The organism is Ensifer adhaerens, from assembly GCF_020035535.1.
In the GTDB taxonomy this organism is placed as follows: Bacteria; Pseudomonadota; Alphaproteobacteria; order Rhizobiales; family Rhizobiaceae; genus Ensifer.
The window spans coordinates 3,531,298-3,587,804 of sequence record NZ_CP083349.1; the positions used below are offsets into that span (position 1 = coordinate 3,531,298).

Annotated in this window: 57 protein-coding genes and 1 tRNA gene (2 of these 58 only partly in view); 31 read left to right on the forward strand and 27 right to left on the reverse strand. The window is 62.9% G+C overall.

Annotated elements, in window-relative coordinates; all coding sequences use genetic code 11:
- From odhB to sdhC, 11 genes are all read right to left on the reverse strand, one after another.
- A protein-coding gene (odhB, locus tag LAC81_RS17245) for a 2-oxoglutarate dehydrogenase complex dihydrolipoyllysine-residue succinyltransferase (RefSeq protein WP_223725791.1) crosses the window boundary here: on the reverse strand, window positions 1-781 show its 5' portion. The gene continues 455 nt to the left of window position 1, outside the view; only the first 781 of its 1,236 coding nucleotides appear in the window; it begins with the start codon at window positions 779-781; the stop codon falls past the left edge of the window.
- A gap of 56 nt (window positions 782-837) precedes the next feature.
- The gene (locus tag LAC81_RS17250) at window positions 838-3,834 is read right to left on the reverse strand and encodes a 2-oxoglutarate dehydrogenase E1 component (protein WP_113535263.1); all 2,997 of its coding nucleotides are present in this window, start codon (window positions 3,832-3,834) and stop codon (window positions 838-840) included.
- Between the two features lie 247 nt (window positions 3,835-4,081).
- The gene (gene sucD / locus LAC81_RS17255; RefSeq protein WP_058321727.1) at window positions 4,082-4,984 is read right to left on the reverse strand and encodes a succinate--CoA ligase subunit alpha; all 903 of its coding nucleotides are present in this window, start codon (window positions 4,982-4,984) and stop codon (window positions 4,082-4,084) included.
- Between the two features lie 17 nt (window positions 4,985-5,001).
- Window positions 5,002-6,195, reverse strand: a complete 1,194-nt coding sequence (gene sucC / locus LAC81_RS17260) for an ADP-forming succinate--CoA ligase subunit beta (RefSeq protein ID WP_113535264.1) — start codon at window positions 6,193-6,195, stop codon at window positions 5,002-5,004.
- A 113-nt stretch (window positions 6,196-6,308) separates the two neighbouring features.
- A complete protein-coding gene (gene mdh / locus LAC81_RS17265; protein WP_113535265.1) occupies window positions 6,309-7,274 on the reverse strand; it encodes a malate dehydrogenase in 966 nt (321 codons plus the stop codon).
- Between the two features lie 182 nt (window positions 7,275-7,456).
- Window positions 7,457-8,611, reverse strand: coding sequence for a cell division protein ZapE (zapE, locus tag LAC81_RS17270; RefSeq protein WP_223725792.1), 1,155 nt, complete (start codon window positions 8,609-8,611; stop codon window positions 7,457-7,459).
- A 59-nt stretch (window positions 8,612-8,670) separates the two neighbouring features.
- Window positions 8,671-9,216: a protease inhibitor Inh/omp19 family protein gene (locus tag LAC81_RS17275; RefSeq protein WP_113535267.1), complete on the reverse strand. Its 546-nt coding sequence runs from the start codon at window positions 9,214-9,216 to the stop codon at window positions 8,671-8,673.
- Window positions 9,217-9,520: 304 nt separating this feature from the next.
- Window positions 9,521-10,300, reverse strand: a complete 780-nt coding sequence (locus LAC81_RS17280; protein WP_223725793.1) for a succinate dehydrogenase iron-sulfur subunit — start codon at window positions 10,298-10,300, stop codon at window positions 9,521-9,523.
- Window positions 10,301-10,318: 18 nt separating this feature from the next.
- A complete protein-coding gene (gene sdhA / locus LAC81_RS17285) occupies window positions 10,319-12,160 on the reverse strand; it encodes a succinate dehydrogenase flavoprotein subunit (RefSeq protein ID WP_223725794.1) in 1,842 nt (613 codons plus the stop codon).
- 7 nt (window positions 12,161-12,167) lie between these two features.
- Window positions 12,168-12,548 (reverse strand): succinate dehydrogenase, hydrophobic membrane anchor protein, encoded by a 381-nt coding sequence (gene sdhD, locus LAC81_RS17290; RefSeq protein ID WP_113535270.1) that lies wholly within the window; start codon window positions 12,546-12,548, stop codon window positions 12,168-12,170.
- A gap of 17 nt (window positions 12,549-12,565) precedes the next feature.
- Window positions 12,566-12,958, reverse strand: a complete 393-nt coding sequence (gene sdhC, locus LAC81_RS17295; protein ID WP_223725795.1) for a succinate dehydrogenase, cytochrome b556 subunit — start codon at window positions 12,956-12,958, stop codon at window positions 12,566-12,568.
- A 305-nt stretch (window positions 12,959-13,263) separates the two neighbouring features.
- Between sdhC and LAC81_RS17300 the strand changes: the two genes are divergently transcribed.
- Window positions 13,264-14,103, forward strand: a complete 840-nt coding sequence (locus LAC81_RS17300) for a hypothetical protein (protein WP_223725796.1) — start codon at window positions 13,264-13,266, stop codon at window positions 14,101-14,103.
- Between the two features lie 100 nt (window positions 14,104-14,203).
- On the opposite strand, the gene LAC81_RS17305 is transcribed toward LAC81_RS17300, so the two are convergent.
- The 5 genes from LAC81_RS17305 to tsaD all read right to left on the reverse strand — a co-directional run bounded on the left by LAC81_RS17305 (window position 14,204) and on the right by tsaD (window position 17,870).
- Complete coding sequence (locus LAC81_RS17305) at window positions 14,204-14,869, reverse strand: class I SAM-dependent methyltransferase (protein ID WP_223725797.1); 666 nt, start codon at window positions 14,867-14,869, stop codon at window positions 14,204-14,206.
- 57 nt (window positions 14,870-14,926) lie between these two features.
- Window positions 14,927-15,358, reverse strand: coding sequence for an EVE domain-containing protein (locus LAC81_RS17310; RefSeq protein ID WP_113535274.1), 432 nt, complete (start codon window positions 15,356-15,358; stop codon window positions 14,927-14,929).
- Window positions 15,359-15,365: 7 nt separating this feature from the next.
- Entirely contained in the window at window positions 15,366-15,659 is a 294-nt protein-coding gene (locus LAC81_RS17315) for a YciI-like protein (protein ID WP_223725798.1), read from the reverse strand.
- 67 nt (window positions 15,660-15,726) lie between these two features.
- Window positions 15,727-16,728, reverse strand: coding sequence for an NAD(P)H-dependent glycerol-3-phosphate dehydrogenase (locus LAC81_RS17320; protein ID WP_223725799.1), 1,002 nt, complete (start codon window positions 16,726-16,728; stop codon window positions 15,727-15,729).
- A 47-nt stretch (window positions 16,729-16,775) separates the two neighbouring features.
- Entirely contained in the window at window positions 16,776-17,870 is a 1,095-nt protein-coding gene (gene tsaD, locus LAC81_RS17325; protein WP_223725800.1) for a tRNA (adenosine(37)-N6)-threonylcarbamoyltransferase complex transferase subunit TsaD, read from the reverse strand.
- A 74-nt stretch (window positions 17,871-17,944) separates the two neighbouring features.
- On the opposite strand from tsaD, the gene hemC reads away from it, so the two are divergent.
- From hemC to LAC81_RS17355, 6 genes are all read left to right on the forward strand, one after another.
- Window positions 17,945-18,874: a hydroxymethylbilane synthase gene (gene hemC, locus LAC81_RS17330; protein WP_223725801.1), complete on the forward strand. Its 930-nt coding sequence runs from the start codon at window positions 17,945-17,947 to the stop codon at window positions 18,872-18,874.
- Between the two features lie 3 nt (window positions 18,875-18,877).
- Window positions 18,878-19,591: a uroporphyrinogen-III synthase gene (locus LAC81_RS17335; RefSeq protein WP_223725802.1), complete on the forward strand. Its 714-nt coding sequence runs from the start codon at window positions 18,878-18,880 to the stop codon at window positions 19,589-19,591.
- 158 nt (window positions 19,592-19,749) lie between these two features.
- A complete protein-coding gene (locus tag LAC81_RS17340; RefSeq protein ID WP_223725803.1) occupies window positions 19,750-21,024 on the forward strand; it encodes a COG4223 family protein in 1,275 nt (424 codons plus the stop codon).
- Window positions 21,025-21,036: 12 nt separating this feature from the next.
- Window positions 21,037-22,689 carry a heme biosynthesis protein HemY gene (locus LAC81_RS17345; protein WP_223725804.1) on the forward strand — a complete coding sequence of 551 codons (1,653 nt, stop codon included), beginning with the start codon at window positions 21,037-21,039 and terminating at the stop codon, window positions 22,687-22,689.
- 26 nt (window positions 22,690-22,715) lie between these two features.
- Window positions 22,716-23,198, forward strand: a complete 483-nt coding sequence (locus LAC81_RS17350; protein WP_223725805.1) for a TerB family tellurite resistance protein — start codon at window positions 22,716-22,718, stop codon at window positions 23,196-23,198.
- 1 nt (window position 23,199) lies between these two features.
- The gene (locus LAC81_RS17355; protein WP_113535283.1) at window positions 23,200-23,940 is read left to right on the forward strand and encodes a glutamine amidotransferase; all 741 of its coding nucleotides are present in this window, start codon (window positions 23,200-23,202) and stop codon (window positions 23,938-23,940) included.
- Between the two features lie 50 nt (window positions 23,941-23,990).
- Here the strand turns inward: LAC81_RS17355 and LAC81_RS17360 are convergent, their stop codons facing one another.
- Window positions 23,991-25,232 (reverse strand): MFS transporter, encoded by a 1,242-nt coding sequence (locus LAC81_RS17360; RefSeq protein ID WP_223725806.1) that lies wholly within the window; start codon window positions 25,230-25,232, stop codon window positions 23,991-23,993.
- Window positions 25,233-25,366: 134 nt separating this feature from the next.
- On the opposite strand from LAC81_RS17360, the gene LAC81_RS17365 reads away from it, so the two are divergent.
- Together LAC81_RS17365 and LAC81_RS17370 are read left to right on the forward strand one after the other, a co-directional pair.
- Entirely contained in the window at window positions 25,367-25,660 is a 294-nt protein-coding gene (locus LAC81_RS17365) for a YggT family protein (protein ID WP_113535285.1), read from the forward strand.
- Window positions 25,661-25,662: 2 nt separating this feature from the next.
- A complete protein-coding gene (locus LAC81_RS17370) occupies window positions 25,663-25,980 on the forward strand; it encodes a DUF167 domain-containing protein (protein WP_223725807.1) in 318 nt (105 codons plus the stop codon).
- A 3-nt stretch (window positions 25,981-25,983) separates the two neighbouring features.
- Here LAC81_RS17370 and ppa read toward each other — a convergent pair whose 3' ends face one another.
- Window positions 25,984-26,517, reverse strand: coding sequence for an inorganic diphosphatase (gene ppa, locus LAC81_RS17375; protein ID WP_223725808.1), 534 nt, complete (start codon window positions 26,515-26,517; stop codon window positions 25,984-25,986).
- Window positions 26,518-26,674: 157 nt separating this feature from the next.
- Here ppa and LAC81_RS17380 point away from each other — a divergent pair, with 157 nt between their 5' ends.
- Window positions 26,675-27,274 (forward strand): hypothetical protein, encoded by a 600-nt coding sequence (locus LAC81_RS17380; protein ID WP_223725809.1) that lies wholly within the window; start codon window positions 26,675-26,677, stop codon window positions 27,272-27,274.
- Window positions 27,275-27,313: 39 nt separating this feature from the next.
- Here LAC81_RS17380 and LAC81_RS17385 read toward each other — a convergent pair whose 3' ends face one another.
- The 3 genes from LAC81_RS17385 to LAC81_RS17395 all read right to left on the reverse strand — a co-directional run bounded on the left by LAC81_RS17385 (window position 27,314) and on the right by LAC81_RS17395 (window position 31,612).
- Window positions 27,314-27,820 (reverse strand): GNAT family N-acetyltransferase, encoded by a 507-nt coding sequence (locus tag LAC81_RS17385; protein ID WP_113535288.1) that lies wholly within the window; start codon window positions 27,818-27,820, stop codon window positions 27,314-27,316.
- 203 nt (window positions 27,821-28,023) lie between these two features.
- On the reverse strand, window positions 28,024-29,850 hold the full coding sequence (gene typA, locus LAC81_RS17390; protein ID WP_223725810.1) for a translational GTPase TypA: 1,827 nt from the start codon (window positions 29,848-29,850) through the stop codon (window positions 28,024-28,026).
- 199 nt (window positions 29,851-30,049) lie between these two features.
- Window positions 30,050-31,612: an alkaline phosphatase D family protein gene (locus tag LAC81_RS17395; protein WP_223725811.1), complete on the reverse strand. Its 1,563-nt coding sequence runs from the start codon at window positions 31,610-31,612 to the stop codon at window positions 30,050-30,052.
- A 242-nt stretch (window positions 31,613-31,854) separates the two neighbouring features.
- Between LAC81_RS17395 and LAC81_RS17400 the strand changes: the two genes are divergently transcribed.
- The gene (locus LAC81_RS17400; RefSeq protein WP_223725812.1) at window positions 31,855-33,165 is read left to right on the forward strand and encodes an amidase; all 1,311 of its coding nucleotides are present in this window, start codon (window positions 31,855-31,857) and stop codon (window positions 33,163-33,165) included.
- A 336-nt stretch (window positions 33,166-33,501) separates the two neighbouring features.
- Here the strand turns inward: LAC81_RS17400 and LAC81_RS17405 are convergent, their stop codons facing one another.
- Window positions 33,502-33,663 (reverse strand): hypothetical protein, encoded by a 162-nt coding sequence (locus LAC81_RS17405; RefSeq protein WP_192450991.1) that lies wholly within the window; start codon window positions 33,661-33,663, stop codon window positions 33,502-33,504.
- Window positions 33,664-34,017: 354 nt separating this feature from the next.
- Between LAC81_RS17405 and LAC81_RS17410 the strand changes: the two genes are divergently transcribed.
- The 6 genes from LAC81_RS17410 (at window position 34,018) to LAC81_RS17435 (ending at window position 40,406) form a co-directional block, all read left to right on the forward strand.
- Window positions 34,018-34,521: a hypothetical protein gene (locus LAC81_RS17410; RefSeq protein WP_223725813.1), complete on the forward strand. Its 504-nt coding sequence runs from the start codon at window positions 34,018-34,020 to the stop codon at window positions 34,519-34,521.
- Window positions 34,522-34,683: 162 nt separating this feature from the next.
- Complete coding sequence (locus tag LAC81_RS17415) at window positions 34,684-35,817, forward strand: PspA/IM30 family protein (RefSeq protein ID WP_223725814.1); 1,134 nt, start codon at window positions 34,684-34,686, stop codon at window positions 35,815-35,817.
- Window positions 35,818-35,822: 5 nt separating this feature from the next.
- The gene (locus LAC81_RS17420) at window positions 35,823-36,452 is read left to right on the forward strand and encodes an OB-fold-containig protein (protein WP_223725815.1); all 630 of its coding nucleotides are present in this window, start codon (window positions 35,823-35,825) and stop codon (window positions 36,450-36,452) included.
- A gap of 21 nt (window positions 36,453-36,473) precedes the next feature.
- The gene (locus LAC81_RS17425) at window positions 36,474-38,147 is read left to right on the forward strand and encodes a flotillin family protein (RefSeq protein WP_223725816.1); all 1,674 of its coding nucleotides are present in this window, start codon (window positions 36,474-36,476) and stop codon (window positions 38,145-38,147) included.
- 450 nt (window positions 38,148-38,597) lie between these two features.
- Complete coding sequence (locus tag LAC81_RS17430; protein ID WP_223725817.1) at window positions 38,598-39,704, forward strand: DUF937 domain-containing protein; 1,107 nt, start codon at window positions 38,598-38,600, stop codon at window positions 39,702-39,704.
- A gap of 204 nt (window positions 39,705-39,908) precedes the next feature.
- Complete coding sequence (locus LAC81_RS17435) at window positions 39,909-40,406, forward strand: hypothetical protein (RefSeq protein WP_223725818.1); 498 nt, start codon at window positions 39,909-39,911, stop codon at window positions 40,404-40,406.
- 447 nt (window positions 40,407-40,853) lie between these two features.
- On the opposite strand, the gene LAC81_RS17440 is transcribed toward LAC81_RS17435, so the two are convergent.
- Window positions 40,854-41,402 carry a hypothetical protein gene (locus LAC81_RS17440; RefSeq protein ID WP_223725819.1) on the reverse strand — a complete coding sequence of 183 codons (549 nt, stop codon included), beginning with the start codon at window positions 41,400-41,402 and terminating at the stop codon, window positions 40,854-40,856.
- A gap of 595 nt (window positions 41,403-41,997) precedes the next feature.
- Window positions 41,998-42,087 (reverse strand) — tRNA-Ser (locus tag LAC81_RS17445).
- A 294-nt stretch (window positions 42,088-42,381) separates the two neighbouring features.
- Here LAC81_RS17445 and rplU point away from each other — a divergent pair.
- From rplU to LAC81_RS17465, 4 genes are all read left to right on the forward strand, one after another.
- Window positions 42,382-42,756: a 50S ribosomal protein L21 gene (gene rplU / locus LAC81_RS17450; RefSeq protein ID WP_034802644.1), complete on the forward strand. Its 375-nt coding sequence runs from the start codon at window positions 42,382-42,384 to the stop codon at window positions 42,754-42,756.
- 33 nt (window positions 42,757-42,789) lie between these two features.
- Entirely contained in the window at window positions 42,790-43,059 is a 270-nt protein-coding gene (rpmA, locus tag LAC81_RS17455) for a 50S ribosomal protein L27 (RefSeq protein WP_043619976.1), read from the forward strand.
- A gap of 126 nt (window positions 43,060-43,185) precedes the next feature.
- A complete protein-coding gene (locus tag LAC81_RS17460) occupies window positions 43,186-43,818 on the forward strand; it encodes a GNAT family N-acetyltransferase (RefSeq protein ID WP_034802649.1) in 633 nt (210 codons plus the stop codon).
- Window positions 43,815-44,399 (forward strand): GNAT family N-acetyltransferase, encoded by a 585-nt coding sequence (locus tag LAC81_RS17465; protein WP_223725820.1) that lies wholly within the window; start codon window positions 43,815-43,817, stop codon window positions 44,397-44,399. Before LAC81_RS17460 ends, LAC81_RS17465 begins: the two co-directional genes overlap by 4 nt.
- Window positions 44,400-44,438: 39 nt before the next feature.
- Here LAC81_RS17465 and LAC81_RS17470 read toward each other — a convergent pair whose 3' ends face one another.
- Window positions 44,439-45,299, reverse strand: coding sequence for an endonuclease/exonuclease/phosphatase family protein (locus tag LAC81_RS17470; protein WP_223725821.1), 861 nt, complete (start codon window positions 45,297-45,299; stop codon window positions 44,439-44,441).
- A 135-nt stretch (window positions 45,300-45,434) separates the two neighbouring features.
- Here LAC81_RS17470 and obgE point away from each other — a divergent pair, with 135 nt between their 5' ends.
- The 10 genes from obgE (at window position 45,435) to LAC81_RS17520 (ending at window position 55,903) form a co-directional block, all read left to right on the forward strand.
- On the forward strand, window positions 45,435-46,460 hold the full coding sequence (gene obgE / locus LAC81_RS17475) for a GTPase ObgE (protein ID WP_113535299.1): 1,026 nt from the start codon (window positions 45,435-45,437) through the stop codon (window positions 46,458-46,460).
- A gap of 1 nt (window position 46,461) precedes the next feature.
- Entirely contained in the window at window positions 46,462-47,631 is a 1,170-nt protein-coding gene (gene proB / locus LAC81_RS17480) for a glutamate 5-kinase (RefSeq protein ID WP_223725822.1), read from the forward strand.
- On the forward strand, window positions 47,624-48,907 hold the full coding sequence (locus LAC81_RS17485; protein ID WP_223725823.1) for a glutamate-5-semialdehyde dehydrogenase: 1,284 nt from the start codon (window positions 47,624-47,626) through the stop codon (window positions 48,905-48,907). Before proB ends, LAC81_RS17485 begins: the two co-directional genes overlap by 8 nt.
- 16 nt (window positions 48,908-48,923) lie before the next feature.
- Window positions 48,924-49,553, forward strand: coding sequence for a nicotinate-nucleotide adenylyltransferase (locus LAC81_RS17490; RefSeq protein WP_223727847.1), 630 nt, complete (start codon window positions 48,924-48,926; stop codon window positions 49,551-49,553).
- A 171-nt stretch (window positions 49,554-49,724) separates the two neighbouring features.
- Window positions 49,725-50,156, forward strand: coding sequence for a ribosome silencing factor (gene rsfS, locus LAC81_RS17495; RefSeq protein WP_057254963.1), 432 nt, complete (start codon window positions 49,725-49,727; stop codon window positions 50,154-50,156).
- Between the two features lie 262 nt (window positions 50,157-50,418).
- Complete coding sequence (gene rlmH / locus LAC81_RS17500; RefSeq protein WP_223725824.1) at window positions 50,419-50,901, forward strand: 23S rRNA (pseudouridine(1915)-N(3))-methyltransferase RlmH; 483 nt, start codon at window positions 50,419-50,421, stop codon at window positions 50,899-50,901.
- Window positions 50,902-51,060: 159 nt separating this feature from the next.
- Window positions 51,061-52,458 carry a murein hydrolase activator EnvC family protein gene (locus LAC81_RS17505; RefSeq protein WP_113535303.1) on the forward strand — a complete coding sequence of 466 codons (1,398 nt, stop codon included), beginning with the start codon at window positions 51,061-51,063 and terminating at the stop codon, window positions 52,456-52,458.
- Window positions 52,448-53,770: a S41 family peptidase gene (locus LAC81_RS17510; protein WP_223725825.1), complete on the forward strand. Its 1,323-nt coding sequence runs from the start codon at window positions 52,448-52,450 to the stop codon at window positions 53,768-53,770. Before LAC81_RS17505 ends, LAC81_RS17510 begins: the two co-directional genes overlap by 11 nt.
- 351 nt (window positions 53,771-54,121) lie before the next feature.
- Window positions 54,122-55,330, forward strand: a complete 1,209-nt coding sequence (locus LAC81_RS17515; RefSeq protein WP_223725826.1) for a divergent polysaccharide deacetylase family protein — start codon at window positions 54,122-54,124, stop codon at window positions 55,328-55,330.
- Window positions 55,331-55,381: 51 nt separating this feature from the next.
- Complete coding sequence (locus LAC81_RS17520; protein WP_113535306.1) at window positions 55,382-55,903, forward strand: RNA pyrophosphohydrolase; 522 nt, start codon at window positions 55,382-55,384, stop codon at window positions 55,901-55,903.
- Between the two features lie 73 nt (window positions 55,904-55,976).
- Here LAC81_RS17520 and bfr read toward each other — a convergent pair whose 3' ends face one another.
- Complete coding sequence (gene bfr / locus LAC81_RS17525; RefSeq protein ID WP_034802698.1) at window positions 55,977-56,468, reverse strand: bacterioferritin; 492 nt, start codon at window positions 56,466-56,468, stop codon at window positions 55,977-55,979.
- Window positions 56,434-56,507, reverse strand: partial view of a (2Fe-2S)-binding protein gene (locus LAC81_RS17530; protein WP_113535307.1) — the final stretch only. It continues 238 nt past the right edge of the window; the window shows 74 of its 312 coding nt (coding positions 239-312); its start codon lies off the right edge, out of view; it ends in the stop codon at window positions 56,434-56,436. Before LAC81_RS17530 ends, bfr begins: the two co-directional genes overlap by 35 nt.

The window sequence follows — 56,507 nt, forward strand, 5'->3', positions numbered from 1 at the left end:
CGGCGTTGACGGCCGGGATTTCCTTCAGCGCGTGGGTCACGGCCTTGGTGAAGAAACCCATGAAGCCGAGCTTCACGCCGTGCTTCTTCTCGAAGATGTCCTTGTACTTGTTGCGCAGCGCCATGACGGCGCTCATGTCCACCTCGTTGTAGGTGGTGAGCATGGCCGCGGTGTTCTGCGCGTCCTTGAGGCGGCGCGCAATCGTCTGGCGCAGGCGGGTCATCTTGACGCGCTCTTCGCGAACGACGTCTTCGGCCGTCGACGGTGCACGGGCCTGAACCTTGGCCGGCTCGGAAGCGGCCGGCGTAGAGATGCCCTTGGCGACGGCAGCGAGCACATCACCCTTCAGCACCTGGCCACGCTTGCCGGAGCCATCGAACTGGTCAGCCGAGAGGTTGTTCTCAGCGAGCAGCTTGGCAGCAGCCGGTGCCGGCGGCATCGACGAAGCGGCCGGAGCAGCAGCAGCAGCAGCCGGCGCGGCAGCAGCAGGCTCGGCCTTCTTTTCAGCAACGGCGGCCGGGGCGGCTGCAGCGGCGCCGGCGGCACCTGCAGCGATCTGGCCGAGCAGCGCGCCGAGGCCGACGGTCTCGCCGGCCTGGGCGACGATTTCGGAGAGCGTGCCTGCAGCCGGTGCCGGAACTTCGATCGTCACCTTGTCGGTTTCGAGTTCGAGCAGGGGTTCATCGGCCTTGATGGCGTCGCCGACCTTCTTGAACCAGGTGCCGACGGTCGCTTCGCTGACGGATTCGCCAAGGGTGGGAACGCGGATTTCTGTTGCCATGATTTTTGTTCCGTTGATCAGATATCTGTTTCTATTGGCTCAGAGCGTGGGGAGCATCAGCCCCCCAGCGCGTCCTCGAGGAAAGCGGCAAGCTGCGCCAGGTGCTTCGACATCAGGCCCGTCGCCGGCGAGGCGGCGGCCGGACGGCCGGTGTAGCGCACGCGCTGATACTTGGCGTCGATATGGGCGAGAACCCATTCGAGGTACGGGTCGATGAACGACCAGGCGCCCATGTTCTTCGGCTCTTCCTGGCACCAGACCATCTCCGCGTTGCGGAAGCGGCTGAGCTCGTTGATCAGCGCCTTGGCCGGGAACGGATAGAGCTGTTCGACGCGCAGCAGGTAGATGTCGTCGATGCCGCGCTTTTCGCGTTCTTCGAGCAGGTCGTAATAGACCTTGCCCGAGCAGAGCACGACGCGACGGATCTTCGAATCCTTCTGCAGCTTGATCGGACCATCCTTGATAACCTCGGCGTCGTCCCACAGCAGGCGGTGGAACGAGCTTTCGCCGGCCATTTCCGATAGGCTGGAGATCGCACGCTTGTGGCGCAGCAATGACTTCGGCGTCATCAGGATCAGCGGCTTGCGGAAGTCGCGCTTCACCTGACGGCGCAGGATGTGGAAGTAGTTCGCCGGCGTCGTGACGTTGGCGACCTGCATGTTGTCTTCGGCGCAGAGCTGCAGGAAGCGTTCGAGGCGGGCGGAGGAGTGCTCCGGACCCTGACCCTCATAGCCGTGCGGCAGCAGGCAGACGAGACCCGACATGCGCAACCACTTGCGCTCGCCCGAGGAGACGAACTGGTCGAAGACGACCTGCGCACCGTTGGCGAAGTCGCCGAACTGGGCTTCCCAGAGGGTCAGCGCGTTGGGGCGGGCGAGCGAGTAGCCGTATTCGAAGCCGAGAACCGCCTCTTCCGAAAGCATCGAGTTGATGACTTCGTAGCGGGCCTGGGTCGGCGCGAGGTTCGCGAGCGGAATGTAGCGCTCTTCGGTCTGCTGATCGTAGAGAACCGAGTGGCGCTGCGAGAAGGTGCCGCGTTCGCAGTCCTGGCCCGACAGGCGGATCTTGGTGCCCTCGATGCAGAGCGTGCCGAAAGCAAGCGCTTCGGCCATGGCCCAGTCGACGCCTTCGCCGGTCTGGATCATGTTGGCGCGGTTTTCCATGAAGCGCTGGATCGTGCGGTGCGCGTTGAAGCCTGCCGGGATCTCCGAGATCTTGCGGCCGACTTCCTTGAGCTGCTTCATCGGCACCGAGGTCTTGCCGCGGCGCTGTTCATCCTGGTTGTCGGCCGAGCGCAGGCCCGACCAGGCGCCATCGAGCCAGTCGGCCTTGTTCGGCTTGTAGGACTGGCCGGCCTCGAACTCCTGCTCGAGGTGAGCACGCCAATCGGCCTTCATCTTCTCGACTTCGCCTTCGGTGATCAGGCCTTCGGCAATCAGTCGGTCGGAGTAGAGCTGGACGACGGTCTTGTGGGCGCGGATGACCTTGTACATCTTCGGCTGGGTGAACGCCGGCTCATCGCCTTCGTTATGGCCGAAGCGGCGGTAGCAGAACATGTCGATGACGACAGGCTTGTGGAACTTCATCCGGAATTCGGTGGCGATCTTGGCCGCGTAGACAACCGCTTCCGGATCGTCGCCGTTGACGTGGAAGATCGGCGCTTCGATCATCTTGGCGACGTCGGACGGATAGGGCGACGAACGCGAGAAGGCCGGATTGGTAGTGAAGCCGATCTGGTTGTTGATGATGAAATGCACGGTGCCGGCAACGCGGTGGCCGCGCAGACCCGAAAGGCCGAGGATTTCGGCAATCACGCCCTGGCCTGCGAAGGCAGCATCACCGTGCAGCAGCAGCGGCATGACCTTGGAACGTTCGCGCAGCGGGATGATGTCGCCTTCAAAGACGGTCGCCATCTGGTCCTGTTTCGCACGGGCCTTGCCCATGACCACAGGGTTGACGATTTCGAGGTGCGAGGGGTTCGCCGTCAGCGACAGGTGAACCTTGTTGCCGTCGAATTCGCGGTCGGAGGAAGCACCGAGGTGGTACTTCACGTCGCCCGAACCTTCGACGTCGTCAGGCGCGTAGGAACCGCCCTTGAACTCGTGGAAGATGGCGCGGTGGGGCTTGGCCATGACCTGCGAAAGCACGTTCAGACGGCCGCGGTGGGCCATGCCGAGCACGATTTCCTTCAGGCCTTCCTGGCCGCCGCGCTTGATGATCTGCTCGAGCGCGGGGATGAGCGATTCACCCCCGTCAAGACCGAAGCGCTTGGTGCCCTTGTACTTGACGTCGATGAACTGCTCGAAGCCTTCCGACTCGATCAGCTTCTGCAGAATCGCCTTCTTGCCTTCAGGCGTGAACTCGACGCCCTTGTCCGGACCTTCGATGCGTTCCTGGATCCAGCCCTTCTCTTCCGGGTTGGACATGTGCATGAACTCGACGCCGATCGTCGAGCAGTAGGTGCGCTCGAGGATCTCGACCATCTCGCGAACGGTCGCGTATTCGAGGCCGAGCACGTTATCGATGAAGATCTTGCGATCGAGATCCTTGTCCTCGAACCCATAGTTCGAGGGGGAAAGCTCGTTGTAGTCTTCGACCGGGGCAGCAAGGCCGAGCGGATCGAGCTTGGCATGCAGGTGGCCGCGGGCGCGGTAGGCACGGATCATCATGATGGCGCGGACGGAATCGCGCGTCGCCTGGTGGATGTCGGCGGCGCTGGCAACGGTACCGGTGGCGGCAGCCGTTTCCTCAACCTTCGCCTTGACCTTCTTCTCGATGACCTTCTCGACCGTGCCCCAGTCGCCATCGAGCGCCGAGACCAGTTCACCATTGGCCGGGATCGGCCAGTTGTTCTTTTTCCAGGAGGCGCCCTTGGCTGCCTTCACCACATCTTCCGGCCGGTCGGCGAGCGCCTTGAAGAAGGCCTGCCATTCGGCCGACACGGACGCCGGGTCCGCCTCGTAGCGTGCATGGAGCTGCTCGATATAGGCGGCGTTGGCGCCGTCCAGAAACGAAGTGAGCTGGAATTGCTCGTTGGCCTCTTGCCTTGTCATGGTCTCACGCGGACTGTTCTGTCCGCCTCCTGACTGAAGTTGGGTTGCCGGGTATCCCGGTCGTTCATGTTCGTTCGGCGCGTCCGGGCGCCGGGCCTTTTTCCTACGATGCCGCGCATCCTTGAGGACGCGCCGGGTCACCGTGGCACTTCATTGCCGCGTATCCTGATCTTGCATCAGCCAAGGAAACACGCGGACTGCAGATTGCCCGGGCCGGATCGGTCCGGCCCGGGCAGAAGTCTTGCGATCAGCCCTTGAGGACTTCGACCAGCGTCTTGCCGAGACGGGCCGGCGAAGGCGACACGCGGATGCCTGCCTGTTCCATCGCGGCGATCTTGGATTCCGCATCGCCCTTGCCGCCGGAAACGACAGCGCCGGCGTGACCCATGGTGCGGCCCTTCGGCGCGGTACGGCCGGCGATGAAGCCGGCCATCGGCTTCTTGCGGCCCTTCTTGGCTTCGTCGATGAGGAACTGCGCCGCATCCTCTTCGGCCGAGCCGCCGATTTCGCCGATCATGATGATCGAGGTCGTGGCTTCGTCCGCCAGGAACATCTCGAGCACGTCGATGAACTCGGTACCCTTGACCGGGTCGCCGCCGATGCCGACAGCCGTCGTCTGGCCGAGGCCTTCGTTGGAGGTCTGGAACACGGCTTCATAGGTGAGCGTACCCGAGCGCGAAACGATACCGACCGAACCCTTGCGGAAGATCGAGCCCGGCATGATGCCGATCTTGCATTCTTCCGGCGTCAGGATACCGGGGCAGTTCGGGCCGAGCAGGCGCGACTTGGAGCGGTCGAGACGGGCCTTGACGCGCACCATGTCGGCAACCGGGATGCCTTCGGTGATGCAGGTGATGAACGGGATTTCCGCATCGATCGCCTCGATGATCGCGTCCGCAGCGCCTGCCGGCGGAACGTAGATCACGGATGCGTCCGCACCGGTCTTTTCACGGCCTTCGGCAACCGAAGCGAAGATCGGCAGGGTTTCGCCCTTGGAGCCGGTCCAGGTTTCGCCGCCCTTCTTCGGGTGAATGCCGCCGACCATCTGCGTGCCGTAATAGGCAAGCGCCTGTTCGGTATGGAAGGTGCCGGTCTTGCCGGTCAGGCCCTGAACGAGGACCTTGGTGTTCTTGTTAACGAGAATCGACATTAGGTCTGGTCCTTCAGTTAGCCGTTGATCGCGGCGACGATCTTCTTGGCAGCGTCATCCAGATCGTCGGCGGCGGTGATCGCCAGGCCGGATTCGTTCAGGATCTTCTTGCCAAGCTCGACATTCGTGCCTTCGAGACGAACGACCAGCGGAACCTTGAGGCCGACTTCCTGTACGGCCGCAACGACGCCTTCAGCGATGACATCGCACTTCATGATGCCGCCGAAGATGTTGACGAGGATGCCCTCGACCTTCGGGTCGGCCGTGATGATCTTGAAGGCTGCCGCGACCTTCTCCTTGCCGGCGCCGCCGCCGACGTCGCAGAAGTTCGCCGGCTCCTTGCCGTAGAGCTTGATGATGTCCATCGTCGCCATGGCAAGGCCTGCGCCATTGACCATGCAGCCGATGTTGCCGTCGAGCGCCACATAGGCGAGGTCCCACTTGGAGGCCTCGATTTCCTTGGCGTCTTCTTCGGTTTCGTCGCGCAGTGCCTTGATGTCGTCGTGGCGGAAGAGCGCGTTGCCGTCGAACGAAACCTTGGCGTCGAGAACGCGCATGCGGCCGTTCTTCATGACGATCAGCGGGTTGATCTCGAGCAGGCTCATGTCCTTCTCGACAAAGGCCTTGTAGAGGATCGGGAAGAGCTTTTCGGCGTCAGCCTTGGCTTCGCCGTCGAGCTTCAGGGCCGCGGTGAGCTTGGCAAGATCAGCGGCGGTGACGCCGGCTTCCGGGTTGATCGCGACGTTGACGATCTTTTCCGGCGTGTCGTGCGCAACGGCCTCGATGTCCATGCCGCCTTCCGTCGAAACGACGAAGGCAACCTGGCCGACCGAGCGGTCGACGAGCAGCGACAGATACAGTTCGCGATCGATGTCGGCGCCGTCCTCGATGTAGAGGCGGTTCACCTGCTTGCCGGCCGGACCGGTCTGCGCGGTGACGAGCGTGTTGCCGAGCATTTCCTTGGCATGAGCCTTGGCTTCGTCGATCGAGAAGGCAAGACGAACGCCGCCCTTGGCGTCGGCGGAAAGTTCCTTGAACTTGCCCTTGCCGCGGCCGCCGGCATGGATCTGGCTCTTGACCACGTAGAGCGGGCCCGGGAGCGACTTGGCAGCTGCCTCGGCTTCATCGGCGGAGAAGATCGCAACACCTTCCGCGACCGGTGCGCCATAGCTCTTCAGGAGAGCCTTGGCCTGATATTCATGAATGTTCATGGTGGTTTTCCTGTCTGGAGCATTATGCGGGCAGGTGAGGCACCTACCCGCACCAATGCGGCAAAAACAAAGAGGCTGAGCGGATACGGGGACGCCCGCTCAGCGGGACGCGATTACTGCTTCAGGCTCGGCGCAATGCCGATGCAGGCTTCGCAAAGACCGGCGACCGAAGCGACCGACTTGTCGAACGCTTCCTTCTCGGCCTTGTTGAGATCGATCTCGATGATGCGCTCGACGCCGCCGGCGCCGATAACGGTCGGCACGCCGACATACATGTCCTTGACGCCGTACTGGCCCGTCAGATGCGCGGCGCAGGGCAGGACGCGCTTCTTGTCCTTGAGGTAGGCTTCGGCCATTTCGATCGCCGAGGCGGCCGGTGCGTAATAAGCCGAACCGGTCTTGAGCAGGCCGACGATTTCGGCGCCGCCGTCACGGGTGCGCTGGATGATTTCTTCGAGGCGCTCCTTGGTGACCCAACCCATCTGCACGAGGTCGGTCAGCGGGATGCCGGCAACGGTCGAATAGCGGGCGAGCGGCACCATGGTGTCGCCGTGGCCGCCGAGAACGAAGGCGGTGACGTCCTGGACCGAAACGTTGAATTCCTGGGAAAGGAACAGGCGGAAGCGCGACGAGTCGAGAACGCCGGCCATGCCGACGACCTTGTTCTTCGGCAAGCCCGAGAACTTCTGCAGTGCCCAGACCATGGCGTCGAGCGGGTTGGTGATGCAGATGACGAAGGCGTTCGGAGCATACTTCTTGATGCCCGCACCAACCTGTTCCATGACCTTGAGGTTGATGCCGAGCAGGTCGTCGCGGCTCATGCCGGGCTTGCGCGGCACGCCGGCGGTGACGATGCAGACGTCGGCACCTTCGATGGCGGAGTAGTCGCTGGCGCCGGTGAGGTTCGCGTCAAAGCCTTCGACCGGGGAGGACTGGGCAATGTCGAGGCCCTTGCCCTGCGGGATGCCGTCGGCGATGTCGAAGAGGACGATGTCGCCCAGTTCCTTCAGGCCGGCGAGATGCGCCAGCGTGCCACCAATCATCCCTGAACCGATAAGTGCGATCTTGTTGCGAGCCATGAAAGTGCTTCCTTTGTGATCCCAATATGATCAAGGCCTGAAACGCGGCAAACGCCAAACCTTCGCGGAAGCCATTAAACGGCAATCGTTAAAATATCAATCGATACTTTTTGATGAAGGAATTTCAATCGGTTAGATCATAAAATTCTTACGTAAACGTAAGAATTTTCGTCACGACTGCGTCATGAAACAGCACGATTGGCGGGGTGCTCTGCGGCATATTCCTCGCTCTGCATCTCGATCAGCCGCGAAACCGTACGGTCGAACTCGAAGCCTTCCGTACCCTTTTTCTGGGTCAGAAGATCCTGCGGCTCGGCCGCGGCCGAAGCGAACAATCGGGCCCCGTTATCGTAGAGCGTGTCGACCAGGAGGATAAAGCGCTTGGTCTCGTTGCGCATGTGGGGGCCCAGATGCGGCACGTGATCGACGAAGATCGTCGAATAGCGCTCGAGGATGGCAAGATAGTCGGCCGCACCCAGCGGCTGCTGGCAGAGATCGGAAAATGCAAAGCGGGCGCTTTGCCCGGCTGCGGCCGGCACATGGATCTTGCGGCCCTTGCGTGGCACTTCCGCCGGGGCAGCGGCCTCGTGGCGGGTTTCCTGGGCCCAGGCGCGCGCCATGGCCGCATCCGCCTCCGGGCCGAGCGGCGAAAGCCATACCGGACTGCCGTCGGTCTTCGTCAGGCGGTAGTCGGTATCCGTGTCCAGAGAGATGACCTCGGCATTCGCCTTGAGGAGATCGATGAAGGGCAGGAACAGACCGCGATTGAGGCCGTCGCGGTAGAGATCGTCAGGCGCAACGTTCGACGTCGCGACCAGCACGCAACCCTTGGAAAAAAGCTCGCCAAAGAGCCTGCCGAGGATCATGGCATCGGCAATGTCGGTTACCGAAAACTCGTCGAAGCAGAGCAGTCGCGCCTCGCCGAAGAGCTCCGAGGCAACCGGCGGGATCGGATCGGCCTGCTTGGTCTCGCCGTTCTTGAGCTTCTGGCGGTGCCTGTAGATGCGCTCGTGCACATCGGCCATGAATTCATGGAAATGCGCCCGGCGCTTGCGCTGGATCGGCACCGTATCGAAGAACAGGTCCATCAGCATGGTCTTGCCGCGCCCGACGCCGCCATGGATGTAGAGACCCTTGACCGGCGGCTGGTCCTTCTTGCGCGAGGCAAACAGCCAGCCGAGCGCATTGGTCTTGCGCGACGGGCGGCTGGCCAGCAACTCTGCAGAAAGGTGATCGAAGCGCCGCGCAATCGTAAACTGTGCGGGGTCGCGCTTACGCTCGCCGCTCGCGACGAGCGCTTCGAGCTTGCGGTAGATACTGTCGTCAGGATTGAGCACGTCTCACCCGAGATGGGACGGAAAAACAAAAGCCCGGCGCGCGACCGGGCTCTATGGCGTCAGCGGCTGAGGCTTACCGGCTGGCCGCCATTGGTCGAGCCGTCGAAACGGGCATCCGCCGTCTTGTAGAGACGGGCGATGGCGTTGCCGCTGCGGTCCTTGAGAACCACCTGCTTGCCGGCGACTTCCCAGGAACCCATCGTCGTCAGCTCGCCGGCGCAGCCGCGCGTGCCGCCGCGCGAGCCGGAGCCGAGATTGGTGAGCGTCAGGAACATGTCGCAGGAGCTACCGGCGCTCGATACACGCCAGTTGCCGACCATCGATTCCTTGGTGACGTCAAGACCGCCGCCGGCAGCCGCAGCGACCTGCGTGCCAGGCTGCTGGACCGTGCCGGGCGTCATAGTCCCGTTCGTCGGTGCAGCCGGGAATTGCGAAGTGTTTCCGGTCGGCGCCGGAAGCTGGTTCGACGAAACCGAGGGTACCGGAGCGGCCTGGATGGGAGCAGGTGAAGCATCCTGGGAACTGAATCCGCCCATTGATGTCCGCTGGCATCCGGTCAGCGCAAGCACAACTGCCAGCCCCGCCGCCGCATGAATAACCCGCATATCCCTACTCCTGTTCGTGTCCGCGAACCATGATGCAACGCGATAATATAGGCCGAAATACAGCAAATCCACCTGACAAATCAAGGGACGACGATTCCTGGCGACCTGTTGCAGGATTGAAACGTCTGAGCCGCGGGCAAGCCAGCGTCGGCAACACGCACGACAACTCGTCGCCGCAAACGACGACCGGCAATCACACGCCCCACAATCAAGGATTGCCAGGCCGAAGCTACCTGCCGGCATATCAAAACAGAAGCGGCGGGCCAGGGACCCGCCGCTTTCGCATTCGAATTCTACCCGTCGATCAGACGCGTCGCTCGACCAGCATCTTCTTGATTTCGCCGATCGCCTTGGCCGGGTTCAGCCCCTTCGGACAGGCCTGGGCGCAGTTCATGATCGTGTGGCAGCGGTAGAGGCGGAAGGGGTCTTCGAGATTGTCGAGACGCTCGCCGGTTGCCTCGTCGCGGCTGTCGATCAGCCAGCGATAGGCCTGCAACAGCACGGCCGGGCCGAGATAACGGTCGCCGTTCCACCAGTAGCTCGGACAGGAGGTCGAGCAGCAGGCGCACAGAATGCACTCGTACAGGCCGTCGAGCTTGAGGCGATCCTCGTGGCTCTGCTTCCATTCCTTGGCCGGCGTCGGCGAAACCGTCTTCAGCCAGGGCTCGATCGATCGGTGCTGGGCGTAGAAGTTGGTGAGGTCGGGCACCAGGTCCTTCACGACCGGCATGTGCGGCAGCGGATAGACCTTCACCGCACCCTTCACCTCATCCATACCCTTGGTGCAGGCGAGCGTGTTGGTGCCGTCGATGTTCATCGCGCAGGAGCCGCAGATGCCTTCACGGCAGGAGCGGCGCAGCGTCAGCGTCGGGTCGATCTTGTTCTTGATGTAGAGCAGACCGTCGAGCACCATCGGGCCGCAATCGTCGATATCGATGTAGAAGGTATCGATACGCGGATTGGCGCCATCATCCGGGTTCCAACGATAGATGCGGTATTCGCGAACGTTGGTCGCGCCCTGCGGCTTCGGCCAGACCTTGCCTTCCGTCATCTGCGAGTTCTTGGGGAGAGCGAGTTCAACCATGTGCCTTATTCCTCAAGATCAGTAGACGCGGGCCTTCGGCTCGATCTTCTTGGGATCGATGCCGTCGGCGATCAGGTCAGTATGGACAGGGCGGTAGTCGAGCTTGACGTCGCCGGCCTCGTTGACCCAGGCAAGCGTGTGCTTGCGCCAGTTGACGTCGTCGCGGCCGCCGAGCGGGCCTTCGGTGAAGTCCTCGCGGGCGTGCGAACCACGGCTCTCCTTGCGCGCTTCGGCGCCGTAGATCGTCGTGATGGCGTTGGCCATGAGGTTTTCGAGTTCCAGCGTCTCGACGAGGTCCGAGTTCCAGATCATCGAGCGGTCGGTGACCTTGATGTCGGGCATCTCTTTCCAGATCGCCGAGATGCGCTTGCAGCCCGATTCCAGCGATTCCTGGGTACGGAAAACGGCGGCATCTTCCTGCATGGCGCGTTGCATCTTTTCGCGCAGCACCGCCGTCGGCGTGGTGCCGTTGGCGTTACGCAGCCGGTCGAAGCGGTCCATGATCCGATCGCAGGCGGCCTTGTTGAGTTCCGGGATCGCCTCGTCGCGGTCGATCACCTGGCCGGCGCGGATGGCGGCGGCGCGGCCGAAGACCACAAGGTCGATCAGCGAGTTGGAGCCGAGGCGGTTGGCACCGTGCACCGAGGCGCAGCCGGCTTCGCCTACGGCCATCAGGCCGGGCGCGACGCGCTCCGGGTTCTGGTTGTCGGCATTCAGCACTTCGCCCCAGTAGTTGGTCGGCACGCCGCCCATGTTGTAGTGCACCGTCGGCAGAACCGGGATCGGCTCGCGCGTCACGTCGACGCCGGCAAAAATCTTCGCCGATTCCGAGATGCCCGGCAGGCGCTCGTGCAGGACGGCCGGATCCAGATGGTCGAGGTGCAGGAAGATGTGGTCCTTGTTCTTGCCGACGCCGCGGCCTTCACGGATTTCCATCGTCATGCAACGCGAGACGACGTCACGCGACGCGAGGTCCTTGGCGGACGGCGCATAGCGTTCCATGAAGCGCTCGCCTTCGGAGTTGACGAGGTAGCCGCCTTCGCCGCGTGCGCCTTCGGTGATGAGGCAGCCCGCGCCGTAGATGCCGGTCGGGTGGAACTGGACGAACTCCATGTCCTGAAGCGGCAGGCCGGCGCGCGCAATCATGCCGCCGCCGTCGCCGGTGCAGGTATGCGCCGATGTCGCCGAGAAATAGGCGCGGCCGTAACCGCCGGTCGCCAGCACCACCATCTTGGCGGAGAAGCGATGGATCGTGCCGTCGTCGAGGTTCCAGGCGACGACGCCGGTGCAGCGGCCGTCATCCGACATGATCAGGTCGAGCGCGAAATACTCGATGAAGAACTCGGCGTTGTTGCGCAGAGACTGGCCGTAGAGCGTGTGCAGGATCGCGTGGCCGGTACGGTCGGCAGCCGCACAGGTGCGCTGCACCGGCGGGCCTTCGCCGTAGTTCTGCATGTGGCCGCCGAAGGGCCGCTGGTAGATCTTGCCTTCAGCATTGCGCGAGAACGGCACGCCGTAATGCTCGAGCTCATAGACCGCCTTCGGCGCTTCCATGGCGAGATACTGCATGGCGTCAACGTCGCCGAGCCAGTCGGACCCCTTGACGGTGTCGTAAAGGTGCCACTGCCAGCTGTCCGGCGTCATGTTCTGCAGCGACGCGGCGATGCCGCCCTGGGCGGCAACCGTGTGCGAGCGGGTCGGGAAGACCTTGGTGATGCAGGCGGTCTTCAGCCCCTGCTCCGCCATGCCGAGCGTGGCGCGCAGGCCCGCGCCGCCGGCGCCGACGACGACGACGTCGAAGGCGTGATCGACATATTGATAGGCCTTGCCGTTTGCAGCGGGTGAACTGTTCGATGCCATGGCGAAATTACCCTGCAAAAGCGATCTTCAGGATGGCGAAGAGACAGAGCCCGCCAACTGCGATCGTGAAAAATGTATTGAGCATGAGAAGGCCGATCTTCATGCCTTCGCCATGCACGTAGTCCTCGATGATCACCTGCATGCCGAGACGCATGTGGATCAGGCCCGAGAGCACGACGAGCGCCATGACGACCGCGACGAAGGGGTTCGCAAGCGCGGCAACGACATCCGCGTGCGGGGCGCCTGCGTAGCGAACGAGAAAGATGACGAAGAAGATCAGCAGCGGAACGTTGGCGACCGCCGTCAGGCGCTGGCGCCAGAAGTGATCGGTGCCTTCCTTGGCGGAGCCAAGACCGCGAACCTTGCCGAGAGGTGTACGCATATCCATGGGTGTCTTCCTCTCAGTTAACGGACGAGATAGCCGACCACCCAGATCAGCAGCGTCAGCGCCACCGAACAGACGATCGTCGCCTTGGCCATCTTGGTGGCGAAGTGCTTCTCGTAACCGTAGCCGAGATCCCAGGCAAAGTGGCGCAAGCCGCCGAGCATGTGGTGCACCAGCGCCCAGGTGTAACCGAAGAGCACCAGCTTGCCGATCAGCGTGCCGAACAGCCAGCTGACCCAGTCGTAGTAGGCCGCACCCGAGGCGGCGGCGATCAGCCACCAGGCAACGAGAATGGTGCCGAAGTAGAGTGCGCCGCCGGTGATGCGGTGCACAATGGACATCACCATCGTCGGGATCGGTTTATAGATTTGAAGATGCGGCGAAAGTGGCCGGCTTCTTGTGACATCCGTCATCGGAACCTCACGGAAATGCCCGGGTTTACGCCCATAAAACTGGACGATTCTAGTCCGGTATCGCACCTGATTGTGCGCAATTCAGTCCTTCGGACCTTTAATCACCATAATGCTTAACGACAAGTGTGTTTGCGGTGCAAAATCAATTTAATCGATTAGACGATTTGCGCCATTTTCCAGCCCGCCGAAGACATGGCGTCCGTTAACGATAGCAGCAAAAAGCCAAGCAATTCCGTGACTTTCTGACGGAAGTGGCCCAAAGTGATCTTAACGAATTGTTAAGCGCTATCCGGAGGGCGAACAGAATGAGTCTGTTCAGGGCAATCCATGCGACCAAAGTGCTAGCACTCGCCGGCCTGGTCATCGCCACGACCTGCATCCCCTTGGAGGCCCGTGACGGCGGCGGAGCACGCGGCTTTCAGATGCGCACCAACCATATGCGCATGTCTTCGGATCGCTCGTTCCCGGGCTACCAGATCGACCGCTCGGGCTACCGCAACGGCTGGAACCGCAACCGCATGCCCCGTCGCGACTGGATGGCCAACAATGGTCTGCCGGAGGTCGAGACGCGCACACGGCACATTCGCCTTCCGCAATATAGGCCTTACCCCGGCTACGGCGGGGGCTGGGAACATCGCGGCGGATGGGTCCGCGACCGGGCGGGCAACGACGTCTGGACGTCCGGCGGCCGCCGCCACGATGGGCGCCGGGGCATCGACAATGGACTGCCGGAGATCGAAACGCGCACAAGGCATGTTCGCCTCCCGCAATATCGCCCCTATCCCGGCCCCTATGCCGATCGCTGGGGCAACGGCGGCGGATGGGTTCGTGACCGTGCCGGCCGCGAGATCTGGACATCCGGTGGCCAGCGCCGCGACTATCGCCCGAACTACTATGGCAGCTATGGCAACGACGAATATCCAGACACCGTTCCAGGCATCGGCACGTATGTCGGCGGCATTTCCGCCTACGTCGATGTCGGCAACGGCATCTACTTCAACCAGGAAGGCGATTACGGTTATAGCGATGATGGCACGTACGCGCCGCCCCCGCAGTCAAGACGCGGCAAGATCATCAACGTTACGCCGCAAACGATGAACAGCTCCTGCGCCTATGAACACGGCGTCTGCGTGATCCGGCGATAGGTTCGAGGAGACTTCAGAAGATCGGTTTCACAGAACCACGACGACGACGTCGATTGGCTGCGCGTGCCGTCAGCTATCGCGACGGGATTCGCCGGAGGTTTCAACCGGCCGCTTTTTCAGCAGCACCGAAGCGCCAGACGGTCGTGCGCTTGACCTCGCTGTCTTCCAGCGCCCGTGTCACGGGAACTTCGTAGGTCGCAAGCGCCGTCATCATCTCGCGCGGGCAGTAGGAGCGGCCGGGATCGCCGACGATCACCATCGCCCCCTTGGCGACCAGATCCGAAAACCACGGCTTCAACCGATCGGCAAAGGCCTTGTCGTAGAAGACGTCGCCGGCGAGATAGACATCGGCCTCAAGATCGCGGCCGGTCACGTCCTCGCCCGTATAGGAAAGAGTGACGCCATTGAGTGCGGCATTGAGCTGGACCGCCGTTTCCGCCCAGGGATCGATATCGGCGGCAACAACCGAAGCCGCTCCCGCCTTCATCGCGGCGATCGCCACCAGGCCGGAGCCGGAAGCGAAGTCGACGACGCGACGCCCGCGCACTGCCTCCGGGTGATCGAGGATGTAACGGGCAAGCCCCTGCCCGCCGGCCCAGGCGAAGGCCCAGAACGGCGGCGGCAGGCCAATCTCCTGCAACTCCTCCTCTGTCTTCAACCACAGCTCATGCGCCTCGGTCGCCAGATGCAGGCGCACCTCCGGTACATGCGGCGGCGAGAGCAAGCCTGTATTGGCGAGAATGAAGCTTTGCGGATCGGTCTTCACGAAACTCTCCGAGCCTGTCCGAAAAACGGAAGCGGTTCCGGACAGGCGGAAATCAAATTACCGCGGCGGGTTGTCGAGCCCACCCATGCGGCAGACTTCGATCCATTCGTCTTCGGTCACCGGCTGCACCGAGAGGCGCATGGAGGTAACAAGCGACATCTTGGCGAGCTTCGGATTGTCCTTGATTTCCTTCAGCGTCACCGGGCGCGGCATGTCGACAACGGCACGGATATCGACGCAATCCCAACGGGCGTCGCCTTCGGCAGTCGAATCCGGATGCGAAAGCGCGCAGACCTCGGAGATGCCGACGATCTCGAGACCTTCATTCGAGTGATAGAAGAAGCCCTTGTCGCCGATCTGCATCGCCCGCATGTTGTTGCGCGCCTGATAGTTGCGCACGCCGGTCCATTCGGTGCCCTTGGCGCCCGCATCCTTCTGCATTTGCCAGGACCATTTGAAGGGCTCGGATTTGTAAAGCCAATGCGCCATCTTGGTCTCAAGCCTCCGGATTGTTGAAGACCCAGTTGAAGGCCTTGATCTCGACGTTGGAGAAGAGCCCTGCCTTGGCATAGGGGTCGGCTTCGGCGAGCGCACGGGCTTCATCAATTGTCTCGGCCTTAAGGATCACCAGGCTGCCGGTCGGCTTGCCGTCTTCACCGAGGAACGGTCCTGCCATCTTCAGAATGCCCTTGGCATTCAGGTCGTTGAGATAGGCAACGTGATCGGGTCGGGTGTCGAGCCGAAGCTGCAGCGCGCCTGATTTGTCGGTGCATTGAAGTGCGAAGAGCATGCTTCCTCCTTAAGTTGTCGTTTGGCGTGGGATGCGGGCGGAAGACCGCTTTACACCCACGCCACCATCATTCCTGAGTGATCGGGCGGGTCATCAACTGTTCGAGCGCGGTGCTAACGTCGAGCTTGCCGTCGATGATCGCCGCCACCGCTTCGGTGATCGGCATTTCGACGCCGAGGTCATGGGCGACGCGGGCAGCGACCGAGGCGGCAAACGCCCCTTCGACCAGTTCATCCTTGCGCCCGCTGGCGCGGCCATCCTTGCCGAGCGCAATGCCGAAGCGGAGGTTGCGCGACTGATGGCTGGTCGCCGTCAACACGAGATCGCCGAGGCCCGAGAGACCACGAACCGTATCAGCCTCGCCACCCTCGGCGGCAATGAACCGCGACATCTCGGCCAGGCCACGCGAAATCAGCGCGGCGCGGGCGCTGTCGCCGAGACCCGCACCCTCGACGATGCCACAGGCAATCGCCAGAACGTTCTTGAGTGCGCCGCCAAGCTGCACGCCGATGCGATCTTCCGACGGATAGAGCCGGAAGGTCGGGCCGGAAAGGACCTCGGCAAGCATGGTTGCCGTCTGCGCATCGGCCGCGGCGACCACCATGGCGGTCGGCAGCCCCTTGGCGATGTCGGCGGCGAAACCGGGACCGGAGAGCACGCCGATCGCATGGCCGGGCAGTTCCTCCGCGAGCACATCGGTCAGCAGCTGACCGGTCGCCTGCTCCATGCCCTTGGCGCAGGTGACGATCGTAGCGTCGGCATTGATCTGGGGACCATACTGCCGCGCCGCATCGCGATGCGCCTGCGACGGCATGGCAAAGAGCACGACTTCGGCATCGGCGAGAACGGAGATATCGGCCGTATGTTTCAGTGCGGGCGGCAGATCGATGCCCGGCAGGGCATCCTCGTTGCGGCAGGTATCGCGGCACGCTTCGGCAATCTCCGCACGACGGGCAAGCAGCGTCACGTCGCTGCCCTCGGCCGAGGCTGCGACCGCGGCCAAGGCTGTGCCAAAGGCGCCAGCGCCAACCACGACGATTTTCGGCCCGATCCTGGAGGTGTCGTTCATTCTCTATCCGTACGCCCTGAAAATGGTCATGCGCTTGACTGAATTCTTCATGCCTTGGCGCCGCGTTTGCCGGAGCCGAGCAGTGTCTGGGCTTGGGCGTCGAGCGGCCAGCGCGAGCGCGGCGCCACGTCGAGACTGTCCGCAGCCATGCCCGCCGCCAGGCGTTCGGCGCCGGCCCAGGCGATCATCGCGGCATTGTCGGTGCACAAAGAAAGCGGCGGCGCGATGAAGTCGAATCCCGATTGCGCGCAGAGGGTCTGCAGCGTCGAACGCAGCACCTGGTTGGCAGCAACGCCACCGGCAACCACCAGCGCCGGACGCGCGACACCGCTGTGTTCCGCCTTGAAGCGCTTCAGGCCGCGGCCGACGCGATCCTTCAGCGTGCGCGAGATCGCCCGCTGGAAGGAGGCGCAGATGTCGGCGATATCCTGCTCCGTCACCGGCTCCAGCGATTGCGCTGCTTGGCGTACCGCCGTCTTCAGCCCCGAGAAGGAGAAATCGAGCCGGGCATCGCCGACGAGCGGCCGCGGAAAATCGAAACGCTGCGGATCACCGGCAAGCGCCGCACGCTCGACCGCCGGGCCACCCGGATAGGGAAGGCCGAGCAGCTTCGCCGTCTTGTCGAAGGCCTCGCCGAGCGCGTCGTCGATCGTCGTGCCCCAGCGCTCGTATTCGCCGACGCCCTTGACGAGGATCAGCTGCGTATGGCCGCCGGAAACGAGCAGCATCAGATAGGGGAAGGAGAGCCCGTCGGTCAGCCGCGCCGTCAGCGCGTGGCCCTCGAGATGGTTGACGGCATAGAGTGGCTTGCCCGTTGCCCGCGCGATCGCCTTACCCGTCATCAGCCCGACAATCAGACCGCCGATCAGACCGGGACCACTTGTCGCAGCGATGGCATCAATGTCGGCGAGCGTGATGCCGGCGCGCAGCAGCGCCTCCTCGATCAGCGTATCGAGCGCTTCCACATGGGCGCGCGCAGCGATCTCCGGAACGACGCCGCCATAGGCGCTGTGCTCTTCCAGCTGGCTCAGAACGACGTCACCAAGAATGTGGCCCTTGCCGTCGGAATCGCGCAGAATGACGGAAGCGGCGGTTTCGTCGCAGCTTGTTTCTATGCCGAGGATGCGCAGGGGCGGAGACATCAGGAACTACTCAAAGATTGCGGTCGCACCGAAAGGTGGGTACACGGAACTCCGGTAACAATGGATAGCCTTTGATGCAAACAAAACCTTTCCGGATCGGCACGCGCGGCAGCCCGCTGGCGCTCGCTCAAGCCCATGAAACGCGCGATCGCCTCGCAGCGGCGCATGGTCTGGCGCCGGAAATGTTCGAGGTCGTCATCCTCTCGACCAAGGGCGACCGGATCACCGACCGCTCGCTCGCCGAGATCGGCGGCAAGGGCCTGTTCACCGAAGAGATCGAGCAACAATTGCTGTCGGGCGAACTCGATTTCGCTGTGCATTCGTCCAAGGACATGCCGACGAAACTGCCTGACGGCCTCTGTCTTTCCGCCTTCCTGCCGCGTGAGGACATTCGAGATGCCTTCATCGGTCGGACGGCAAAAAAACTGATGGAACTTCCCGAGGGCGTGACCGTCGGCTCGTCGTCGCTGCGCCGCCAGGCGCTGATCCGCCGGCTGCGTCCGGATATCAATGTCATCACCTATCGCGGCCAGGTGGAAACGCGGCTGAGAAAGCTCGCCGAGGGCCAGGTCGATGCCACACTGCTTGCCTATGCCGGCCTGAAGCGGCTCGGCATGACCGATGTTCCGACCGAACTGCTCGACCCCGCGGATTTCCCGCCGGCCCCGGCGCAGGGCGCGATCTGCATCGAGAGCCGCATCGGCGACAGCCGCATCAACGATCTGCTTGCCGCAATCGACGATGCGCGCACCCACGAAGCGGTCGCCTGCGAACGTGGCTTCCTCGCGACGCTCGACGGCTCCTGCCGCACGCCGATCGCCGGCCTCGCCACATCGGACGGCACCTTTCTCAGTTTTTCCGGCATGATCCTCACGCCCGACGGCCAGACGCATCATCGCGTCACCATCGAGGGCAAGGCCACGGACGCCGAAGTGCTTGGCCGCAAGGCCGGCGAAGAGGTCCGCGCCAAGGCCGGCCCCGGCTTCTTTGCAAGCTGGACCTGAGCCATGCGCGTGCTCGTCACCCGGCCGCTTCCCGCCGCCGAGGCGACCGCACGCCGGCTGGAAGCCGCCGGCCATCGGCCGATCCTCCTGCCGCTGATGCAGGCCACGCATCTCACTGCCGTCGCGAGCGCAGCGCTCAAACAGCCATTTGCCGCAATTGCCCTGACGAGCGCCGAAGCGGTTCGGGTGCTCGCATCTTTGGGCGGCGAACTGGAACCGCACCAGAAAATCCCGTGCTTCTGCGTCGGCGAAGCGACAGCGCGGGCGGCGGCGGAACTCGGCTTCACCGACATCCGCGTCGGTGACGGCACCGGCGAAGCACTGGCTGGACTGATCGTTTCGGCCACCGGTGCCTTGCCGAAAAAGCCCCTCCTCTACCTGACCGGCGCGCCCCGTTCCGACGGTCTCGAAAGCACGCTCCGACAGCACGACGTCGAGTATAGGGCGGTCGAATGCTATCGCATGGAGCCGACCGCGCACCCGCCCGGTGCGCTGCAAGATCTCGCGCGCACCGGGCGGCCCGACGCCGTTCTGCTCTATTCCCGGGAGACGGCCCGGCGACTGACGACATTGCTGTTGGAGGCCGGCCTGGACGCTACGTCCCTTGCTCCACGCTACCTCTGCCTGAGCGCCGCCATCGCCGAGGCGCTGCCAGGCAACGTCATGTCGCAGATCGCCACAAGGCCCGACGAAGAAAGCCTTTTTAGATTGCTCTAAAAGCGAAACGAGAAAAGATGCTGGCGATTTTCCGCCCGCATTCCGCGCTAGTTCAGAGCCGATTCGGCCAAAATTCGGAATGGAGGGGCTTTCCCTCACCGGTCCGGCTGACTAGGTTTGAGAGAAGAGCCGACAGGCACCAACGGTAAGAGGTCACCATGGTATCGGAAAACCCGCCGCGCCGCTCGAAGTCCGAGAAGGAACCGCTGACGATCGACCTCGAAGCGGAAAAAACCGTTGCGGAACCGGCCGAGGCCGAAGCATCGCGCGAGTCGGTAACGGACGCGGCCGGCGAAAGCACCGCGAGCGAGACCAAGGCTGAGGACACGGCAACGGACAGCAGCGACAACAGCGCCGCCGGATCCCGTCTGGAAGAAGAGATCGAGGAGCAGCGCGCCGATGCCGCCGCAGCCGTCTTTGCTGAAGAGCCGCCGCACGCCGATGCCGCCCGCGAGCCGGAACCGGCGCAGCGCCAGAAACCGGTATCGAACTCCGGCGCGCTTGCCGCCGGCATCCTCGGTGGCCTCGTGACCCTGCTCGGCTTCGGCGGCCTGCAATATGCCGGTATCGTCCCCGGGCTTGGTCCTGACCGTGGCGTCGAGCAGAACATCTCCGGCGAGCTGCAGGCACTGCGCGACCAGATTGCAGCACTCCCCACGCCTGCCGCGGTCATCGACGACACCGCGCTCGAAGGTCGTATCGCCGCCCTTGAGCAATCTGCCGCCCAACCGGGCGCAAACGGCGTGCCGAATGCCGAAATCGAAACGCTGAAGGCGCAAATCGACAACCTCACCAAAGAGCTTGCTGGCCTGAAGACGACGCTTGCCGACGCGCAGCAGACGGCAACCGCAGAGAAGGCGGAGCTTACGAGCCGTATCGAATCCGCCGAGCAGAAGCTCAATGAACCGGCCAACGACATTCAAATGGCCAAGGCCGTCGCGGTCACGGCGCTGAAGTCGGCAATCGACCGCGGCGGGCCGTTCCTTGCCGAACTCGACGCGCTACGCAGCATCGCGCCGGACGAACAGGCCGTCACGGCTCTCGCCCAGGATGCCCAGGTCGGCGTGCCGACCCGCACCGATCTGCGCCGCGAATTCCCGAAAACCGCCGACGCCATGCTCGACGCTCTCAACCAGCCCGATCCGAACGAGGGCATCTTCGATCGGCTGGTGTCGAGCGCCATGTCCGGCATTCGCGTGCGACCCGTCGGTAGCGTCGAGGGTGAAACACCGGAAGCCGTCATCGCCCGTATCGAGGACAAGCTGAACAACGGCGACCTCAAGGGCGCCGCCCTGGAGTGGGATGGGCTGCCGGATGCCGCCAAACCTGTGGGTGAGGCCTTCAAGGCCAGGCTCGACCAGCGTTTGCGTGTCGAAGCCGCGATCGATGCCGCCGTCGCTGCGACGATGGCAAAGCCGGGCACAGCGGGCTGAGGGGGACCAGATATGATCCGTATTCTGATTTTCATCCTGATCGTGCTTGGCCTCGGCCTCGGTTTCGCGTGGCTCGCGGACCGACCGGGTGAACTTTCGCTGATCTGGCAGGGCCAGCTCGTCGAGATGAGCCTGATGCGTGCCGCATCGCTGCTGATCTCGTTGATTGCAGCCGTGCTGATCGCCGTGTGGTTGGTGCGCACCATCTGGCTGTCGCCCCATACCGTCACCCGCTATTTCCGCGCCCGCAAGCGCGACCGCGGATACCAGGCGCTATCGACCGGCCTGATCGCTGCCGGCGCCGGCGACGCCAACCTCGCCCGCAAGATGACCGCCCGCACCCGCGGATTGATCAGCGCCGACCAGGAGCCACTGATCCACCTGCTCGAAGCGCAGACCGCGCTGATCGAAGGCAAGTACGACGATGCGCGCCGCAAGTTCGAGCTGATGGCCGACGATCCGGAGACCCGCGAGCTCGGCCTTCGCGGCCTCTATCTCGAAGCCAAACGCCTCGGCGCGCATGAGGCTGCCCGGCAATATGCCGAGCGTGCCGCCGAGAAAGCACCGCACCTGCCCTGGGCAGCGCTCGCGACGCTCGACAGCCAGAGCCAGGCCGGCCAATGGGACGATGCGCTCCGTCTTCTCGACCAGAGCCGCGCCGCCCATGTGGTCGAGCGCAAGGAGGCCGACCGCAAGAAGGCCGTGCTCTTGACCGCCCGGGCGATCACGAAACTCGACGGCGACGCGAAGGCGGCCCGCGACGATGCGCTCGCCGCGCTGAAGCTCGACGAACATTTGGTGCCGGCGGCGATGACGGCCGCCAAGGCACTGTTTCGCGAGGACAACCTGCGCAAGGGCGCCTCGATTCTTGAGAAGAACTGGAAGCAGGAGCCGCATCCGGACGTGGCGAGGCTCTACGTACGCGCCCGTGGCGGCGACACCGCCGTCGACCGGTTGAAGCGGGCGCGCAAGCTCGAGGCCCTCAAGCCCAACAATGCTGTGGCCATGGCAGCCGTCGCGGAAGCGGCGCTTGAGGCGCGCGAACTGCTTCTGGCCCGCACCAAGGCGGAAGCCGCCGCAAGGCTCGATCCGACAGAGAGCATCTTCCTGCTGCTCGCCGATATCGAAGAGGCCGATACCGGTGACGAAGGACGCATTCGCCACTGGATGGCGCAAGCCCTGCGCAGCCCGCGCGACCCGGCCTGGACTGCGGACGGCGTGACCTCGCCGACCTGGCTGCCGGTCTCGCCCGTCAGCGGACGGCTCGATGCGTTCGAATGGCTGGCGCCCCCGCATACGCTCTCGACCACTGTCGACCACGACCAGTCGAATGCCGACGAGGCGATCCGCAGTCTGCCGCCGGTGGCGGTGGAGCCACATGCGCACGAACCGCCCCCCGTCGCCCGCCGCAGCGAAGCGCCCGTGATCCTCGAGGCCGAGCGTGAGGAGCCGCGCCCGGAATCGCAGCCGATCAAGGTAGCGGAGCGCAAGCCGTCCGAACCGGTCGCCGACAAGACACCAGTCAAGAAAACGGAGAAGGAAGAGGTTACCAACGGCGAGCACAGGCCTGATCCCTTCTTCGGCCGTCTGCCGGATGATCCCGGCGTGCGCGATCCAGCCACCGGCGAGAAGGCGCCGGAAAAGGCTAGTTTCCGATTGTTCTGAATTCTCAAGGGGCTGTGGCAAAATACATGTTTGAACGCTTACGGACGTTTCTCGACGGCCTGACCGGCCCGGCGACGCGGATAGAGCACGGCGATCCGCGCGTGGCCGTCATCGCCCTCTGTTTCCAGGTGATGGAGGCCGACGGCCGGATTCTTGCGTCGGAACGGCGCAAGATGCGCTCGGTCGTCAAGCAGCACTACAAGCTCGATGACGCCTCCCTTGCCGCGTTGATCGAAGCGGGCGAGACTGCGGAAAGCGAAGCGATCGACTTCTACCAATTCACCGCAGAGCTCAAGCGCCACCTCTCGGAGGAGCAGCGCATCGAACTGGTCGGCATGCTCTGGGATGTCGTCTACGCCGACGGCGAGCGCAGTGAGATGGAAGACCATGTGATCTGGCGCATCGCCGATCTGCTTGGAGTCTCCGGTCGCGACCGGGTGCTGCAGCGACAGGAGGCTGCGGCGAGAAGCGACACCATCGAGGACGCCAAGCCGCAACAGGAAAACTGAAATGCCGATGCCGGACACAAGCGCGCGAAAACCAGTCCTGATCATCCTGCATCAGGAGCGGTCGAGTGCCGGCCGTGTCGGCCAGATTCTGGAGCAGAAGGGGTTTCGGCTCGACATCCGCCGGCCGGCCCTCGGCGACGACCTGCCGCCGACCCTGGAGCACCATAGCGGCACGATCATCTTCGGTGGCCCGATGAGCGCCAATGACGAGGAAGAGTTCGTTCGCCGCGAGATCGACTGGCTTTCAGTCCCGCTCAAGGAGAACAAGCCCTATCTCGGCATCTGCCTCGGCGCGCAGATGCTGGCGCGTAATCTCGGCGGCTCCGTGGCGCCGCATCACGAGGGCATGACCGAGATCGGCTGGTATCCGTTGGTTCCGACCGAGGCCGGCAAGGCGCTGATGGATTGGCCGGCCATGGTCTACCATTTCCACCGGGAAGGCTTCGACCTACCCGCCGGTGCCGAGCTCTTGGCAACCGGCGACACCTACCCCAACCAGGCCTTCCGCTATGGCGACAATGCCTGGGGCATTCAGTTCCACGGCGAGCTCACCCGCGCCATGATGCACCGCTGGGTCGTGCACGGCGCCCACCGCTTCGAGATGCCCGGCGCCCAGGTGGGCAAGGCCCATCTCGACGGCCGCATGCAGCACGACGGACCGCTGCGCACCTGGATGGAAAACTTCCTGGAACTGATCTTCCTGCGCGACGAGCGACCGAAGGCATTTCCGGGAAAACCGTGAAGCGGCTTTCCCTCGGAATGCTTCAGGAGAAATGGCCTGGCGCGCCTCCGTTACTTGTGGTGGTCAGGCACGTCGAGCGTGTCGATCTTGCGCAGTTGCGGGAAGCCGAGCGCCCAAAGGCCTGACACGAGCAGCGTCCCCATGCCGCCGAAGGCGACGGCAAAGACCGCGCCAAAGCCGGACGCCATCATGCCGGCGCGGAATTCGCCGAGCTCGTTCGACGCGCCGATGAAGACCATGTTGACGGCGTTGACCCGGCCGCGCAGCTCGTCCGGTGTCCAGAGCGTGATCAGGATTTCGCGCACATAGACGGAAATCATGTCGGCGGCGCCCATGACGACGAGCGCGGCGATCGAGATCCACGGCGTCGCCGAAAGACCGAAGATAACCGTACCGAGCCCGAAGAGTGCGACGCCGGTGAACATGTAGAAGCCTGCCCTGTGCCGGATCGGGTGTGCCGCCAGCCAGACGGCCATGCTAACGGCACCGATGCCCGGAGCCGCGCGCAGGAGGCCGAGCCCCCAGGGGCCGAGATCGAGAATGTCGCGGGCAAAGACCGGCATCAGTGCAACCGCACCGCCGAGCAGCACGGCGAAGAGATCGAGCGATATCGCGCCCAGAACCACCTTCTCGGCCTTGATGTAGCGGAAGCCGGCGGTGATCGTGTCCCAGCTCTGGCCAGAGGCCTGCGTGCGCGTCGCCGGCTTCGGGATGGCAAAGACCATCAGCGCGGAGGCAAGGAAGAAGCAGACGCCGACGGCGTAGGGCACGACGGCGCCGAGCGCATAGATCAGGCCGCCCGCGACCGGGCCGACGATCACCGCTGTCTGCCAGGACGTGGAATTCCAGGCGATCGCATTGGGCAGATCTTCGGGTGGTACGAGATTGGGCGCCAGCGATTGCGACGCCGGCGCGAGAAAGGCGCGCTCGATGCCAAAGACGACCAGGATCGCGTAGACCGGCCAGGGTGAAAACAATCCCGATACGGTCAGCAGCAACAGCGCTGTGGCGCAGAGTGTGCTGACGACCATGCAGATGCCCATGATCATGCGCCGGTTGTAGCGGTCCGCTGCCGCGCCGGTGACGAGGATCAGTACGAGAGACGGCAGAAACTGGAAGAGACCGATCAGGCCGAGATCGAAGGGATCGCGCGTCAGATCATAGATCTGCCAGCCGACGGCGACAGAGATGATCTGGATGGCAAAGTAAGCCAGGAAGCGCGAGAAGAAATAGCGGCGATAGCCGACATGCCGAAAAGCGGCAAAGCGATGCGAGGCATGAACGGCGGACATGCGGAAGAGACTCCTACTCAGGGTCGGATATCACGCGCTCTCACGTTAAACATGATCGCGCCCGTTAATCCGGCGTACTTGCTCGTTTAGGTCTCAATGTCTACATGTCTGTCAATAACGAATTGGAGACCGGCATGCTTGCTGTCATCGGCACCTTGAACTTCATCATCAACATCGCGTGGTTTCTGGTCATCGCGTCGGCCATCTTTTCCTGGCTCTATGCGTTCAACGTCATCAACGTGAACAACCAGGCGATCAACATGATCGGCCGCTCGCTCTACCAGCTGACGGAGCCGCTCTATCGCCCGATCCGTCGCGTGCTGCCCGACATGGGCGGCGTGGATCTGTCGCCGCTGGTCGTGCTGGTGATCCTCTATTTCATCCAGCTCTTCCTGAATACGACGATCGCACAGGCGCTGCTTGGCTGACGATGGCCAAGCCGGCCTTCACCGCGCATGGCGACCACGTTCGCCTGACGGTGCGCCTGACGCCGAACGGCGGCCGCGACGCCATTGATGGCCTGGAAGCGGCTGCCGACGGAGAAGAACATCTGAAAGTGCGCGTCAGCGCGGTTCCGGAGAAGGGCAAGGCCAACCAGGCGCTGGTTGCCTTTCTCGCGAAGAAGCTCGGGCTTGCCAAGAGCAAGCTCTCCCTCATCTCAGGCGATACCCAGCGTAAAAAAATCCTCCGGATCGAGGGCGACCCGGAGGATTTGATGAGGCGTCTTGCCGAGCTGATCGGCAGGTAAAGCTTACTTGGCGCCCTTGGCGCGCTCGACGGCTTCCTTGATCAGCTGACGGGCGACGGATGCGTCCTTCCAGCCGAAGATCTTTACCCACTTGCCGGGTTCCAGATCCTTGTAGTGCTCGAAGAAGTGCTCGATCTGCTTGAGCGTGATTTCCGGCAGGTCGGTGTATTCATGCACCTTGTCGTAGCGCTGGGTCAGGTGACCCGACGGAACGGCGATGATCTTTTCATCCTTGCCGGAGTTGTCTTCCATCATCATCACGCCGATCGGGCGGACGTTGATGACGCAACCCGGAACCAGCGGACGGGTGTTGCAGATCAGAACGTCGATCGGGTCGCCGTCGTCCGAGAGCGTGTGCGGGACGAAGCCGTAGTTGCCCGGATAGGTCATCGGCGTGTAGAGGAAGCGGTCGACAACCAGCGTGCCGGCTTCCTTGTCCATCTCGTACTTGATCGGATGGCCGCCGACGGGAACCTCAACGATGACGTTGACATCTTCTGGTGGATTCTTTCCGATGGAAATCGCGTCGATGCGCATGGACTACTCCAGGGTCAGTTGGGAAGTTTGCCCGTCGGATAAAGGGAAACATGCCGCGATGCAACATAACTTTCGTCCGTAGTGCAGATTCAAGCGGTCGTTTCGCGCCGTCGAAACGACCTCCACAGGCCCCAGTTCTCGTTCTATGGAGTTCACGATGATCGGAAAGGTTGCAGGCCTGGCGCTGCTTTTGCTGTCTGCGGGGCCCGTCTTGGCCAATGAGAGCGTCTACACCGACATCGGCCGCGACAAGTGCAAGACGATCGCGGAAGAGGAAGGGATATATGCCCTGATGACCTGTGCCGGTCACGCGGACTATCCTGTTCGCTTCAAGGAAGCCGACATTCGCCAGAGCGTCTCGTTCGGTCACCTGAACCAACGCTACAGCGACGACGCGTTCGAGAGCTTCATTCCGTTCAACCACGCCGGCACGACCGTGGAGTGGCGGGTCGCAAAGGATGGCAAGGCCGTCGCGACGATCCTGCGCTGGTTCATCGAGAACACCGACGCGTCGGGCGCTTCGGTCCCGGAACTTCAGGGGCAGGTCCTTGTCGTCTCCAAGGTCGCGCAGAAGGATGACGGCAAGGGCTGCGTCGCCGGCTATGTCGACGCGCTAGCCAACCCCGATCCGAACACGCTTGCCCGCAAGGTCGCCGACGAGGTGGCGCCGACCTTCCGCTGCGGCGTCGACAATCCTGCCTACCATGGCACGCGCGGTGACAAGGCAGCCGAGCCCAACAATGAGCTGCCGGAATAGGCCTGCGATTTCAATGATGTTGCCGCAAAGGGGCGGCGATCAGTTCCAGGCGAATCCGACCTTCTTCAGGTGCTTGTCGCCGAAGTCTTCCATGCCTTCGGCGATATCGCTGCCGCCGGCACCCTGGAAAAACTGGTAGGCGTGCTCGCTGTCTTCGAGGCACCAGACGACGAGTCCGCGGCAGCCGAGCGAACGCAGCAGGCTCTTGGCTTCACCGAAGAGGACGCGCCCGAGACCGATGCCCTGATACTCGGGCCGGAGATAAATCTCGTAAATCTCGCCCTCCTGCGGCAGGGCCTTGGCGCGGCTGAGACCGAGCGTTGCGTAGCCTGCAATGGTTCCGGCCACATCGACCACGAGCAGCGTCGCAGGACCGCGGGTCGCCTTGCGCCACCACGTCTCGTCACGACGATTGACCATCTGCACAAGGGGACGATGGGGGATGAGACCGCCATAGGCCTGCAGCCACGAAACGCGGTGCACATCGGCAATTGCCGACGCTTCCTGCGGCTCTCCGGGCCGAATCTCTATCGAAACAGTCTTCATGACTCGCGACTCTAAACGCACACAGGACGAACAGGAATCCCGCCCGGTTGCCGGCCAGCGTTAACCCACAGGCAACTTTAGCGGCACCCTGTGGAAGGTTAACGCCTTTTTAACTTTATCCGCAAGTCGCCCATCCGTGGCACACACAGCAAAAAACCCCGGAGCGATCCGGGGTTTTTTTAGGCTTGGTAATTTCAGGATGCTCAGGCCGCGCCGGCGGTGCGGGCCTTTTCGAAGCGCTTGCGCTCGTTCGGGTCGAGGTGCAGCTTGCGCAGACGGATCGACTTCGGCGTGACTTCGACCAGCTCGTCGTCCTGGATCCAGGACAGCGCCCGCTCAAGCGTCATACGGATCGGCGGCGTCAGCTTGACGGCTTCGTCCTTGCCCGATGCGCGCATGTTGGTGAGCTTCTTGCCCTTCAACACGTTGACTTCGAGGTCGTTGTCGCGCGTGTGGATGCCGATGATCATACCGGCGTAAACCTTCTCGCCGGCGTCGATGATCATCGGGCCGCGGTCTTCCAGGTTGAACATGGCATAGGCGACGGATTCGCCGGCATCGTTGGAGAGCAGCACGCCGTTGACGCGGCCGCCGATCTCGCCCTTGTACGGCTGGTAGGCGTGGAACAGACGGTTCATGACCGCAGTGCCGCGCGTATCCGTCAACAGTTCCGACTGGTAGCCGATCAGGCCGCGGGTCGGAGCGAAGAACACCAGGCGGACGCGATTGCCGCCGGACGGACGCAGCTCGACCATTTCGGCCTTACGCTCGGACATCTTCTGAACGACGACGCCGGAATGCTCCTCGTCGACGTCGATGACCACTTCTTCGATCGGCTCGAGCAGCTGACCGTTGTCATCCTTGTGCATGACCACGCGCGGACGCGACACGGCAAGTTCGAAGCCTTCGCGGCGCATGGTTTCGATCAGAACGGCAAGCTGCAGTTCGCCGCGGCCGGACACGAAGAACGAATCCTTCTCGGAGGATTCTTCGATCTTGAGCGCGACGTTGCCTTCGGCTTCCTTGAACAGACGGTCGCGGATGACGCGACTCGTGACCTTGTCGCCTTCGGTGCCGGCAAGCGGGCTGTCGTTGACGATGAAGGACATGGTGACGGTGGGCGGATCGATCGGCTGCGCGGTCAGCGCTTCGGCGACCGACGGATCGCAGAAGGTGTCGGCGACGGTGCCCTTGGTGAGGCCGGCGATCGCAACGATGTCACCTGCCTGCGCTTCTTCGATCGGCTGACGCTCGATGCCGCGGAAGGCGAGGATCTTCGAGATACGGCCGGTTTCGAGCAGCTTGCCGTCCTGGCCGAGGACCTTGACGGCCTGGTTCGGCTTGACCGAGCCCGAGTGAACGCGACCGGTGATGATGCGGCCGAGGAAGGGGTTGGCTTCAAGGATCGTGCCGATCATGCGGAACGGGCCTTCGGCAACCGTCGGCTCCGGCACGTGCTTGAGCACGAGGTCGAGAAGCGGTGCCATGCCCTGGTCCTTCGGACCTTCAGGCGCAACGTTCATCCAGCCATCGCGGCCCGAACCGTAGAGGATTGGGAAGTCGAGCTGCTCGTCGGAGGCATCGAGGTTGGCGAAGAGGTCGAAAACTTCGTTGATGACTTCCTCGTGGCGGCCATCGGGACGGTCGATCTTGTTGATCGCGACGATCGGCTTCAGGCCGACCTTCAGCGCCTTGCCGACAACGAACTTCGTCTGCGGCATCGGGCCTTCGGAAGCGTCGACGAGAACGATAGCACCGTCCACCATCGACAGGATGCGCTCGACTTCGCCACCGAAGTCGGCGTGGCCGGGGGTGTCGACGATGTTGATGCGCGTTCCCTTCCATTCGACCGACGTCGCCTTGGCAAGAATGGTGATGCCGCGTTCTTTTTCGATGTCGTTGGAGTCCATGACGCGTTCGGCAACGCGCTGGTTTTCGCGGAACGAGCCCGACTGCTTCAGGAGCTCGTCAACAAGGGTCGTTTTCCCATGGTCAACGTGCGCGATAATCGCGATGTTACGAATGCTCATTTTTCGTCTCGGAGGTTCAGGGCAAGCCCCGATGGGCCACGCCGCTTTTTCAATGGTCGCGCTCATACAGGTTTTTTTGCGATTGCGAAAGGGGGCGCGCGCATGAGCGTCGCGGTCAAATGCCGGTAGGCCATGGGTTTGCACCCGCCAGGGGTCTGGAAATCAGGGTTTGGAAAGCTGCCGGCCGTTACCAGATTCGTCATGCAATCGCAGCCGGATCGAGCGTCACGCGCCAGAGTTCCTGGTCCTGCCGGTCCATCAGACGCACGGTCATCTGCTGCGTCTGGCCGTTGATATCGACGATGCCGAAGAACTGCAGGCCGGCCGATGGCGGCAGGTTGCTGTCGATGCCACCACCCGACGCCTTGATGAAGCGAACCTCTGGCCCGAAGGTCATGTCGAGCTCCTTCGGCCCATAGGTACCGGAGTGAAGCGGCCCCGACACAAACTCCCAGAAAGGCGTGAAATCCTTGAACGCGGCACGCGCGGGATCGTAGCGGTGCGCGGCAGTATAATGCACGTCCGCCGTCAGCCAGACGAGATTGTCGATGGCATTGTCGCGGATGAAGCGGAGGAGATCTGCAAACTCGAGTTCACGCCCCGCAGGCGCGCCATTGTCGCCGTTGGCGATCGCATCCGAACCGCGCCTGTTGGCGTAATCGTCCCAGACGACAAGTCCGATCGGCATGTCGCAGGCGATCACCTTCCAGACCGCGCGCGAGGCTGCAAGTTCCCGCTTCAACCAATCCGCCTGCCGCCACCCGAACAGCACGCCGCCGTCCTCGCCCTGGTTGGCACCGCGATAGGAGCGCAGGTCGACGAAGAATACATCGAGCAGCGGGCCGTAGCCGACCTTGCGGAAGATGCGACCGGGCTGTGTCGCCGGCGTGCGGATCGGCGTCATTTCATGAAAAGCCCGGGCGGCCCGCTCCGCGTAGACGGCAACGTCCTTTTCCGGGTATCGCGCGTCGTCGCGAAGATCGGTCGAAGCCGACCAGTTGTTCAGAACCTCATGATCGTCCCACTGGTAGAAGGTGGGGCAGACGGCATTCAGCTGCCGGACATGATCGTCGAGCAGATTGTATTTCCATTGCCCGCGATATTCTTCCAGCGTGCGCGCCACGTCGCGCTTCTCGTGGGTCACCACCCGGTTCTTCCAGATGCCACCGTCACGCAATGCAATTTCGTCAGGGATCGGGTTGTCGGCATAGATCGTATCGCCGGAATGAATGAAGAAGTCCGGCTCGTGCAGCCGCATCGTCGAATAGGTCTTCATGCCGACGTCGTCGATGCCCCAGCCCTGGCCGGCGGTGTCGCCGGACCAGACGAAACGGACCGAGCGCTTGCGCAAAGGGGCCGTGCGAAACCGGCCGACCACCGGCTCGGAGACGCGGTTGACATCATAGAGATCGGTGGCGGTAAAGCGGTAGAAGATGTCCTGATCCGGTAGCAGCCCATCGAGCGAGCACTTGATCGCACAATCGGTCTGCGGCGTCGCCGTCAGATCGGTAAGACGAAAAGGATTGGAGAAGCTCTCCGTGGTCGAATACTCGACCGATACCTTCGACGGCCGATCCACCCGCGTCCAGATCATCCCGGAAGAGGTATCGACATCGCCCGATTGTACGCCGTGAACGAATTCCGGCCGGCCGTAACCGCGCGCATAGAAGGGGGTAGCAAGGCCCGATGAGGCCACAAACCCCGCAGCACCGGCGGAAAAGAGGAAAGAACGCCTTGAAAGCGTCTTGAGGGTATCGGCCAAACAGACCTCCGATTCGGCAGCGCGACCGCGCGTGCCGGACCTTTGGTCATCCCGATGTCAGCGACGTAACAGGGGCATGAAACTATTTGAACGGTTTGGCGACAGTTCGGTGAAGGTTGAGCCTCCGATCGCCAAGGTGGCAATCACCGCCAATGTTGCTATCAAAAGTGCGCATGCCCTCCCGAAGCCCGGCAAGGAGATGGCCGCTGCCCGACCGACAACAGACGAGACAGGTCATTATCGTGCCCCATCCAACCACCATTTCCGCCCGCGACCGCCTCGAACAGATCCTGAGCCGGCTCAACGATCGCCGGAGCGAGGAAAAGACGTTCACGCGCCTTTACGTCGAAAGCGCCCGCCGCGAGGCAGACGCATCCGACCGCCGCCGGCAGACGGGCGCAGGCCTTGGCCCGCTCGACGGCAAGATCGTCTCGATCAAGGACCTCTTCGATGTCGCTGGCGAACCGACCCTGGCCGGTTCCATCATACGTCGCAATTCGCCACCAGCCCAAAAAGATGCACTCGTCGTCAAGCGGCTGCGCGCCGCGGGTGCAGTGATCATCGGCAAGACGCATATGACCGAGTTCGCCTTCACCGCGGTCGGCCTCAATCCGCACTATGCGGTGCCCGGCAATGCCACCGACAAACGCCTCGTTCCCGGCGGCTCGTCCTCGGGCGCCGGGGTATCGGCCGCCGAAGGCACCTGCGACATTGCCATCGGCTCCGACACCGGCGGCTCCATCCGCATCCCTGCGGCCCTGAACGGCATCGTCGGCTTCAAGCCGACGGCCAGCCGCGTTCCGCTCGATGGTTCGTTTCCGCTGTCACCCATCCTCGATTCGCTAGGGCCGCTGGCCAAAACCGTTGCCGATTGCGTGACGGCTGACGCTGTCATGGCCGGTGAGCAGCCAAAGCCGCTCGTCGCCCGCCCGATCGCTGGCCTTCGCATCGGCATTCCCCGGGGCACGCTGTTTGAAGACCTCTCCGCCGAAATCGCCGCGGCCTTCTCGGAAAGCCTCGATCGGCTGGCCGAGGCGGGCGCCGAAATCGTCGACTGCACGATCGACGACCTGATCGACCGGCTCGCCGAAGCGACCCGGATCGGTTCGATCGCCGGCCTTGAAGCAAGCCGCATCCATGCCGGTTGGCTCAACGACGATGCAGCCCCCGTCGATGACAGGGTCAAGCTCCCGCTCCGCCGCCGTCTCACCGTTCCGGATGCAGCAATCTCGGCCCTGCTGCAAACGCAGCGTGCACTCGCCGCCGCCATGGACGAGCGTCTTTCGCCCTACGACCTCATCGCGCTGCCGACAACGCCGATCGCCGCCGTGCCGATCGCGAGCGTCGAAACGGACGTGGCGGAATACAACCGTGTGGAGGGTCTGCTGCTGCGCAACTGCCAGGTCGCCAACCAGTTCGATCTCAATGCCATCACCCTGCCGATGCGCGGACTGGTGCGGCCGGCCGGACTAATGTTGATGGGGCGGAATGGAACCGATGCGGCCATTCTGTCCGCCTCTCTCTCTGCGGAGGCGCTGCTTCGCGAAAATTGAGCGGCAGTCGATCGCGATGCAATGCCGGCCTGTGATAAGGCCGGCTTGATCGCGGTTATGGTGAGGGCGAGGCGCCCTGAAGCGCCTGGCGTTGGCGCTTCAGGGCCCGAAGGATCAGCCAGACGGGCATGCCAATGACCGCCAAAACACGACCCAGTGCCAGATAGAAAATGTCATATCAGCGCCTCACCCTTGCGCTGGCGACACGCGGCCCGAACTCTCTCGAAAATTCGACCCGTCGCCGATTGGAATTCGGCAAGGACAGGACGTCAACCAGCCGATTCGCAACCGATGGCGGATTGCCCCTGGGGAATACCTGGCTGCGGGGATTCCCCGTCAGTGCATCGTTTCGCCGGAAATCTCGTCGCTCAAGATGCGGAACGCATCTTCAAGCGCGGCGACCAGAACGTCGGTCAGTTCGTCGCCGTCGTTGTTCGCGAGATAGAGGGCAACCATCGAATCGGATGGGTCGCGGTAATGCTCGATATCGTTAGACATATCATTGTCCTTCATTCGCCGTGTCACATCCCGGCCGTTGAGGTGACGATAGGCGAAGGGACTTGCGTAAAGCTGGATGCATGTCCGGCCAAGGGCACTCGGCACGCAACATTGCGTTATTCTCCATGCGTTCCCTAACGGGATCGATCTGCAATGGATAGAGGATAGTGACCTATTTCGCTCGCGTGGGGCGCGGGAGCACGCTAGAGCATGTCGCGCAATGCACAGCAGCATGATGCGGGCGACTGCGCAAAAAAGCGAAGGCAGCCCACCTCCTCGTCTTCACGCGGTTGAGAAGACGGGGCGTTTGGTGCTTTCTCTGACGCGGCCTGGACGAACGACACGGGAATGAGCATGTCGAAGAAAACCAAGCACGACGAAACCGGTGACGTGCAACGCCTGAAGCTCGATTTCCCTGATCTCCACGCGGATCTGCTGGCCGGCCGCATCCCGTCGCTGCGCAAGGCGCTTATCGCGGCAGGGCTCAAGGACGAGCGCACTCGCCTCGACAAACTCAAGAATTCCTGGACCAAGGCAAGCCCGACCGAACGTGAGACTTTCCTGAAGTGGCTGAGCAGCAATGGCGCCATCGAAATGGCCAGCCATGAAGTCGATCCGCCACCGGCGTCGCACCCAGCCGCACCGATTGCCAGCGGACGTTACCTCCTTCCCGAAACGATCGCCGATATCCGCGCCATCATGAACCGCCGCCGGATGCGGGCGAACGACATCATGGCGGAAATGGGCTTTGCGGGAGACGACATGTCCCTCACCCGCGCTTTGTCGAAAGGCGCAAGCCTGCGGCTGTCGGTCATCGCCGCGCTGGAAACCTGGCTCCGCAACGACGCCGCGGATTGAGCCCGCTCGACGATTTTCGCACCTCCGAAGGGATCCTTCGATGCCGCCTGCGATCCGCTGCGCAAGTGCAGCAGGCGGCCGTCGCGTTCAATGTAAGAAAATTGCAACCTAAAACTGAGCCGATCCTTGAAAGCACAAAAGCGGTGCTTTATGTAATTGAACATGGCTCAGAGCAACCATACGTCGATCTTGTGCTACGATCTCGCGCCGGACGAGGAGGCCAGACACGCGCTGGAGGAAACCTTCGTTGCCTACGCCAACATGCTGGCAATGCTCGAAGAACTCGCCGGTGAAAAGGCGGGCGCCAATCTCGTAACGTTGCACGAGCTTGCCTACGAAACAGTCCGGGAGCGAACCGGGCTTCCGGCGCGGATGGTCACGCTGGGGTTACGGGACTTCGCGGCGAACCGGGGACAGCCGGGCAGCACCGATAGGCTGCCGCTGGACGACAAGCTTTTTGCAATCAAGGGACCGTCGGATCTGACCGTCGCCACCGTGCGCGGTCGCGTCGCGATCCCATACGATGTCGCCGGCTATTCGTCCGGCACCTTGAATATCTTCGCCGCCCAACTCCTTGCACAAAACGGCGGCTATCAGATCCACATCGGCGTCACCACGCATTCCGATCGAACGGAGAAGAAAATGATGACGAATGAAGGCATCCTATCTCGCATGGGCCGCTTGATTGCCGGTCTCGCCAATGCCGCCGTCGACAAGGCGGAAGGCAGCAACAAGATCGTGATCGTCGAACAGGCGCTCCGCGAGATCGACGCGGCCGCAGAAGAGGCCCGGGTCGATATCGGCCAGGCCCGCGCCGAGGAGTATCGCATCCTCAGCCGCCGCGATGAAATCGGCGCCGATCTCGATAAACTGGACGAAAAAATCCGGACTGCGATCTCCGCTGCCCGGGAGGACCTCGCCAAGGCCGGCGTCGCACGCCAGATCGATCTGGAATCGCAACTCGCTGCCCTGGACAAGGCGCTCGCCGGCGCCCGCACCGATCTCGAAGAGGGCCAGCAGGCCCTGCAAGCGGTGCTTGCCACCCGCCGCGAGGCCGAAGCGCGGCTTGCCGATCTCAAGCGCAGCATCGCCCAGTTCCCCGAGAGCAAGGTTTCGGGCCTGACAAAGACCAGCGCCGTGGACGGAGCGGCCCGTGCCGCCGCCGCTGTCTCCCGCGCCACCGGCGTACCGGGCGGAGAACACGGCAACAGCGCCGAACTGGATGAGCTCGACCGCCTGCATCGCGACAGGGCAATCGAAGCAAGGCTGGCCGCGCTCAAGGCAAGGCAGCACTAACGCCCATGCTGTTCTTCCTCGCCCCGGAATCCCTGCCATTCGCGATTGCGGCGGTGATGCTGGCCGCGTTTACCGGCATCGAGCTCCTCTGCCTGCTGCTCGGCTTCTCGCTGGGCGAGGCGATCGACAAGGCCTGGCTGGACGACTACAACGCGCTGGGCGGACTGATGTCCTGGTTCAATGTCGGCGGCGTGCCCCTGCTTGTCCTCTTGATGCTCTTCCTCGGCCTCTTCGCCATGACCGGTTTTGTCATTCAGGCGGTGGCAGGAGCCCTGTGGGCGCCGCTGCCGGCGCTTGCCGCGGCCTTGCCGGCGCTCGCCTTCTCGCTCCCCGCGGTTCGCGTGTCGAGCCGGTGGGTCGCGAAGATCGTCCCGCGTGACGAAAGCTATGTCGTCGACCTCGGCGATTTCGTCGGCCGCAGTGGCGAAGTCACCGTCGGTCCGCTGGACCAGGGCCTGCCGGGACGCATCCGCCTCAAGGATCGCCACGGCAACTGGCATGTGCTGCGGGCAAGGGCCGCCCGCGACGAGCAACCGATCGCCATCGGCGCACAGGTGCTGATCGTTGATCGCGCATCAGACATTTTTATTGCGATATCCGCGCCGTCGGACCTGCTGACGCCGCCAAACTCTTAATCCTTCCTCATCGGAGCAACCATGTTTTACGACCTATTGGTGCCGGCCGGCATCGGCATTGTCCTGATCCTCGGCATCGGTTTTGTACTTGCATCGCTCTATACCCGCTCCAGCCGCGACGAGGCCTATGTGCGCACCGGCCTTGGCGGCCAGAAGGTGGTCCTCGACGGCGGCTCCATCGTGCTGCCGATCTTCCACTCGATCGCCCGCGTCAACCTGAAGACGCTGCGCCTAGAAGTCCGCCGCGGCGAAGGTGATGCGCTGATCACCAAGGACCGCATGCGCGTCGATATCGGTGCGGAATTCTATGTCCGCGTGAAGCCCGACGCTTCCTCGATCGCGCTTGCGGCCCAGACCCTTGGCGACCGCACCAACGACGCCGAACAGCTCCGCGTGCTGATCGAGGCGAAGTTCGTCGACGGCCTGCGCTCGGTTGCCGCCACCATGAGCCTCGATGCGCTGCAGGAGCAGCGCATGGATTTCGTCAAGGCTGTGCAGGAAGCGGTCGGCGCCGACCTGCAGTCGAACGGCCTGGAGCTGGAATCGGTCTCGCTGACCCGCCTCGACCAGACGGATATCAAGCATTTCAACGCCAACAACTTCTTCGACGCCCACGGCCTTGCAGCACTGACCCGCATCACCGAGGGCCGCAAGAAGGAGCGCAACGAGATCGTGCGCGACACGGAAGTCGCCATCGCCCAGAAGGATCTGGAAGCCCGTCAGCAGTCGCTGGCGATCGAGCGCACCAAGCGCGAGGCGGAACTGAACCAGGAGCGCGACATCGCCAACAAGTCGGCCGCCACCCGCGCCGAAACCGCGCAGCAGGAGCAGGCCGCCAAGCGCGCGGAAGAAGAAGCCCGCATCGCCACCGAACAGGCGATTGCCGAACGCGAGGCCGCCGCCAAGCAGGTCCGTGAAAGCGCCAACATCGACGCGACGCGATCTGTCCAGCAGCGCGACACGGAAGCCAAGCGCGACCTGCAGATCGTCTCTCAGGAAAGCGCGATTGCCGTCGCCAACAAGAGCCGCGAGGAATCGGAAGCCAAGGCCAAGGCCGAAAACGCCCGTGCACTTGCCATTGCCGCGGAAGAAAAGGTCGAGACCGCAAAGGCGGTGGAAATTGCCGAACGCGAACGCCAGATCGCCGTCATCGATGCCCGCAAGAACGCCGAAACCGAAGCCACGGCCGTGACCGTCGGCGCGGAAGCCGAAAAGCAGGCGGCCCTCGACCAGGCGGACGCGATCAAGACGCTCGCCACCGCCGAGGCCGAAGCCGCCATCATCAAGGCCAAGGGCGTGCTCGAAACCGGCAAGGCGGCGGCCGAAAGCGAAGCCCTGCTCAACGACGCCCGCAACAAGCTGAGTTCGGCCATCATCGAGTTCGAGATCCTGCGCGAACGCATCCGTATCATTCCGGAAGCACTGGCCGAAGCGGTCAAGCCGATCGAGAAGATCTCGGATATCCGCATCTTCGATACCGGTGGCATGCTCGGCCGCGGTGCGGGCGGTGAAGGTGCCAAGAACGGCATCGGCCTCGGCGACGGCCTTGCGGGCCAGCTTCTCGCCTACCAGGCCAACAAACCGGTCCTCGACCAGCTATTGAAGGAAGCCGGCTTCAACGGCGAAAACGCCATCACCTCTCTGCTCGGCGACCTGCAGTCCCCGGCACCTGTGGAGAAGGCACCGAAGAAGTAAGCAAGACTGACGGGATCCCCGGCTCCTCAAGGAGCCGGGGATCCGACAACGATCACAGTCACCGGACCAAGCTGTCCAGGGGTGACGGCAGGCATCCACCGGCGCTGCCGCTGTGCCCGGGAAACCGACCCCACGAGCCGAGACTGTCCGCCCGCCTCACTCCCCTTTCACAACAGGCATGGGTTTGGCAACAGAACATGGGTCGGTCAAAATGCGGGCACGCTGAAGCGAGTGTTTCATGCGTCGAGCGTTGCCGTTTCTGCAAGTTGCCGAGAACTGGGCAAATACATCCACAAGTGCTAATGTTTTCGCGCCGAGGGTTCCAGACGAACCGGTCTCGCAGACGATAATCAGTTAAACGCGAATTGCTTGCAGCCAATTGCCGCGCCGTCGGGCGACCGCTTCACGAGCGTGTCGTTGTCCGACGACATCAACGTGGAGGAATAGCCAATGGCCAGCAATCTTGTTTCCTACATCGCGCAGATGCTTACCCCCGACATGATCGCCCGTATCGCTTCGGCGCTCGGGCTCGATAGCAGCAAGGTGCAAGGCGCCGTCAGTGCCGCCATTCCCGCGGTGCTGGCGGGACTGACAGGCCTTGCGGCGCAACCAGGCGGCGCGCAAAGGATCGCCGACACCGCCAGCCAAAACGGCGGATCGCTCGACAATCTCCTAGGGATACTCTCCAGCGGCGATCAGACAACGCTTGCCCAGAGCGGGTCGCAGATCATTTCGTCACTCTTCGGTGCCAAGGATGGCGGTGCGCTTGCGAGCGCCATCGGCGGGGTCTCCGGCATGGACCAGCGGGCGAGCGGTTCGCTGCTGGCAACGCTTGCTCCCCTCGTTTTGGGTGGCCTTGCCCGGCAGAGCGGCGGGGACCTCAGCGCCAATGGGATCGCCGGACTGCTCGCCAGCCAGAAGGACAACATCGCCGCCGCACTGCCCCCCGGTGCAAGAGAGCTGCTTGGCGGAACGGGCCTGCTTGGCGCTCTCGGCGCTTCGGCGCAGACGGCCGCGAACTCGGCAAGCCAGGCCGCCGCTAGTGCCGCGACAGCGGCTTCGTCCGTCGGTGGAGCCGGCCAACGCGCAGCCGCGGCCCCGGCGCCGTCCGGGTCGCGCAGCTGGCTCTATTGGGTCATTGCCGTGCTCGCGCTTGCAGCCGTGCTCTTCTATCTGTTCGGCAGGCCGAGCGGAGAGGTCGCGCCACAGGCCGGCACGGCGGGGCCGAGCCTGACGGTCGGCGGGGTCGACATCGGCCAGCAGGTCAAGGACAGCATGACCAGCCTGCAGACAACACTAACCGGCATTACCGACGCCGCCTCGGCCACGGCCGCCCTGCCGAAGCTTGAGGAGGTCGCAAGTGGACTGGACAAGGTCAGCGGCGCTGCCGGACAAATGTCGGCCGAGCAGAAAGCAGCCCTTTCAGCACTGGTCGGGCCGATGATGTCGCAACTCAACGGACTGTTCGACAAGGTGCTCGCCATCCCCGGCGTTTCGGACATCCTGAAACCCGCGATCGACGTATTGAAATCCAAGCTCGCCGCCTTGTCCGCTTGATCGACGGCGGCTGCGAGAAGCCAGCCTGCTGCAGGTTTCCTTAAATCGTAGCCGATTGAAGGACAAAAACATGCAGCACTTCAAAGTGCTACAGCGACCCTTGCGCGTCTCATAAGACGCGCTGCGCTGTAGGAGCCGCCGCCCTGCCGCGCACCGCGTGAACCGGCGGCGATGGGCATGAACGACAACGAAGGAGGATCAACCATGGCTGACAAATCGACATTCACCCCGGACGAATGGACGCTGCTCCTGGAGAGCGTGATGATGGCCGGCATTGCCGTGACGGCGGCCGAGCCGAGCGGCCTGTGGGGCATGATGAAGGAAGGCATCGCCAACAGCAGCGCGCTTCTGCAGGCAAAGACGGATGCGGCGGCAAGTCCGCTCGTTAAGGCGCTGGTCGCCGACTTCGAAACGTCGGAGGGGCGGACGGCTGCCCGTGACGGGCTGCAGACAAAACTGAAGGGCGCCAAGCCAGAGGACATCAAGGCTAAATGCATAGAGACCCTGATGCAGGCCCGAACAACCGTTGAGGCCAAGGCGCCGGGCGATGCCAGCGCCTTCGCGGCCTGGCTTTATCAGATCAGCCAGAAGGTGGCGGAAGCCGCCAAGGAGGGTGGCTTCCTGGGCTTCGGAGGGGTTGCTGTCAGCGATGCGGAGAAGGCTACCTTGTCGGAAATTTCCGCGGCATTGAAGGTCGCCTAGCGCAGCTGCGTTTCTCACGGAAACACGAACGTGCCGTCAGCCCGGCTGCGGACGCGCTTGCCCGTTGGCAAGGGTGGCGATGGATATCGTTCGCTAAAGAGCAATCGATGTCGGCAACGCCGTGACATCGTCGATGGCACACGACACACGATCGCGGATATCTGTGCGGGTTATCGGGCGCGCCGGTTGACCGCCGCGAATGAGAACAATCGATCGTGCCCGCACCCGACACAACGGGAACGTTTCAAGCCGTTGCGTCAAGGGCACTGTTCCGCTTCGCGCCCGTGCCGCGATCAGATACCGCAAATCCCTGAACTGACGACGATTTCGCCGATAGGGGCATTGTCCTCTGTCGAATAGACGCCGCGTACATTGAGACCAAAATCCATCAATTTCTTGAATTGATCTGTCTGGCACCACATGCCCTTCATATACGCCTTCCAGCCATCATCCGGAGGCGCGCTTGCAACTGTGTAGAAATAGGTAAAGGTGCCCGTCCTTGTAGTCCGCGCCCGTCAGTGTGGTCGCTTCATCGACCTTTGCAGGTCCCTTTATGGCCCTGGCCGCTTCCAGCATCGACTTGTCGAATTGCAGGCGCCATTCGTCGCACAGGGCTGGATTGACGTTCAACTCGGCAAGCTGTTGCCCCTCTTGCGAAAGGTACTTCCCTTCAACCGTCGCACCGACATCCGTCATGAACGTGATGTCCGGGGATTTGCACCACCGGCTCATCATGACGTGCCGCCAGTTGGTGGAAAAGACGGCGTCCTTGTACGAAATCTCGTAGACGTAGCGGAAGGTTTCCTTGTCGACTTCGATCGCCTTCAGCGTCGTGATCCCATCGACGTTCGCCGGGACGGCCGTGGCGTCCGCCGTCTCCTGCAGGAATGCCTCCAGGCCGAAGCTCTGTATCTCATAGAGAGCCAGCTTTTTCTGCAGCAACGCATCATTCTGCGCAGCCTCGCTTGCCAGGTCGACCTGTCTTTCGACCGACAAGCTCAAGCCTCTGCCAGCCACCATCATGGCGAGGCCGAGGACGACCAGGACGATGCTTTTTGCGGTCTGCAGGGTGCCGAACGTCCGCTTCTCCTGTGGAGGCGCGGACAGCAGAATGAGGTTGGCAAGCGGGATGAAGCCCAGGAACCACCTGTTCCGTGTGCCAAAGGCATCCCTGGAGCGCGCTGCCGCGTTTGTTAAAAGTCAGGCCGACTGCGGCCGAGACGAACAGGACGACCCACGACAACGCGAGTGTACCAAACTCTCCCATTTTCAAGATTTGATAAGCCCAAGCGTCCACGAACATTGCCTCCCCCGCAGATTGCGGGATGCACTACCATGACGCGAAACAGAAAGGGAACGGGCAATCAACTGAAAATGTTGCACGGGCAACATCCACAACCAATGCCGGAGGAAAGGCAGGACCACCCCTCAACGCCCGAAGGTGAAACAGTTATCGAGGCTGCTGGTGAATTGTTCGCTGGAGGCGGAAGCCGAGTTGACGGGGATGCACACCGAAAGACGAACCGTGGATTCGTCCGTGAGCCGCCCCCGACCGGGCTGCTTTGCATGTCATATCATGCGGGGTAGTTTATGGCGGAGAGGGTGGGATTCGAACCCACGGTACGGTTGCCCGTACGCCGCATTTCGAGTGCGGTGCTTTCGACCACTCAGCCACCTCTCCGCTTTGCTGGTCGGCGCTTGTCTAGCGCGGTCGGGTTCATAGCGGCAGATTCGGGTGCTGGCAAGTGCCTGTTTGAAGAATATGTAACGGCCCCGTTGCTTTCGCCTTGACACGCCTGTGCAAATCCTTGTAATCCGCGCAATGAAGTGGTGTGGCCTAGCTTCACCGCATCGGGTGTGATTTGCGCCCTTTCACCGGTGGATATCCGAAAAGGAGATCCACTCAACTGTCGACTGAGAAAAAGACGGCCTTGTCTTCGGGCAGAGAGCCGGATCGAACATGAAAGGATAAAAAATGTTCGCAGTCATCAAGACCGGCGGTAAGCAGTACCGCGTGGCCGCCAACGACGTCCTCACCATCGAAAAGCTGGAAGGCGTTGCAGGCGACAAGATCGAATTCACCGAGATCCTGATGGTCGGCGTTGGCGCCGATGCAACCATCGGTGCTCCGTTTGTCGAAGGCGCCGTTGTCAGCGCTGAAGTTGTTGAGCAGGGTCGCGCCAAGAAGGTCATCGCCTTCAAGAAGCGTCGCCGCCAGAACTCCAAGCGCTCGCGCGGTCACCGCCAGCACCAGACGACCGTCCGCATCCTGGACATCGCTGCTGCCGGTGGCAAGGCAAAGAAGGCTTCGAAGAAGTCTGAAGCTGCCGCCGAAGCCGCTGCAAACTGAGTTCCTGGATCTAAGGTTTAAAGGAGAACACCAATGGCACACAAAAAAGCTGGCGGTTCGTCGCGTAACGGTCGCGATTCTGAGTCCAAGCGCCTTGGCGTGAAGAAGTTCGGCGGCGAGCAGGTCATCGCCGGCAACATTATTCTGCGCCAGCGCGGCACCAAGTGGCATCCGGGCGCCAATGTCGGCCTCGGTAAGGACCACACGATTTTTGCACTTACGGCCGGCAACGTGAACTTCCGTACGAAGGCCAATGGCCGCGTGTACGTGTCTGTAATGCCGAAAGCCGAAGCAGCGGAATAAGCCGGTAGCGCTCTAAAACAGCCGGCGTCTCATCGACCCGGCTGACGCACCTGATGGTTCCAAGCCAGACTTCAAAGGGGAGATGGGGCAATACCCAACTCCCCTTTTTCGTTTCTGGAGGAAACCATGCAAACCGAGTTGTTGAGGGAAGACCAATCCCGGTCTCCCGAGCAGAGGCTGAGGCCCCAACGGTCAAGGACCGATTGCCCGATATTGTTGTCACCCCGGCTCGTTTTGCGCGCCCCCCATGAAGACGATATCGACGCCCTTGCCCATCTTGCCAACAATGCCAATGTCGCGACCATGGTCTCGCGCATGCCGCACCCGTATACGACGGCTGACGCCGCCGACTTCGTGCGACGCGCGAAAGCCGGCACGATTGGCAAGTGCGTCTACGCGATTACCAAGGCGGACAATGGCGCATTTCTCGGTTGTTGCGGTATCGAGCCGCATCCCGATGGCAAGACGGCGGAGCTCGGCTATTGGCTGGGCGAGCCTTATTGGAACCAGGGCTATGCCACCGAGGCCGCCCAGGTCCTGACCGACATGGCCTTCCGCACTCGCGACATCGACCAGATCGATGCGCGCTGCCGGGTCATGAATCTTGCATCCCGCCGGGTCATCCAGAAGTGCGGCTTCCAGTTTCAAGGAAGCGGCATGGTCGGCAGCCTGGCGCTCGGCGGCTCGATCGCCGTCGAGTGGTACCGGCTCGACCGCAAGACCTGGGTTTCCTTGAGAAGCTGGGGAGGCATGCGATGAACGCGCTCGTTTCCGAACGCCAGCGGGTCGTCGCCCGCCCCGGTCCGGGCCCCTGCCCGGTCATCGAGACCAAGCGCCTCGTCCTGCGCCCGCACCGGCGCAATGACGCCGAGGCGATCGCCCAGTCGCTCGGCGATTTCCAGGTCGCGCGCATGCTTGCGCGTGTGCCCGCGCCCTACGATCAGCAGGACGCGCTCGACTGGCTGACGGCGCGGACCTCGGGGCTGACGCCCGACTGGACGTTCGCCGTCACCACCGGCGACGACGTGCATATCGGCTGCGTCGGCATTGAGCTCCGGCACGGCCAGTGGCATGTCGGCTACTGGCTGAACCGCTTCTACTGGGGCAAGGGCTTTGCTTCCGAGGCGGCCTATGCGGCAATTGAGCGCTTCTTCCGTCGGATGCCGGAAACGACGCTGCATTCGGGCGTCTTTGCCGACAACCCGGGCTCGCTGAAGGTGCAGGAAAAGATCGGGTTCCTGATCACCGGCTGCACCCAGGTCTATGCGCTCGCCCGCAACGCCATGGTCGCGCATATCGAAACGCGGCTGACCGCCGCCGATCTGCACCGACCGCACTAAGAAAATCCCCCGCAAAGCACGTCTTTGCGGGGGATTTTTTCAGGAGAGCGTGAAGCCGACGGGCAGGTGGTCGGAGCCCTTGGCGTCGTAATCGGTCCAGGCATCAGTCAGGCGTGACGCGAGGCCGGCGCTGAGGAAGCAATAGTCGAGATGCATGCGTCTTTCGAGGTTTTCGGGATGAATCCAGCTATAGCTTTCCGGTGTGAGACGACCGAGATGGGCAAGCGCATCCACCGGATTCTCGATCCGCAGCGAACGGCCGTAGTAGGCATCGCGCGAGCCGACCATGGCGTTATATTCGGACGTTTCCGGTTCCATATTGAAATCGCCCATGACGACGAAATCCTCGGGATGCGGCGGTTCGGCAAGACCGAAGTCCGCCGCACCGGTGATCGCGCCGCCTTCGAGCGGATAGCCGAGCAGCCGATCCTTCAGGTAGCGGATCTGGGCTATGCGTTCGGCGGGGAGCACGTGATCGAGATGCACGGAATAGACCCGGAGCGGACCGCCGGGGGTTACGATCAGCGCTTCGGTCGCGCCGCGCTGCAGGTTCATCGGGCTGATCGTACGGGTACGCGGCAGGGGGATGAGCCGCGTCGAAAGGATCGGCCAGCGCGACAGGATCATGTTGCCGAACTGGAAACGTCGGCTAACGGCGCGGCCATCTTCGATCGCCGAGCCCACATCGATGTCGCAGGGTGCGTGAAAGGCAGTGAAATGGCCGGGAAACAACTTGCCGAAGCGGGCGACCAGATCGACATGATCGTTGCGATGGAAGCCGCGCGTCACTTCCTGCAGCGCGATGATGTCGGCGTTGCCGATCGAGGCCGCGATCCTTTCGAGGTCGAAGCGGCCATCGAGACCGACGCCGTATTGGATGTTGTAGCTGACGAACCGCACGATATTCTTTGACCTCCGAATAAACCGCCTATATCGATGGCGGCAAAATACAGCGCCGCGCGTCCTTCAGGACTCGCAAAGGTCGCTGTGACACTTTCTAAGACCGCCCACCTTCACCGAACAGATGGCAGACCAATGAAATTTCTCGACGAAACGAAAGTCTATATCCGCTCCGGCGACGGCGGCGCAGGCGCCGTATCGTTCCGGCGCGAGAAGTTCATCGAGTTCGGTGGCCCGGACGGCGGAGACGGTGGTCGCGGCGGCGACGTCTGGGTGGAAGCGGTCAACGGCCTCAACACCCTGATCGACTTTCGCTACCAGCAGCATTTCAAGGCGAAGACCGGCCAGCACGGCATGGGCCGAAACCGTACCGGCGCCGGCGGCGGCGACGTGACACTGAAGGTGCCGGTCGGCACCCAGATCTTCGAGGAAGACAACGAGACGCTGATCGTCGACATGGTGGCCGAAGGTCAGCGTTACCGTCTGGCCGCCGGCGGCAACGGCGGCTTCGGCAACACGCATTTCAAGTCTTCCACCAATCAGGCGCCGAACTGGGCTAACCCGGGCCTCGAGGGCGAAGAGAAAACGCTGTGGCTGCGGCTGAAGCTGATCGCCGACGCCGGCCTCGTCGGCCTGCCGAATGCCGGCAAGTCGACGTTCCTTGCCGCCTGCACCCGCGCACGGCCGAAGATTGCCAACTACCCCTTCACGACGCTGCATCCCAATCTCGGCGTCGCCACCATCGACGGCAACGAGTTCATCATCGCCGACATTCCCGGTCTGATCGAAGGCGCGCATGAAGGCGTCGGCATCGGCGACCGCTTCCTCGGCCATGTCGAGCGCACCCGCGTGCTGCTCCATCTCGTCTCGGCCCAGGAAGAAGACGTTGCCAAGGCCTATAAGACGGTGAAATACGAGCTCGAAGCCTATGGCGGCGGGCTCGAGGACAAGCCGCAGATCGTGGCGCTGTCGCAGATCGACGTGCTCGACGAGGACGAGTTGAAGGTGAAGGCCAAGGCATTGGCCAAGGCCTGCGGCGAACAACCCCTGCTGCTCTCCGCCGCCGTCGGCAAGGGCATGACCGAGGCGCTGCGGGCGCTGCGCAGCGTTATCGTCGCCGCAAAGGCAGGCGAAGCGAACGCCGGTGAGGAGAACGTCTGAGATGACCAAGACCCGCAAGCCGCTTTTGAAGTATCGCCGGGTCGTCATCAAGATTGGGTCGGCATTGCTGGTCGACCGTGCCACCGGCCTGAAGAAGGCCTGGCTCGACGCCATGTGCACCGATATCGCCGGCCTCAAGGCCAAGGGTGTCGAAGTGCTGGTCGTCTCCTCGGGCGCGATCGCACTCGGCCGTACCGTACTCAGCGTGCCCGCAGGCGCGCTGAAGCTGGAGGAGAGCCAGGCCGCTGCCGCCGTCGGCCAGATCGCGCTGGCGCGCGCCTGGTCGGAAAGCCTCTCCACCGATGCCATCGTTGCCGGCCAGGTGCTGCTGACGCTCGGCGATACCGAGGAGCGCCGCCGCTACCTCAACGCCCGCGCCACCATCAACCAGTTGCTGAAGCTCGGCGCCGTGCCGATCATCAACGAGAACGACACGGTGGCGACCACGGAAATCCGATATGGCGACAACGATCGCCTCGCTGCCCGCGTTGCCACCATGGTCGGCGCCGATCTCCTGGTGCTGCTCTCCGATATCGACGGGCTCTATGCCGCCCCGCCGCATCTCGACCCGAACGCGCGCTTCCTCGAAACGATCGCCGAGATCACGCCTGAAATCGAGGCCATGGCCGGCGGTGCGGCGTCCGAGCTGTCGCGCGGCGGCATGCGCACCAAGATCGATGCCGGAAAGATCGCAACGACGGCCGGCTGCGCGATGATCATCGCTTCGGGCAAGCCCGACCATCCGCTGGCGGCAATAGAAGAAGGCGCACGCTCCTCCTGGTTCGCCCCGTCGGGCTCGCCGGTCACGGCTCGCAAGACCTGGATCGCAGGCCAATTGCTGCCAGCCGGAACGCTCAACGTCGACGCCGGCGCCGAAGAGGCGCTGCGCTCCGGCAAGAGCCTGTTGCCCGCCGGTGTGCGTGACGTCACCGGCAGCTTCAGCCGCGGTGATACCATCGCCATTCTCGGCACGTCCGGCCGCGAAATCGCCCGTGGTCTCGCCGGCTACGACGCCGACGAGGCGCGACAGATCGCCGGCAAGAAATCGGCCGAGATAGCCGCGATCCTCGGCTATGCCGGCCGCGCCGCCATGGTGCACCGTGACGATATGGTGATGACCGGAAAACGTGCTGAGATAGAGGGCAGCCGGAAGGATGAGGTCCATGCTTGACGAGGTGAAGAACAAGGACGACGTCGAAAGCGTCATGCTGGAGATTGGCCGCAGGGCCAAGGCCGCCAGCCGACCGCTTGCCGTTGCCAGGGCCGAACGCAAGCACGCCGCCCTGATCGCCATGGCCGACGCGATCGTCGCGCGTAGCCAAGAGATCCTGTCCGCCAATGCCATCGACCTTGAAAACGCCCGCGAAAGCGGCGTCGCCGCATCCTTCATCGATCGCCTGACACTCTCCGAAGGCCGCATTCGAGACATGGCGAACGGCATCCGCGCGATAGCCGAGTTCAAGGATCCGGTCGGTGAGATCATTGCCGAATGGGATCGGCCGAATGGCCTTCATATCGAGCGCGTGCGCACGCCGCTCGGCGTCATCGGCGTCATCTATGAGAGCCGTCCCAACGTGACTGCCGACGCCGGCGCGCTCTGCCTCAAGGCCGGCAATGCCGTGATCCTGCGCGGCGGCTCCGACAGCTTCCACTCCTCGGGCGCAATCCACGCCTGCCTGGTCGAAGGGCTGAAGGCGGCCGGCCTGCCCGAACATGCCATCCAGATGGTGCCGGTCGCAGATCGCGCCGCCGTCGGCGCCATGTTGTCGGGTCTTCGCGGCGCCATCGACGTCATCGTGCCACGCGGCGGCAAGAGTCTGGTCGCCCGCGTCCAGAACGAGGCGCGCGTGCCGGTCTTCGCTCATCTCGAAGGTCTCTGCCACATCTATGTCGACGCCTCGGCCAATCTTGCGATGGCAGAGAAGATCGTCGTCAACGCCAAGATGCGCCGCACCGGTATCTGCGGCGCGGCCGAAACGCTGTTGATCGACCGCAATGACGGCGACCGCCTGGCCAAGCCGCTGCTCAAGGCCCTGCTCACGGCTGGTTGCGAAGTGCGCGTGTCCAACGAACTCGCAGGCACCGTCGGCGGACTGAAAGCCGCCACCGACGAGGACTGGGCGACGGAATATCTCGACGCCATCATCTCGGTGAAGCTGGTCGACGGTATTTCCGGCGCGATCGAACACATCGCCACCTGGTCGTCGGCGCATACGGAAGCGGTCATCGCCGAGAATCCGGTCGTCGTCGAGCGCTTCTTTGCGGAAATCGATTCCGCGATCCTGTTGCACAATGCCTCGACGCAGTTTGCCGATGGCGGTGAATTCGGCATGGGCGGTGAGATCGGTATCGCGACGGGCAAGATGCATGCGCGCGGACCGGTCGGCGTCGAACAGCTGACATCCTTCAAATATCGGGTGCGCGGTGCTGGACAGGTCAGGCCCTGAGGTGACGGCGGGCACGGTGAACGCCCGCTACCTGCGCATGCCCCATGTCGAAAGCGGTATGGTGGTCGGCCTGTTCGGCGGATCCTTCAACCCGCCGCACCAGGGTCATGTGCTGGTTGCCGACACGGCGATCCAACGCCTCGGGCTCGACCAACTCTGGTGGATGGTGACCCCGGGCAACCCGCTCAAGGATCACAACAATCTGGCGCCACTCGCCGACCGCATCGCCATGAGCGAAACGATCGCGCGCGACCCGCGCATCAAGGTGACGGCCTTCGAAAAGGCGCTCGGGCAGAGTTACACCGCCCGCACGCTGGACATCGTGCGCGCCCGCAACCGCGACATCCGCTTCGTCTGGATCATGGGCGCCGACAACCTGAGGAGCTTCCACCGCTGGCAGAACTGGCGGAAGATCGCCCGGACCTTCCCGATCGCCGTCATCGATCGGCCGGGTTCGACACTTGCCTATCTCTCCTCGCGCATGGCCAAGACCTTCGATTATGCCCGCATCGACGAGGACCACGCACGGCGCCTCGCTTTTCACGCCGCGCCCGCCTGGACCTTCATCCATGGGCCGCGCTCATCGATGAGTTCGACAGCGCTCCGGGCGGCGACGGCGGCTCCCTCCAAATCGGAACCGATTTAGGGGTGAAGACCGGCTGCATTCGGAGTACAGCAACCTTCATCAGGCGCGCGACGCGGTCGGGTTGTGTGAATTCCCATGATTCAGTTCTGCTGTCTTGAAACCGCTACCGTTTGATGCCTACATTCATGGACGGTTCGATCTTTGTTCGAATCGAAAGTGCCTGTTCTGTTCATGTGGAAAGGAAAGACCCTGACAACAGCACACGCCAAGGGATATGCGGTCTCCGCATTCCCGCGCAGCACGGGATCTAGCGACGAAGCCGCTGTCCGTGCGCTTCAACTGGTCCTCGAAAGCCTAGAGGACTCGAAGGCAGAAGATATAGTCAGCATCAACATTGCCGGAAAATCGGCGCTGGGAGACTTCATGGTCGTTGTCTCCGGGCGATCGACGCGGCATGTGATGGCTATTGCCGATCACCTGACGACCGACCTGAAAGATGGGGGCTTTGGCAACGCCCGTGTCGAAGGTCTGGAAGGCGGTGACTGGGTGCTGATCGACACCGGCGATGTGATCGTTCACATCTTCCGGCCGGAGATCCGGGAGTTCTACAACATCGAGAGGATGTGGGCAGCTCCTGAGATCGAGGACGGCACCTTGCATTAAGACCGACCGGGTCGCCGCGCAGCCGAATGCCGGACGAGCCGAGATACGGTCATGCGTGAATTTGAAGGGCTGGCGCCGTATTGAGCGGCGTTGTCAGCCGGAAGTTTGCTGCGACTGATCGTAACCTTCGGCCCCGTTTCCGGACAAGGCGCGCAACGACGCTGCGAAGTTCCATGGACGCGGCATAAGGTTCTCCTTGAATCGATCCGATTTCAGGAACTATGCAGTGCGCGTTGCAGCGCAAGCGAGGACGGATAAGGTCATGCGTATCGGACTTTTCGCAGTCGGCCGCCTCAAGGCGGGGCCGGAAAAGGATCTCGCGGCCCGTTATCTCGATCGCTTTTCCAAGGCCGGTCCGGCGATCGGTCTTGAGCTGTCTCGTGTCGTCGAAGTCAACGAAAGCCGTGCGTCGAATGCCGAGACACGCAAGCGAGAGGAAGCCTCCCAGCTTGAGAAGGCACTTGCCGAGGGCAGTCTACTTGTTCTTCTCGACGAACGGGGCAAGGCGCTCGATTCCGAAGGTTTCGCATCGCTTCTCGGCACGTTTCGCGACAGTGGCAAGCGCGACCTGATGATCGCGATCGGTGGCGCCGATGGTCTCGATCCGCATCTGCACGCCCGCGCCGATGCGGTACTCAACCTTGGAAAGATGACCTGGCCGCACCAGCTGGTGCGCATCCTGATCGCCGAGCAGCTTTACCGCGCCGTCACCATTCTCTCCGGCCACCCCTATCATCGGGTCTAGGGGAAGCAATTTTCCGCCGACATCCCGCTCGCGCCAACACGCACTGATAACGAGAATATGCTTGGTCGTGTGCGCCAAATCAGATTAGGTTTTTTCCTCATATTTTCGAATGGACGCACGCAACGGATGACGCGCCGAGGCAGAGCCAGCGTTTTCAGCATGGGAAGAGACGACGCAGGACGGCTTGGCCGGAAAGCGGCGGCCTTTGCCTTTGCGCTCGCGATCGGCCTGCCCGCGGGCGCCCAGGAAGTTACACCGCCCGGGGCCACGATGGCCGGGCAGGAACAGGGTCCGCCCGATCCTGCCGCAGACCTCACCCTTCGCCGCAACAGCACGCGCAGCGAGCTCGACGCGCTTTCGAAGACCATTACGCTGTCGCAGGAGCGCGCCAATGCGCTGACGGAGACCATCGCCGAGATCGACAAGACCAACGAGACCCTGCGGGCTGCGATCGTTGAGTCTGCCAAGAAGCGCCAGGATCTTGAGCAGCAGATCGTCGACGGCGAAAAGAAATTGAGCGATCTTCGGACCAAGGAAGATGCTGTGCGAAAGTCGCTGCACGCGCGCCGCGGCGTGCTCGCCGAGGTTCTCGCCGCTCTGCAGCGGATGGGACGCAACCCGCCGCCGGCGATTTTGGTGACGCCGGAGGATGCGCTGGCATCGGTGCGCAGCGCCATTCTGCTCGGCGCCGTCGTGCCGGGCCTTCGCAAGGAGACCGAAAACCTGGTGGCCGACCTGAAGGCGCTCTCGGACATTCGCGCCGGCATCGACAAGCAGCGGGAAGACCTGACCGCGGCAATGACGGCCAATGTCGAAGAAGAACGCCGCATGTCGATGCTGGTCGCCGAAAAGGAGAAGCTGCGCCAGTCGAGCGCCAGCGAGCTCGCCGCCGAACAGCGCAAGGCCCAGGAGCTGGCCAGCCAGGCCACCAATCTCCAGGGCCTGATCGGCTCGCTCGAAAGCCAGATTTCCTCTGTGCGCGAGGCCGCCGAAGCGGCGCGCGCCCAGGAGGAGGAGCGCCGACGCATGAGCGATGCCGAGCGCGAGGCGGCACGCGAATTGGCCCGCAACGCGGTGCCCGACAAAAACCGCATTGCCCCCGCATATGTGTTTTCGGAGCTGAGGAACAAGCTTGCCTATCCTGCCGCGGGATCGCTGTTACGCAAGTTCGGCGATGCGGACGGCACGGGGCATTCGCTGCAAGGGATCATGTTGGAAACCAATCCCGGCGCGCTGGTGACTGCGCCGTCAGATGGCTGGATCGTCTATGCAGGCAATTTCCGCAGTTATGGGCAGATGATCATTCTCAACCCGGGTGACGGCTACCACGTCGTACTGGCGGGCATGGAGAAGGTGAGCGTACAGCCCGGACAGTTTGTCGTGGCCGGCGAGCCGCTGGCGACGATGGGGGCGAAAAGAGTGGCGAGCGCTGCGGCCTTGGCGCTGGAAACGGACCGGCCGACGCTTTACATTGAATTCCGGAAAGACGGGAAACCGGTTGATTCCCGACCGTGGTGGACCGCAGCAGAGGTTGGAAAGGCGCGAAATGATACGTAGGGCTTCACTTGTTCTGGTCGGGGCGCTGATGGGCGCGACCGCGATGGGCGTGGTTTATTCGGCTGTCGTTCCGGCCGTCGCTGCCAACACCTCGACCTATCGCGAACTGGCAATTTTTGGCGACGTATTCGAACGCGTACGCGCGCAATACGTGACGCCGCCGCAGGATGACAAGCTGATCGAGAATGCCATCAACGGCATGCTCTCGTCGCTTGATCCGCATTCGAGCTACATGAACTCGGCCGACGCCGAGGACATGCGTACCCAGACCCGCGGTGAATTCGGCGGTCTCGGCATCGAAGTTACGATGGAAGACGATCTCGTCAAGGTCACGAGCCCGATCGACGATACGCCTGCTGCGCGCGCTGGCGTGCTTGCCGGTGACTTCATTTCGAAGATCGACGGTGCGGACGTTCGCGGCCTGAAGCTTGAAGACGCCGTTGAAAAGATGCGTGGCGCTGTCGGCACTCCGATCAAGCTGACGATCCTGCGCAAGGGTGCGGACAAGCCGATCGAATTGACGATCGTTCGCGACGTCATTGCCGTTCGCGCCGTCAAGTTCCGCACCGAAGGCGACGTCGGCTACCTGCGCGTCATCTCCTTCACGGAGAAGACCTACGACGACCTGAAGAAGGGCATCGAGAAGATCAAAGCGGACGTGCCGGCCGACAAGCTCAAGGGCTATGTCCTCGACCTGCGCCTCAACCCGGGTGGCCTGCTTGACCAGGCGATCAACGTCTCCGACGCCTTCCTGGAGCGCGGCGAGGTCGTTTCGACCCGTGGCCGCAACCCGGACGAAACCCGCCGCTTCAACGCGACGCCGGGCGACCTGACCGACGGCAAGCCGGTAATCGTGCTCATCAACGGCGGTTCGGCCTCCGCTTCGGAAATCGTCGCGGGCGCCCTGCAGGACCTGAAGCGTGCGACCGTGCTCGGCACGCGCTCCTTCGGCAAGGGTTCGGTCCAGACGATCATCCCGCTCGGCGAAGCCGGTGCGCTGCGTCTGACGACCGCGCTCTACTACACGCCGTCGGGCAAATCGATCCAGGGCACGGGCATCACCCCGGACATCAAGGTCGAACAGCCGCTGCCGCCGGAACTGCTCGGCAAGGTCGAGGCTCAAGGCGAGTCCGATCTGCGTGGCCACATCCAGGGCCAGAGCGAGACCGACGAAGGTTCGGGCTCGGTCGCCTATGTGCCGCCGGAACCGAAGGACGACCTGCAGCTCAACTACGCGCTCGACCTCTTGCGCGGCAAGAAGTCGGATCCGTCCTTCCCGGCCAGTCCGGAACAGGCTCAGCTGAAGAAATAAGCCTGAGACGATATTCAATCGAGAGCGCCGCGTGTTCGAAAGACCACGCGGCGTTCTGCATTTCAGCAGGACGCGCCCCGCCCAGGGCAGATGCACTGGTCAACGCTTCACAGCTAAATTATAGGGGTACAGGCGCTGCCGCGGGCACTGATTCTCAGGCCACCGGTGCGCTGAGAGAGGAACAGGCGAAGTGTCTCAGTGCCGCCTCGCTCGATAGCGCCACGCGTCCTGTCAGGTGCGCAAGGAGCGCTGCAGCATTTTGAATTGCTGCACGTTTTGTCCTTTGATCGACTGTGATCAAAGGCAGGCATGCAGAAGCGGCAACATCGCACAGACCGACCGAGGCTCCGTTTGGGAACTGATCTCAATGCCCCCCTGGGCCAGAACCGGCGGGTAAAGCCAGCGGCGAAGCGCAATCCCGGACGTCTGCTCGGGTTCTCTCTTCTCGGCCTTTGTATAGCGTCAGTGGTCGGACTGTCATTGTGGGGCAGCCTTGCGCCGGACGGGCTGAAGCGCGGCCAGACCGAAACGGCGATGACCGAAAGCGCCAAGGGCGACGGCGAGAAACCGTCGAAGGCGGCAAACAGCCAGTCGGGCGCCGGCGGAACGATGAAGCCGGGAACCGCCTACTCCGGCGCCGACGTCGAGCACACGCTCACCGACGACGGCTCCACCGTTACGACGTTTTCGCCGCGCAGCCGTGACGGCAAGGGCCCTGCTCTTATCAATGTCGGTCCGATCCGCGGCCAGGATCCGCGTATGGCCGCCATGCCCAATGACGACCTCCTGGAGGACAGCCCAGCCGGGCGTCTACCGATTATCGGTCCGGACGGGCTGCGCCCGATGGATCAATATGCACGCCCCTGGTCCGGCGCACGTGGCACCCGCATCGCGCTCATCGTCGGCGGCCTTGGCCTCAGCCAGACCGGAACGCAGAAGGCAATCCGCGACCTGCCAGGCGAAGTGACGCTGGGATTTGCCACAGCCGGAAACAGCCTGCAGCGCTGGATGCAGGAGGCGCGCCGAAGCGGCCACGAGCTCCTGCTACAGCTGCCGATGGAGCCGTTCGACTACCCGGCCAACGATCCCGGTCCCAATGCCTTGCGCATCGGCCTCGGTGAAAAGAAAAACCTTGCGGAATTGCATCGCAACCTCGCCGAAATCACCAACTACACCGGCGTCATGAATTATCTCGGCGGTCGTTTCCTGTCGGATGCCGATGCGCTGGAGCCGGTCATGCGCGATCTCGGCAAGCGCGGCCTGCTGTTTCTGGACGACGGTACGTCGGCGCAATCGCTCTCGGGTAAGCTCGCCGATGCCTTCGATGTGCCGCATGGTTTTGCCGACCTGACGCTCGACACCGAACTCAGCCGCGGTGCGATCCTGCGCAAGCTCGATGAGCTGGAGCGCATAGCGCGGCGCAACGGCACCGCCATCGGCGTCGCCTCCGCTTTCGACGAAAGCGTCAGCGCGATCGCCTCCTGGATCGGCGAAGCACAGGGACGCGGCATCGAGATCGTCGGCGTGTCCGCGCTCGTCAAGGATCCGCAACAGAACTAGCGTACACGCAACCCGATCGGAATGCATGGATATGGAAGGAAGAGGCAGCCGATGAGCAAGGACAAGAAACTGAAGGCGGAAGACCTGCCTTACCGCCCCTGCGTCGGCGTCATGGTGCTGAACCGCGCCGGCCTCGTCTGGGCCGGCCACCGGATCGCCGTCGGCAATTCCGAATATGACGGTTCGCCGCAGCAGTGGCAGATGCCGCAGGGTGGCATCGACAAGGGTGAAGACCCGCTGAAGGCGGCCTATCGCGAACTTTACGAGGAGACTGGAATGCGCTCGGTCTCGCTGCTGGCGGAAGCGCCGGGCTGGATCAATTACGACCTGCCGACGCATCTGATCGGCATTGGCCTCAAGGGCAAGTTTCGCGGCCAGACGCAGCGCTGGTATGCCTTCCGCTTCGAGGGCGACGAGAACGAAATCGCCATCAACCCGCCACCCGGCGGCCACGAACCGGAGTTCGACGCCTGGGACTGGAAGCCGATGCGTGACCTGCCGGAGATGATCGTGCCGTTCAAGCGCAAGGTCTACGAGGAAGTCGTCACGGCCTTCGCGCATCTCGCGCCGTAATCCAGCCCCCCGGATGAAGATACAAAAAGGCCGGCGATGTCGCCGGCCTTTCTTTGTGACATTTGCACCGAGCTTAGTCGGCTTCGGCCTCGTTGGCCGGGGCAGCGTTGAGCTGGCCGTATTTCTCTTCACCGATCTTGTCGAGCAACTCGAGCTGGGTTTCGAGGAAGTCGATATGGCCTTCTTCGTCGGCGAGCAGCTCTTCGAAGAGCTTCATGGAGACATAGTCTCCGGCGGCGTGACAGATGTCGCGCGATTTCTTGTAGGCGGTGCGAGCGTCGTATTCGCCGGCAAGGTCGGCCTTCAGCACTTCCTTGACGTTCTGGCCGATGCGCAGCGGTGCAACCGTCTGCAGGTTGGGGTGGCCTTCAAGGAAGATGATGCGCGCGACGAGCTTGTCGGCATGCTGCATCTCCTCGATGGATTCCGCGCGCTCCTTCTTGGCGAGAAGCGTGTAACCCCAGTCTTCGAGGAGGCGGTAATGCAACCAGTACTGGTTAACGGCACCGAGTTCGAGATAGAGCGCTTCGTTAAGCTGCTCGATGACCTTTTTGTCGCCTTTCAAGATCCGCCCTCCGGTTGTCTTCGTGGAATTGTCTAAGGC

Coding starts and splice junctions, on each gene's coding strand:
- LAC81_RS17310 (WP_113535274.1), bottom strand. CDS start 15,358: ATGGCGCATTGGCTTTACAAATCCGAGCCCTTCAAATGGTCCTGGCAA.
- LAC81_RS17280 (WP_223725793.1), bottom strand. CDS start 10,300: ATGGTTGAACTCGCTCTCCCCAAGAACTCGCAGATGACGGAAGGCAAG.
- sucD (WP_058321727.1), bottom strand. CDS start 4,984: ATGTCGATTCTCGTTAACAAGAACACCAAGGTCCTCGTTCAGGGCCTG.
- LAC81_RS17410 (WP_223725813.1), top strand. CDS start 34,018: ATGTCGAAGAAAACCAAGCACGACGAAACCGGTGACGTGCAACGCCTG.
- LAC81_RS17370 (WP_223725807.1), top strand. CDS start 25,663: ATGGCCAAGCCGGCCTTCACCGCGCATGGCGACCACGTTCGCCTGACG.
- LAC81_RS17425 (WP_223725816.1), top strand. CDS start 36,474: ATGTTTTACGACCTATTGGTGCCGGCCGGCATCGGCATTGTCCTGATC.
- LAC81_RS17250 (WP_113535263.1), bottom strand. CDS start 3,834: ATGACAAGGCAAGAGGCCAACGAGCAATTCCAGCTCACTTCGTTTCTG.
- LAC81_RS17380 (WP_223725809.1), top strand. CDS start 26,675: ATGATCGGAAAGGTTGCAGGCCTGGCGCTGCTTTTGCTGTCTGCGGGG.
- rplU (WP_034802644.1), top strand. CDS start 42,382: ATGTTCGCAGTCATCAAGACCGGCGGTAAGCAGTACCGCGTGGCCGCC.
- ppa (WP_223725808.1), bottom strand. CDS start 26,517: ATGCGCATCGACGCGATTTCCATCGGAAAGAATCCACCAGAAGATGTC.
- sucC (WP_113535264.1), bottom strand. CDS start 6,195: ATGAACATTCATGAATATCAGGCCAAGGCTCTCCTGAAGAGCTATGGC.
- LAC81_RS17405 (WP_192450991.1), bottom strand. CDS start 33,663: ATGTCTAACGATATCGAGCATTACCGCGACCCATCCGATTCGATGGTT.
- mdh (WP_113535265.1), bottom strand. CDS start 7,274: ATGGCTCGCAACAAGATCGCACTTATCGGTTCAGGGATGATTGGTGGC.
- typA (WP_223725810.1), bottom strand. CDS start 29,850: ATGAGCATTCGTAACATCGCGATTATCGCGCACGTTGACCATGGGAAA.
- LAC81_RS17520 (WP_113535306.1), top strand. CDS start 55,382: ATGAGCAAGGACAAGAAACTGAAGGCGGAAGACCTGCCTTACCGCCCC.
- LAC81_RS17345 (WP_223725804.1), top strand. CDS start 21,037: ATGATCCGTATTCTGATTTTCATCCTGATCGTGCTTGGCCTCGGCCTC.
- sdhC (WP_223725795.1), bottom strand. CDS start 12,958: ATGACGGATGTCACAAGAAGCCGGCCACTTTCGCCGCATCTTCAAATC.
- LAC81_RS17340 (WP_223725803.1), top strand. CDS start 19,750: ATGGTATCGGAAAACCCGCCGCGCCGCTCGAAGTCCGAGAAGGAACCG.
- LAC81_RS17385 (WP_113535288.1), bottom strand. CDS start 27,820: ATGAAGACTGTTTCGATAGAGATTCGGCCCGGAGAGCCGCAGGAAGCG.
- LAC81_RS17460 (WP_034802649.1), top strand. CDS start 43,186: ATGCAAACCGAGTTGTTGAGGGAAGACCAATCCCGGTCTCCCGAGCAG.
- LAC81_RS17315 (WP_223725798.1), bottom strand. CDS start 15,659: ATGCTCTTCGCACTTCAATGCACCGACAAATCAGGCGCGCTGCAGCTT.
- LAC81_RS17415 (WP_223725814.1), top strand. CDS start 34,684: ATGGCTCAGAGCAACCATACGTCGATCTTGTGCTACGATCTCGCGCCG.
- LAC81_RS17275 (WP_113535267.1), bottom strand. CDS start 9,216: ATGCGGGTTATTCATGCGGCGGCGGGGCTGGCAGTTGTGCTTGCGCTG.
- LAC81_RS17505 (WP_113535303.1), top strand. CDS start 51,061: ATGGGAAGAGACGACGCAGGACGGCTTGGCCGGAAAGCGGCGGCCTTT.
- LAC81_RS17350 (WP_223725805.1), top strand. CDS start 22,716: ATGTTTGAACGCTTACGGACGTTTCTCGACGGCCTGACCGGCCCGGCG.
- sdhD (WP_113535270.1), bottom strand. CDS start 12,548: ATGGATATGCGTACACCTCTCGGCAAGGTTCGCGGTCTTGGCTCCGCC.
- LAC81_RS17485 (WP_223725823.1), top strand. CDS start 47,624: ATGCTTGACGAGGTGAAGAACAAGGACGACGTCGAAAGCGTCATGCTG.
- LAC81_RS17365 (WP_113535285.1), top strand. CDS start 25,367: ATGCTTGCTGTCATCGGCACCTTGAACTTCATCATCAACATCGCGTGG.
- proB (WP_223725822.1), top strand. CDS start 46,462: ATGACCAAGACCCGCAAGCCGCTTTTGAAGTATCGCCGGGTCGTCATC.
- sdhA (WP_223725794.1), bottom strand. CDS start 12,160: ATGGCATCGAACAGTTCACCCGCTGCAAACGGCAAGGCCTATCAATAT.
- tsaD (WP_223725800.1), bottom strand. CDS start 17,870: ATGTCTCCGCCCCTGCGCATCCTCGGCATAGAAACAAGCTGCGACGAA.
- LAC81_RS17435 (WP_223725818.1), top strand. CDS start 39,909: ATGGCTGACAAATCGACATTCACCCCGGACGAATGGACGCTGCTCCTG.
- LAC81_RS17430 (WP_223725817.1), top strand. CDS start 38,598: ATGGCCAGCAATCTTGTTTCCTACATCGCGCAGATGCTTACCCCCGAC.
- LAC81_RS17355 (WP_113535283.1), top strand. CDS start 23,200: ATGCCGATGCCGGACACAAGCGCGCGAAAACCAGTCCTGATCATCCTG.
- LAC81_RS17335 (WP_223725802.1), top strand. CDS start 18,878: ATGCGCGTGCTCGTCACCCGGCCGCTTCCCGCCGCCGAGGCGACCGCA.
- rlmH (WP_223725824.1), top strand. CDS start 50,419: ATGCGTATCGGACTTTTCGCAGTCGGCCGCCTCAAGGCGGGGCCGGAA.
- rsfS (WP_057254963.1), top strand. CDS start 49,725: ATGTGGAAAGGAAAGACCCTGACAACAGCACACGCCAAGGGATATGCG.
- LAC81_RS17300 (WP_223725796.1), top strand. CDS start 13,264: ATGAGTCTGTTCAGGGCAATCCATGCGACCAAAGTGCTAGCACTCGCC.
- rpmA (WP_043619976.1), top strand. CDS start 42,790: ATGGCACACAAAAAAGCTGGCGGTTCGTCGCGTAACGGTCGCGATTCT.
- LAC81_RS17420 (WP_223725815.1), top strand. CDS start 35,823: ATGCTGTTCTTCCTCGCCCCGGAATCCCTGCCATTCGCGATTGCGGCG.
- LAC81_RS17360 (WP_223725806.1), bottom strand. CDS start 25,232: ATGTCCGCCGTTCATGCCTCGCATCGCTTTGCCGCTTTTCGGCATGTC.
- LAC81_RS17465 (WP_223725820.1), top strand. CDS start 43,815: ATGAACGCGCTCGTTTCCGAACGCCAGCGGGTCGTCGCCCGCCCCGGT.
- LAC81_RS17320 (WP_223725799.1), bottom strand. CDS start 16,728: ATGAACGACACCTCCAGGATCGGGCCGAAAATCGTCGTGGTTGGCGCT.
- obgE (WP_113535299.1), top strand. CDS start 45,435: ATGAAATTTCTCGACGAAACGAAAGTCTATATCCGCTCCGGCGACGGC.
- hemC (WP_223725801.1), top strand. CDS start 17,945: ATGCAAACAAAACCTTTCCGGATCGGCACGCGCGGCAGCCCGCTGGCG.
- LAC81_RS17510 (WP_223725825.1), top strand. CDS start 52,448: ATGATACGTAGGGCTTCACTTGTTCTGGTCGGGGCGCTGATGGGCGCG.